General features: G+C 72.4%; 55 protein-coding genes and 3 pseudogenes (1 of these 58 running past the window's edge). 35 read left to right on the forward strand and 23 right to left on the reverse strand.

All coding sequences use genetic code 11. The features are described from left to right. The 4 genes from QOL88_RS01660 to QOL88_RS01675 form a co-directional block, all read right to left on the reverse strand. Nucleotides 1–637 carry the 5' portion of an ANTAR domain-containing protein gene (locus QOL88_RS01660; protein ID WP_097214735.1) on the reverse strand. It extends 218 nt beyond the left edge of the window, so the window shows 637 of its 855 coding nt (coding positions 1–637); its start codon is at nucleotides 635–637; the stop codon falls past the left edge of the window. A 115-nt stretch (nucleotides 638–752) separates the two neighbouring features. Beyond that, entirely contained in the window at nucleotides 753–1,016 is a 264-nt protein-coding gene (locus tag QOL88_RS01665) for a DUF5133 domain-containing protein (protein ID WP_097214736.1), read from the reverse strand. 29 nt (nucleotides 1,017–1,045) lie between these two features. Further along, nucleotides 1,046–1,906 carry a SigB/SigF/SigG family RNA polymerase sigma factor gene (locus tag QOL88_RS01670; protein ID WP_097214737.1) on the reverse strand — a complete coding sequence of 287 codons (861 nt, stop codon included), beginning with the start codon at nucleotides 1,904–1,906 and terminating at the stop codon, nucleotides 1,046–1,048. A gap of 199 nt (nucleotides 1,907–2,105) precedes the next feature. Beyond that, nucleotides 2,106–2,540: an ATP-binding protein gene (locus QOL88_RS01675; protein WP_097214738.1), complete on the reverse strand. Its 435-nt coding sequence runs from the start codon at nucleotides 2,538–2,540 to the stop codon at nucleotides 2,106–2,108. 267 nt (nucleotides 2,541–2,807) lie between these two features. Between QOL88_RS01675 and QOL88_RS01680 the strand changes: the two genes are divergently transcribed. The 3 genes and pseudogenes from QOL88_RS01680 (at nucleotide 2,808) to QOL88_RS01690 (ending at nucleotide 4,296) form a co-directional block, all read left to right on the forward strand. Next, nucleotides 2,808–3,029, forward strand: coding sequence for a hypothetical protein (locus tag QOL88_RS01680; protein ID WP_097222805.1), 222 nt, complete (start codon nucleotides 2,808–2,810; stop codon nucleotides 3,027–3,029). Nucleotides 3,030–3,063: 34 nt separating this feature from the next. Next, nucleotides 3,064–3,562: pseudogene (locus QOL88_RS01685) on the forward strand (Orn/Lys/Arg family decarboxylase); the annotation flags it as partial. Nucleotides 3,563–3,840: 278 nt separating this feature from the next. Next, the gene (locus QOL88_RS01690; RefSeq protein ID WP_097214739.1) at nucleotides 3,841–4,296 is read left to right on the forward strand and encodes a cyclic nucleotide-binding domain-containing protein; all 456 of its coding nucleotides are present in this window, start codon (nucleotides 3,841–3,843) and stop codon (nucleotides 4,294–4,296) included. Nucleotides 4,297–4,300: 4 nt separating this feature from the next. Here QOL88_RS01690 and QOL88_RS01695 read toward each other — a convergent pair whose 3' ends face one another. Both QOL88_RS01695 and QOL88_RS01700 read right to left on the reverse strand, forming a co-directional pair. After that, nucleotides 4,301–5,593 carry an MFS transporter gene (locus QOL88_RS01695; RefSeq protein ID WP_097214740.1) on the reverse strand — a complete coding sequence of 431 codons (1,293 nt, stop codon included), beginning with the start codon at nucleotides 5,591–5,593 and terminating at the stop codon, nucleotides 4,301–4,303. Nucleotides 5,594–5,675: 82 nt separating this feature from the next. After that, nucleotides 5,676–6,293, reverse strand: a complete 618-nt coding sequence (locus tag QOL88_RS01700; protein WP_097222806.1) for a LysE/ArgO family amino acid transporter — start codon at nucleotides 6,291–6,293, stop codon at nucleotides 5,676–5,678. Between the two features lie 69 nt (nucleotides 6,294–6,362). Here QOL88_RS01700 and QOL88_RS01705 point away from each other — a divergent pair, with 69 nt between their 5' ends. Continuing rightward, nucleotides 6,363–7,262 carry a LysR family transcriptional regulator ArgP gene (locus QOL88_RS01705; protein ID WP_097214741.1) on the forward strand — a complete coding sequence of 300 codons (900 nt, stop codon included), beginning with the start codon at nucleotides 6,363–6,365 and terminating at the stop codon, nucleotides 7,260–7,262. A 4-nt stretch (nucleotides 7,263–7,266) separates the two neighbouring features. On the opposite strand, the gene QOL88_RS01710 is transcribed toward QOL88_RS01705, so the two are convergent. Next, complete coding sequence (locus QOL88_RS01710; RefSeq protein ID WP_097214742.1) at nucleotides 7,267–7,974, reverse strand: TetR/AcrR family transcriptional regulator; 708 nt, start codon at nucleotides 7,972–7,974, stop codon at nucleotides 7,267–7,269. 103 nt (nucleotides 7,975–8,077) lie between these two features. Between QOL88_RS01710 and QOL88_RS01715 the strand changes: the two genes are divergently transcribed. From QOL88_RS01715 to QOL88_RS01725, 3 genes are all read left to right on the forward strand, one after another. Next, entirely contained in the window at nucleotides 8,078–9,295 is a 1,218-nt protein-coding gene (locus tag QOL88_RS01715) for a saccharopine dehydrogenase family protein (RefSeq protein ID WP_097214743.1), read from the forward strand. A 103-nt stretch (nucleotides 9,296–9,398) separates the two neighbouring features. After that, nucleotides 9,399–9,653 carry a WhiB family transcriptional regulator gene (locus QOL88_RS01720; protein ID WP_030844076.1) on the forward strand — a complete coding sequence of 85 codons (255 nt, stop codon included), beginning with the start codon at nucleotides 9,399–9,401 and terminating at the stop codon, nucleotides 9,651–9,653. A gap of 117 nt (nucleotides 9,654–9,770) precedes the next feature. Beyond that, on the forward strand, nucleotides 9,771–10,121 hold the full coding sequence (locus QOL88_RS01725) for a DUF488 domain-containing protein (RefSeq protein ID WP_097214744.1): 351 nt from the start codon (nucleotides 9,771–9,773) through the stop codon (nucleotides 10,119–10,121). A 19-nt stretch (nucleotides 10,122–10,140) separates the two neighbouring features. Here QOL88_RS01725 and QOL88_RS01730 read toward each other — a convergent pair whose 3' ends face one another. Then, on the reverse strand, nucleotides 10,141–11,814 hold the full coding sequence (locus QOL88_RS01730) for an FAD-binding dehydrogenase (protein WP_097214745.1): 1,674 nt from the start codon (nucleotides 11,812–11,814) through the stop codon (nucleotides 10,141–10,143). A 17-nt stretch (nucleotides 11,815–11,831) separates the two neighbouring features. Then, a complete protein-coding gene (locus tag QOL88_RS01735) occupies nucleotides 11,832–12,470 on the reverse strand; it encodes a TetR/AcrR family transcriptional regulator (protein WP_097214746.1) in 639 nt (212 codons plus the stop codon). A 103-nt stretch (nucleotides 12,471–12,573) separates the two neighbouring features. Between QOL88_RS01735 and QOL88_RS01740 the strand changes: the two genes are divergently transcribed. From QOL88_RS01740 to QOL88_RS01750, 3 genes are all read left to right on the forward strand, one after another. Continuing rightward, nucleotides 12,574–13,197, forward strand: a complete 624-nt coding sequence (locus QOL88_RS01740) for an alpha-ketoglutarate-dependent dioxygenase AlkB (protein WP_097214747.1) — start codon at nucleotides 12,574–12,576, stop codon at nucleotides 13,195–13,197. Nucleotides 13,198–13,358: 161 nt separating this feature from the next. Beyond that, nucleotides 13,359–14,105 (forward strand): MBL fold metallo-hydrolase, encoded by a 747-nt coding sequence (locus QOL88_RS01745; RefSeq protein ID WP_097214748.1) that lies wholly within the window; start codon nucleotides 13,359–13,361, stop codon nucleotides 14,103–14,105. Nucleotides 14,106–14,146: 41 nt separating this feature from the next. Next, a complete protein-coding gene (locus QOL88_RS01750; RefSeq protein ID WP_097214749.1) occupies nucleotides 14,147–15,418 on the forward strand; it encodes a DUF4032 domain-containing protein in 1,272 nt (423 codons plus the stop codon). 13 nt (nucleotides 15,419–15,431) lie between these two features. On the opposite strand, the gene QOL88_RS01755 is transcribed toward QOL88_RS01750, so the two are convergent. Further along, on the reverse strand, nucleotides 15,432–16,313 hold the full coding sequence (locus tag QOL88_RS01755) for a universal stress protein (protein WP_097214750.1): 882 nt from the start codon (nucleotides 16,311–16,313) through the stop codon (nucleotides 15,432–15,434). A 64-nt stretch (nucleotides 16,314–16,377) separates the two neighbouring features. Here QOL88_RS01755 and QOL88_RS01760 point away from each other — a divergent pair, with 64 nt between their 5' ends. The 5 genes from QOL88_RS01760 to QOL88_RS01780 all read left to right on the forward strand — a co-directional run bounded on the left by QOL88_RS01760 (nucleotide 16,378) and on the right by QOL88_RS01780 (nucleotide 23,335). After that, nucleotides 16,378–16,731, forward strand: coding sequence for a VOC family protein (locus tag QOL88_RS01760; protein ID WP_097214751.1), 354 nt, complete (start codon nucleotides 16,378–16,380; stop codon nucleotides 16,729–16,731). 106 nt (nucleotides 16,732–16,837) lie between these two features. Continuing rightward, complete coding sequence (locus QOL88_RS01765; RefSeq protein ID WP_097214752.1) at nucleotides 16,838–18,514, forward strand: NAD(P)/FAD-dependent oxidoreductase; 1,677 nt, start codon at nucleotides 16,838–16,840, stop codon at nucleotides 18,512–18,514. Continuing rightward, nucleotides 18,511–19,956 carry an ATP-binding protein gene (locus QOL88_RS01770; RefSeq protein WP_097214753.1) on the forward strand — a complete coding sequence of 482 codons (1,446 nt, stop codon included), beginning with the start codon at nucleotides 18,511–18,513 and terminating at the stop codon, nucleotides 19,954–19,956. The genes QOL88_RS01765 and QOL88_RS01770 overlap by 4 nt, the downstream gene beginning before the upstream one ends. Beyond that, the gene (locus tag QOL88_RS01775) at nucleotides 19,953–20,306 is read left to right on the forward strand and encodes a UBP-type zinc finger domain-containing protein (RefSeq protein ID WP_097214754.1); all 354 of its coding nucleotides are present in this window, start codon (nucleotides 19,953–19,955) and stop codon (nucleotides 20,304–20,306) included. Before QOL88_RS01770 ends, QOL88_RS01775 begins: the two co-directional genes overlap by 4 nt. 89 nt (nucleotides 20,307–20,395) lie before the next feature. Then, on the forward strand, nucleotides 20,396–23,335 hold the full coding sequence (locus QOL88_RS01780; protein ID WP_097214755.1) for a helix-turn-helix transcriptional regulator: 2,940 nt from the start codon (nucleotides 20,396–20,398) through the stop codon (nucleotides 23,333–23,335). Between the two features lie 4 nt (nucleotides 23,336–23,339). On the opposite strand, the gene QOL88_RS01785 is transcribed toward QOL88_RS01780, so the two are convergent. Together QOL88_RS01785 and QOL88_RS38745 are read right to left on the reverse strand one after the other, a co-directional pair. After that, nucleotides 23,340–24,575: an SGNH/GDSL hydrolase family protein gene (locus QOL88_RS01785; RefSeq protein WP_097214756.1), complete on the reverse strand. Its 1,236-nt coding sequence runs from the start codon at nucleotides 24,573–24,575 to the stop codon at nucleotides 23,340–23,342. Nucleotides 24,576–24,697: 122 nt separating this feature from the next. Further along, nucleotides 24,698–24,879 (reverse strand): annotated as a pseudogene (locus tag QOL88_RS38745) (carbohydrate-binding protein); the annotation flags it as partial. A 207-nt stretch (nucleotides 24,880–25,086) separates the two neighbouring features. Here QOL88_RS38745 and QOL88_RS01790 point away from each other — a divergent pair. From QOL88_RS01790 to QOL88_RS01815, 6 genes are all read left to right on the forward strand, one after another. Then, a complete protein-coding gene (locus tag QOL88_RS01790) occupies nucleotides 25,087–26,382 on the forward strand; it encodes a CAP domain-containing protein (RefSeq protein ID WP_097214757.1) in 1,296 nt (431 codons plus the stop codon). Between the two features lie 73 nt (nucleotides 26,383–26,455). Then, on the forward strand, nucleotides 26,456–27,133 hold the full coding sequence (locus QOL88_RS01795; RefSeq protein WP_097214758.1) for an AIM24 family protein: 678 nt from the start codon (nucleotides 26,456–26,458) through the stop codon (nucleotides 27,131–27,133). Nucleotides 27,134–27,305: 172 nt separating this feature from the next. Beyond that, on the forward strand, nucleotides 27,306–28,397 hold the full coding sequence (locus QOL88_RS01800; RefSeq protein WP_097214759.1) for a tetratricopeptide repeat protein: 1,092 nt from the start codon (nucleotides 27,306–27,308) through the stop codon (nucleotides 28,395–28,397). A gap of 386 nt (nucleotides 28,398–28,783) precedes the next feature. After that, nucleotides 28,784–29,689 (forward strand): polyprenyl synthetase family protein, encoded by a 906-nt coding sequence (locus QOL88_RS01805; RefSeq protein ID WP_373559336.1) that lies wholly within the window; start codon nucleotides 28,784–28,786, stop codon nucleotides 29,687–29,689. A 123-nt stretch (nucleotides 29,690–29,812) separates the two neighbouring features. Further along, on the forward strand, nucleotides 29,813–30,772 hold the full coding sequence (locus QOL88_RS01810; protein WP_097214760.1) for a threonine/serine dehydratase family protein: 960 nt from the start codon (nucleotides 29,813–29,815) through the stop codon (nucleotides 30,770–30,772). 339 nt (nucleotides 30,773–31,111) lie between these two features. Then, nucleotides 31,112–32,776, forward strand: a complete 1,665-nt coding sequence (locus QOL88_RS01815) for a serine/threonine protein kinase (protein WP_097222808.1) — start codon at nucleotides 31,112–31,114, stop codon at nucleotides 32,774–32,776. Nucleotides 32,777–32,857: 81 nt separating this feature from the next. Here the strand turns inward: QOL88_RS01815 and QOL88_RS01820 are convergent, their stop codons facing one another. Continuing rightward, nucleotides 32,858–34,309, reverse strand: a complete 1,452-nt coding sequence (locus QOL88_RS01820) for a serine hydrolase domain-containing protein (RefSeq protein WP_097214761.1) — start codon at nucleotides 34,307–34,309, stop codon at nucleotides 32,858–32,860. Nucleotides 34,310–34,381: 72 nt separating this feature from the next. On the opposite strand from QOL88_RS01820, the gene QOL88_RS01825 reads away from it, so the two are divergent. Continuing rightward, the gene (locus QOL88_RS01825) at nucleotides 34,382–35,353 is read left to right on the forward strand and encodes an LLM class F420-dependent oxidoreductase (RefSeq protein ID WP_097214762.1); all 972 of its coding nucleotides are present in this window, start codon (nucleotides 34,382–34,384) and stop codon (nucleotides 35,351–35,353) included. Here QOL88_RS01825 and QOL88_RS01830 read toward each other — a convergent pair. Beyond that, a complete protein-coding gene (locus QOL88_RS01830; RefSeq protein WP_097214763.1) occupies nucleotides 35,250–35,945 on the reverse strand; it encodes a hypothetical protein in 696 nt (231 codons plus the stop codon). The genes QOL88_RS01825 and QOL88_RS01830 overlap by 104 nt on opposite strands. A 148-nt stretch (nucleotides 35,946–36,093) precedes the next feature. On the opposite strand from QOL88_RS01830, the gene QOL88_RS01835 reads away from it, so the two are divergent. The 3 genes and pseudogenes from QOL88_RS01835 to QOL88_RS01845 all read left to right on the forward strand — a co-directional run. After that, entirely contained in the window at nucleotides 36,094–37,131 is a 1,038-nt protein-coding gene (locus QOL88_RS01835) for a hypothetical protein (protein WP_179878736.1), read from the forward strand. Nucleotides 37,132–37,193: 62 nt separating this feature from the next. After that, nucleotides 37,194–37,619 carry an SsgA family sporulation/cell division regulator gene (locus QOL88_RS01840; RefSeq protein WP_097214764.1) on the forward strand — a complete coding sequence of 142 codons (426 nt, stop codon included), beginning with the start codon at nucleotides 37,194–37,196 and terminating at the stop codon, nucleotides 37,617–37,619. Nucleotides 37,620–37,701: 82 nt separating this feature from the next. After that, nucleotides 37,702–38,334, forward strand: a pseudogene (locus tag QOL88_RS01845) (DUF2238 domain-containing protein); the annotation flags it as partial. On the opposite strand, the gene QOL88_RS01850 reads toward QOL88_RS01845, so the two are convergent. After that, on the reverse strand, nucleotides 38,335–38,832 hold the full coding sequence (locus QOL88_RS01850) for a DUF6328 family protein (RefSeq protein WP_257027383.1): 498 nt from the start codon (nucleotides 38,830–38,832) through the stop codon (nucleotides 38,335–38,337). It lies immediately after the preceding pseudogene. 151 nt (nucleotides 38,833–38,983) lie between these two features. Between QOL88_RS01850 and QOL88_RS01855 the strand changes: the two genes are divergently transcribed. Next, the gene (locus QOL88_RS01855) at nucleotides 38,984–39,331 is read left to right on the forward strand and encodes a hypothetical protein (RefSeq protein ID WP_097214767.1); all 348 of its coding nucleotides are present in this window, start codon (nucleotides 38,984–38,986) and stop codon (nucleotides 39,329–39,331) included. Between the two features lie 9 nt (nucleotides 39,332–39,340). Here QOL88_RS01855 and QOL88_RS01860 read toward each other — a convergent pair whose 3' ends face one another. After that, nucleotides 39,341–40,324 carry an aldo/keto reductase gene (locus QOL88_RS01860; RefSeq protein WP_097214768.1) on the reverse strand — a complete coding sequence of 328 codons (984 nt, stop codon included), beginning with the start codon at nucleotides 40,322–40,324 and terminating at the stop codon, nucleotides 39,341–39,343. A gap of 77 nt (nucleotides 40,325–40,401) precedes the next feature. Here QOL88_RS01860 and QOL88_RS01865 point away from each other — a divergent pair, with 77 nt between their 5' ends. Then, on the forward strand, nucleotides 40,402–40,545 hold the full coding sequence (locus QOL88_RS01865; RefSeq protein WP_107426730.1) for a hypothetical protein: 144 nt from the start codon (nucleotides 40,402–40,404) through the stop codon (nucleotides 40,543–40,545). Between the two features lie 12 nt (nucleotides 40,546–40,557). On the opposite strand, the gene QOL88_RS01870 is transcribed toward QOL88_RS01865, so the two are convergent. The 3 genes from QOL88_RS01870 to QOL88_RS01880 form a co-directional block, all read right to left on the reverse strand. Further along, a complete protein-coding gene (locus QOL88_RS01870; protein WP_097214769.1) occupies nucleotides 40,558–41,142 on the reverse strand; it encodes a TetR/AcrR family transcriptional regulator in 585 nt (194 codons plus the stop codon). Further along, nucleotides 41,139–42,629, reverse strand: coding sequence for an MFS transporter (locus QOL88_RS01875; protein ID WP_097214770.1), 1,491 nt, complete (start codon nucleotides 42,627–42,629; stop codon nucleotides 41,139–41,141). Before QOL88_RS01875 ends, QOL88_RS01870 begins: the two co-directional genes overlap by 4 nt. A 92-nt stretch (nucleotides 42,630–42,721) precedes the next feature. Further along, entirely contained in the window at nucleotides 42,722–43,933 is a 1,212-nt protein-coding gene (locus QOL88_RS01880; protein WP_097214771.1) for an FAD-dependent monooxygenase, read from the reverse strand. Between the two features lie 340 nt (nucleotides 43,934–44,273). On the opposite strand from QOL88_RS01880, the gene melC1 reads away from it, so the two are divergent. Both melC1 and melC2 read left to right on the forward strand, forming a co-directional pair. Continuing rightward, entirely contained in the window at nucleotides 44,274–44,642 is a 369-nt protein-coding gene (gene melC1, locus QOL88_RS01885; protein WP_097214772.1) for an apotyrosinase chaperone MelC1, read from the forward strand. A 32-nt stretch (nucleotides 44,643–44,674) separates the two neighbouring features. Beyond that, nucleotides 44,675–45,496 (forward strand): tyrosinase MelC2, encoded by an 822-nt coding sequence (gene melC2, locus QOL88_RS01890; protein ID WP_097214773.1) that lies wholly within the window; start codon nucleotides 44,675–44,677, stop codon nucleotides 45,494–45,496. Here melC2 and QOL88_RS01895 read toward each other — a convergent pair whose 3' ends face one another. Both QOL88_RS01895 and QOL88_RS01900 read right to left on the reverse strand, forming a co-directional pair. Then, a complete protein-coding gene (locus QOL88_RS01895; protein WP_097214774.1) occupies nucleotides 45,497–46,210 on the reverse strand; it encodes a ribonuclease H family protein in 714 nt (237 codons plus the stop codon). Between the two features lie 59 nt (nucleotides 46,211–46,269). Continuing rightward, nucleotides 46,270–47,067 carry a VOC family protein gene (locus QOL88_RS01900; protein ID WP_097214775.1) on the reverse strand — a complete coding sequence of 266 codons (798 nt, stop codon included), beginning with the start codon at nucleotides 47,065–47,067 and terminating at the stop codon, nucleotides 46,270–46,272. Between the two features lie 186 nt (nucleotides 47,068–47,253). On the opposite strand from QOL88_RS01900, the gene QOL88_RS01905 reads away from it, so the two are divergent. Then, a complete protein-coding gene (locus QOL88_RS01905; protein WP_097214776.1) occupies nucleotides 47,254–48,150 on the forward strand; it encodes an SGNH/GDSL hydrolase family protein in 897 nt (298 codons plus the stop codon). A gap of 17 nt (nucleotides 48,151–48,167) precedes the next feature. Further along, entirely contained in the window at nucleotides 48,168–49,058 is an 891-nt protein-coding gene (locus QOL88_RS01910) for an aminoglycoside phosphotransferase family protein (protein ID WP_097222810.1), read from the forward strand. Between the two features lie 65 nt (nucleotides 49,059–49,123). On the opposite strand, the gene QOL88_RS01915 is transcribed toward QOL88_RS01910, so the two are convergent. Then, nucleotides 49,124–49,606: a VOC family protein gene (locus QOL88_RS01915; RefSeq protein ID WP_097214777.1), complete on the reverse strand. Its 483-nt coding sequence runs from the start codon at nucleotides 49,604–49,606 to the stop codon at nucleotides 49,124–49,126. 123 nt (nucleotides 49,607–49,729) lie between these two features. Between QOL88_RS01915 and QOL88_RS01920 the strand changes: the two genes are divergently transcribed. The 3 genes from QOL88_RS01920 to QOL88_RS01930 all read left to right on the forward strand — a co-directional run bounded on the left by QOL88_RS01920 (nucleotide 49,730) and on the right by QOL88_RS01930 (nucleotide 52,314). Further along, nucleotides 49,730–50,935: an epoxide hydrolase family protein gene (locus QOL88_RS01920; protein ID WP_097214778.1), complete on the forward strand. Its 1,206-nt coding sequence runs from the start codon at nucleotides 49,730–49,732 to the stop codon at nucleotides 50,933–50,935. A gap of 135 nt (nucleotides 50,936–51,070) precedes the next feature. After that, nucleotides 51,071–51,712 carry an ATP-dependent Clp protease proteolytic subunit gene (locus tag QOL88_RS01925; protein WP_097214779.1) on the forward strand — a complete coding sequence of 214 codons (642 nt, stop codon included), beginning with the start codon at nucleotides 51,071–51,073 and terminating at the stop codon, nucleotides 51,710–51,712. Further along, nucleotides 51,712–52,314 (forward strand): ClpP family protease, encoded by a 603-nt coding sequence (locus tag QOL88_RS01930; protein ID WP_097214780.1) that lies wholly within the window; start codon nucleotides 51,712–51,714, stop codon nucleotides 52,312–52,314. The genes QOL88_RS01925 and QOL88_RS01930 overlap by 1 nt, the downstream gene beginning before the upstream one ends. 21 nt (nucleotides 52,315–52,335) lie before the next feature. Here the strand turns inward: QOL88_RS01930 and QOL88_RS01935 are convergent, their stop codons facing one another. Further along, the gene (locus QOL88_RS01935; protein WP_097214781.1) at nucleotides 52,336–52,749 is read right to left on the reverse strand and encodes a helix-turn-helix domain-containing protein; all 414 of its coding nucleotides are present in this window, start codon (nucleotides 52,747–52,749) and stop codon (nucleotides 52,336–52,338) included. 204 nt (nucleotides 52,750–52,953) lie between these two features. Here QOL88_RS01935 and QOL88_RS01940 point away from each other — a divergent pair, with 204 nt between their 5' ends. Beyond that, entirely contained in the window at nucleotides 52,954–53,841 is an 888-nt protein-coding gene (locus tag QOL88_RS01940; RefSeq protein ID WP_031111383.1) for an RNA polymerase sigma factor SigF, read from the forward strand. The last annotated feature ends 87 nt before the right edge of the window (nucleotides 53,842–53,928 follow it).

Below are 53,928 nucleotides of genomic sequence, written 5' to 3' on the forward strand. Positions count from 1 at the left end.
GGGGGACGCTGTGGCAGGCCCTGCTGCCCGCCGCGAGGATGGCCTGCCGGGCCGGTTCGGTGAACACCGGAGCACTCTCCACGTCGTGCACGGTGACCTGGGCGAGGTCCCGCGCCGCCTGCGCGCAGGACGTGCCGTCCTCGCCGACGTGGGCGAAGAAGTCGACGAAGTCGTCCGTGAGGCCGGTGTGCTGCTCGATGCGCAGCCCTCCCCGGGCCGGGTCGGCGAGCTGCACATTGCCCATGTCGGTGCCGACCACCGCCAGGGTGGTACGCAGTACGGCCTTCAGGACGGCACCGCGGCTGCCGGACCCGGAGCGGTGCGCCCGGGTGAAGGTCAGGTCGGGTTCCGGCCCGCGGACGCGTTCCGGGAACCACGGCCTCCCCGGCCCGTCCGGGCGCGGCGTGGTCACCAGCACACCGGCCAGCGTGCGCAGCTTGACGTTGTAGCGCTGTGACGCCCGCTGCATCAGCGCGAAGGCGCTCTCCCCGTCGGGCAGCGCGTAGCGCTCCTGCACGATGCCCTGCGCCTGTGAGATCAGCGGGCGGACGCGAGCCCGGGCCCGCAGGTCACGCAGCTCGGCGCGCAGGCGCTCCAGCTCGCCGTCGTCGGCCACTGGCCGGCGGGTTGTGGACATGGGGCTCCCGGAATCTCGATGGCTGTGACGTGAAACGGGCCCGGCCGCGGCTTGCGCCGTCGGCCGGGCTCTCGTTTCGATTCGCCTTCCCCGTCGTGTCAGCGGCACACGCTCATCAGGCGGGCTCCGGGGTGGGCATGCGCTGTGCGCTCGCCGGCGCGGGGGGCTCGGGGGCCGGCGCGGGTGCGGCGGCGAGCCACTGGCGGGCGGCTTCCAGGGCGCGCCGGACATCTCGGGTGCCGGTCGACACGCACAGCGTGTACGCCAGGTCGCGTGCCCTGGCATCCAGCTCCCCCGGTCCGCGGGCGCCCTCGGCGCCCGTCAGGGCCTCGTACTCGTCGACGAGTCGGCGCAGCACGGCGGGGTGGGGCCTCAGCATGGTCGTTCGCTCCTCGTGGGGTCGGATGGTCAGGCCGTCGTGGAGGGGCCGCTGCCCCGGTTGCCCGTCCGCTGCCCCAGGACCTCGTCGCGCACCCGGGCGCAGCTGCGGCTGATGAGGCGGGAGACGTGCATCTGGGAGATGCCGAGGTGGTCGGCGATGCGGCTCTGGGTCATGTCCTCGAAGAAGCGCATGTAGAGGATGGCCCGTTCGCGTTCCGGCAGACGGCGCAGGCCTTCCTTGGCGGACTCGCGGTCCACGACGATGTCGTATGAGGAGTCGGCCGCGCCGAGCGTGTCCGCGAGGCTGTATCCGTCGTCGTCGGCCGAGAGCTCGGCGTCCAGCGACAGGGTGCTGAAGCTGTCCAGCGCCTCGAGCCCGGCGCTGACCTCTTCCTCGGTCAGGCCGGTGTGGGTGGCGAGGTCCGCCACGGAGGGCTCGGGGCTGCCCGGGTTCTGGGTGAGTTCGCGGCGTGCCACCCGCACCTTGTTGCGCAGTTCCTGCACACGGCGGGGAACTCGCAGGGCCCACATGCGGTCCCGGAAGTGCCGCTTGACCTCACCGGTGATGGTGGGGACGGCGTAACTCTCGAAGGCACCCCGGCTCGGGTCGAACCGGTCGATGGCCTTGACCAGGCCCAGCGCGGCGACCTGCCGGAGATCCTCGATCGACTCCCCGCGGTCGCGGAAGCGGCCGGCGATGCGGTGGGCCATGGGCAGCCACAGGGTGACCAGTTCGTCGCGGACGGCCTCCCGCTCGGGGCCCTCGTCCAGTTCCGCCATCCGGGCGAAGAGGGCCGCTGTGTCGGGGGCGTCGTCGTGACGCCGCCGGGTGGCGGTGGTCGTCGTTTCGGCCGTGCCGGGACGATGGGTGGGCGTTTCGATGAGCATGCGGATTCGCTCCTGAACGGTGGTATCAGGGACTGACCGCGGGAAGGGTGCTGCCCGGATACGCCTGGAGGCCTCCGGGGCAGTACTACCGCTCCCGCTGGCGCGCCTCCGGTCCGAAGCACGAAATTGCGTCTGCCCTGGCCCTGGGGGAACAAACTCCGCTTTGCAGTGCAATTTGTTGGGCACCGCTCGCGGGTGGTCAGGACAGGGGTACGACGGCTGTGATGCACTTGCCCCCGGCAGGCAGATCCGACACCCGCACATCGCGGGAGAGCCGGCAGACGATGGGCCAGCCGTGGCCGCCGTGCCGCAGCCGTCCGTGAGGATCGGTGCGGGGCATGGTCACGGGCAGGGCGTCGCTGCGGTCGCTCACCGAGAGGCGTACACCGGGGCCGTCGACGTCCACCTGGAAGTCGGTCACACCGCCACCGTGCAGAATCGCGTTGGTCGTCAGTTCCGATACGACGAGCAGGGCGTCGGACAGGGCGTCCGTGTCGCACGGGGTGTGTGTGGCCCGGCAGCGTTCGGCCACGGCTCGCTCCACCGCTCGGCGCGCCTCGGCGGGTTTGCCGGGCCGGGTGCGGTGGGCGCCGGGCGGCCCGAGTACGGATTCGATCATGTGCTCGTCGCACATTCTGCAGCTCCCTGACAGCACGAACGGATACCGGGTCCGCACCGCGTACCGGGCGCCCGCACGGGGTCTGCCCGGGGTCCACGGACCCACTGCTTGCTCCACCTGACACGGCGTTCGGGACGCGCACCGCGCGAGCGCCGCGGTCATACTCTTCGGCTCACCTTTCCCCGCATCTGCAAACCTCGGGTGCGGCCGGAAGACCCGAAAACACCTCGAACGGTCGTGGGCCGGTGCCATCTCCGGCCGCTGGGCGGGTACGCGGTGTGCATGACCGATGTGGTGGATTCGGACGAGCTGCTGCGGCGTATCCGGCGTGCGAGGGATTGCGCGGTGCGGGAGGAACGGACGTGGCGGACCAGGAGCGAGGAGCTGGACGCGACCGACCCGCAGGGGGCCCGGGACGCGACCGTGCGGCAGATGTCCTACGAGGCGGTGCTGCGGGTGCTGGACGAGATCGTGACTCCGGGCAGGCACGTGCCGGAGCACTGACCGGGCGGAGGCCGGTGCCCGTGCGGGCGGTGCCCCGCTGCCCGGCGTCATCGACCTCACCGGACTCGGGATCACGGGCTTCCAGGCGACGGACTGGCTGCGGGAGCACCGGCACATCGACGCCCACCTGGTGGACCACCGCCGCATCAGCGCGCGGATCACCCAGGGCGACGACCGGGAGACCACCGGGCAGCTGCTGAAGGCGCTGCGGGACCTCGCGCGCGGCGCGCCCGACCTGCCCAGGGCGCCGCGGGTGGAGGTGCCGTCCCCGGCGGCGCTGCGGATGGAGCAGGCGGTGCTCCCCCGGGACGCCTTCTTCGGTCCGGCCGAGTCCGTGCCGGCGGCCGAGGCGGCGGGGCGGACCGCTGCCGAGATCATCACGCCATATCCCCCGGGCATCCCCGCGGTCCTCCCGGGCGAGCGCCTGACGGATCCGGTGCTCGCGTACCCGCGGTCGGGGGCTCGACGTGGGCCTGAACCTGCCCGACCCGGAGGACCCTGTGCTGGAGACGATCCGGGTGCTCGCGGAGTGACCCGGAAGTGAGACGGGTCACGCAACCGGGCCCCGGCTGCGCGCACACCCTCTAGATGGTTTACCGTTCATTCATACGTGGTGACGGAGTCGACCCCTTGTCCTCCGTGCGTCACCGCAGTACGGCCCTGGCTGGTCTCCCCCGTCCAGCCAGGGCTTTTTCATGCCCGGACGGTCCGTCACAAGAAGTCTCGTACGCCGAGGTGCCCAAGGCCCCACCAGCGGCTGAAATGGGATTGGGGACAGCACCGCAGTCGACCGCCCGGCGAGGAGCTCCGCATGACCAAAGCGATCAAACTCCTGACCGCCCTGCCTCCGCCGCAACGGCAGCGCCTGATGACGCTCGCCCGGGAGGTGTCCTTCCCCGAGGACGCCCGGATCTTCGAGGCGGACGGCCCGGCCGACCGCTTCTGGGTCATCCGCTCCGGCGCCGTCTCCCTGGACCAGCAGGTGAACTCTCTGCAGCGGGTGACCGTGGCCAGCCTCGGCGCGGGCGACCTGCTCGGCTGGTCATGGCTGTTCCCGCCGTACACCTGGGACTTCGGCGCGGTGGCCTTCAGTCCGGTGCGGGCCTACGAGTTCGACGCGCAGGCCGTACTGAACCTGTGCGAGGAGGAGCCGGAGCTCGGGGTGATGCTGGTGCGCAACGTCGCCGAGGTGCTCGCGCACCGGCTGGAGATGACCCGGGGCAAGCTGATGGAGCAGTACACCCTGCACCGGCGGGGGGCGCTGTGAGACGTCAGACGCGGTAGCGCCGCAGCGCCGGGACGGCAGCGGCCAGCACCAGCATCACCGCGACGACCAGGAACCCACCGCCCGCGACGGCGGTGCGGGGACCGAAGGCGGAACCCGCGGTGCCGTGCAGCACGTCGGCCAGACGGGGGCCGCCCGCCACGACGACGGTGAACACCCCCTGCATGCGCCCGCGCATCTCGTCGGTGGCGGCGGACAGCAGGATCGCCCCGCGGAAGACCATGGAGACCATGTCGGCCACCCCGGCCAGGGCGAGGAACGCCACCGCGACCCAGAGGTTGCGGCTCAGCCCGAAGCCCGCGACGGCCGCACCCCAGGCGGCCACCGCCCCGATCACCATCCAGCCGTGCCGCCGGGCCCGGGAGAAGGTGCCGGAGAACAGCCCGCCCAGCACGGCGCCGATGGGGATCGCCGCGAACAGCAGACCCAGCGCGAGGCCTTCGCCGTACGGGGCGTAGGTCTGGGAGGCGAGCTGCGGGAACAGGGCGCGGGGCATGCCGAGGACCATGGCGATGATGTCGGCGAGGAACGACAGCAGCAGCACCGTGTGCCCGGAGATGTAGCGAAAACCGGCGGCGATCTCCTTCACGCCCGCGCGCCGCACCGCCGTGCCGGCCAGGGGCGGCAACGATGGCAGCCGGTACACCGCCCACACCGTCACGCACAGGGCCAGGGCGTCGATGAGGTACAGCTCGGGCAGCCCGATGACGGGGATGAGAGCGCCGGCGAGCAGCGGTCCCGCCACCTGCCCGGTCTGCATCACGGTCGAGCCGAGGGCGCCCGCGGCGGGCAGCTCGTCCTCGGGGACCAGCCGGGCTATGGAGGCGTTGCGGGCCGGCGCGTTGAGGCCCCAGAAGGCCTGCTGCACGGCGAGCAGCAGCATGAGCGCCCCCACCGACTCCAGGCCCACGAAGGCCTGGAGCCAGAACAGCAGCGAGGTGACGGCGATGCCGCTGTTGGTGATCAGCAGCAGCTTGCGCCGGTCCATGGTGTCGGCGATCGCCCCGCCCCACAGCGCGAACACGATCAGGGGCACGAGCCCCGCCAGGCTCGCGGCGCCGACCCACGCCGAGGAGCCCGTGATGTCGTAGATCTGCTTGGGGACCGCGACGGCGGTGAGCTGGCTGCCGACGGCCGTGACGATGGTCGACCCCCACAGCCGCCGGTAGGCGGAGCGGCGCAGGGGGCGGGTGTCCATGGCCCAGCGCCGCCAGCCGCGCCGCCGGGGCGCCTGCGGATCGGGGTCCCGCTCTTCGGTCGTGCTCTCGCTCGTGTCCACGCGCCGCTTCCTCGATGCTCGCTACATCTTTCAGGCGGGGATCACTATCGCACCAGCCGGTCCGGCCACCGCGGCCGAGGTGTCAGCTTCCGACGATGAGCACGGCGCCGAGCACGATCATCGTGGCGGCGACCAGGCCGTCCAGTACGCGCCAGGCAGCCGGCTTGGCGAGGAAACGGCCGAGCATCCGGGCGCCGAACCCGAGGGCGGTGAACCAGCACAGGCTGGCCAGGACCGCGCCGAGGCCGAAGGTCCAGCGCAGCTCGCCGTGGTCGGCCGCGACGGAGCCCAGCAGGAAGACGGTGTCGAGGTAGACGTGCGGGTTGAGCCAGGTCATCGCCAGGCAGGTGAGCACGGCCCGGCGCATCGATCCGGCCGCCTCCCCCTCCGTGCGCAGCGCGTCACCGCCGGGCCGCAGCACCCGGCGGGCGGCCAGCGCACCGTAGACCAACAGGAACGCGCCGCCGACCCAGCCGACCACGGTCAGGGCGGCCGGCCACTTCACCACCACCGCGCCGACCCCGCCGACGCCGAGCGCGATCAGCGCCGCGTCCGACAGGGCGCAGATGGCGACCACGGCGAGGACGGCCTGGCGGCGGATCCCCTGGCGCAGGACGAAGGCGTTCTGGGCGCCGATGGCGACGATGAGGGACAGTCCGGTGCCGAAACCGGCGGCGCCGGCGGTGAAGGTGCTGGTCATGGCGTCGACGCTACGGAGGCGCCCCATCCGGGTCCAGCTAAAGATTCTTACGTATCATTAGCACGTGTGATGATGACCGATCTGCCGCTGGACCAGGTGCGGACCCTGCTCGCCGTCGTGGACGAGGGGACGTTCGACGCGGCGGCGGCCGCGCTGCATGTGACGCCGTCGGCGATCAGCCAGCGGGTGAAGGCGCTGGAGCAGCGCACGGGCCGGGTCCTGCTGCTGCGGACCAAGCCGGTGCGGCCGACCGAGTCGGGTGAGGTGCTGGTGCGGCTGGCCCGCCAGGTGGCACGGCTGGAGCACGACGCCTACACGGAGCTGGGGCTGGCCGACAGCGGGGAGCCGATCCGGGTGTCGGTCGCGGTGAACGCGGACTCGCTGGCCACCTGGTTCCTGCCCGTGCTCTCGCGTGTGCCGCAGGAGCCGCGGCTCTGCTTCGAGTTGCGCCGCGAGGACGAGGACCACACGGCGGCCCTGCTGCGGGAGGGCGTGGTGATGGCCGCGGTGACCTCGTCGCCGGACCCGGTGCCGGGCTGCTCCGTGCGGTCGCTCGGGCGGATGCGCTACCTGCCCGTGGCCGCGCCGGGCTTCGCCGCGCACCACCTCCGCGGGCCATGGGAGCAGGTGCTCACGGCGGTGCCCGTGGTGGTGTTCGACCGGCGTGACGGCTTCCAGGACGGTTTCGTCCGCCGGCTCACCCGGGGGCGGAGCGGCGCGAGCGCGCTGCGGCACTACGTGCCGACCTCGGAGGGGTTCGTCGAGGCCGTCGCCGCCGGGCTGGGGTGGGGCCTGGTGCCGGAGCCCCAGGCGGATCCGCTGCTGCGCGACGGCCGGCTCGTAGGCATCGCCCCGGGCCGCGCGGTCGACGTGCCGCTGTACTGGCAGCAGTGGAAGCTCGACTCGCCGGCGCTGGCGCAGGTGGCGGACACGGTGACGGCGACGGCGGCCGAGACACTGCGGGCCTGACACCTCAGCCGCGGATGCCCTCCAGCCGGGCCGCCGCGCTGTCCAGCAGCATCTCCAGAGCCGTCGGGTAGGCGCTGGTGAGCATCCGGGTGGCGAGCAGGGGGGCCGCCTCGGCGATGCGGGGATGGGTGGTGGCGGGCAGACGGGCGTACGTCGAGCGCCACATGTCCTCGTCGGCGTGCAGCGAGTCGCTGGGCAGGGCCAGCGAGGCGGCGTCCAGCGCGGCGAAGGCCAGGGTCTGGTCGATGAAGGCGTGGTAGATGCGCACGGTGTCGGGCAGGGGGAAGCCGGCCGTGCGCAGGAGGTCCAGGACGGCCTCGTCCGCGGCCAGCTCGTGCGCCCGGCCCGTGACGCGGTTGGTGGTGAGCAGGGCGGCCTGCGGATGGGCGAGGTACGCGGCGTGGACGCGCAGCCCGAAGGAGCGCAGGTCCGCCCGCCACTCCCCCGTGGGCCGCCAGCCCTGAAGGGCCTGGCCGATGAGCGCGTCGCCGATGGCGAGGGTCAGGTCGTCCATGCCGCGGAAGTACCGGTAGAGCGTGCTCGGGTCGGCGTCCAGGGCGAGGCCCAGCCGGCGGGCCGTCAGTCCCGCGCTGCCGTGTTCGCGCAGCATGCGCAGCGCGGTCTCGACGATCAGCTCCTCGGACAGCACGGTGCCGCTCTTGGTGGGCCGGCGACGGCGGCGTTTCTCCTCGGGCACCACGGGCTTGGGCACGACGTCTCCCTCCTTATGCCAACGCCATTGACCTTATGACACGGGGCGGCGTTTCATCTCTGCAAGGACGCGTCACTTTCTTCGCAAATAGGGAGTTTCTGTCATGCGTGTACTGCTCGTGGGTGCCGGTGGTGTGGGCGGGGCGATCACCCGGATCGCGGCCCGGCGGCCCTTCTTCGAGGCGATGGTGGTGGCGGACTACGACCCGGACCGGGCCGAGGCGGCGGTCGCGGCCCTGGACGGCGACGCGCGGTTCACCGCGGAGCAGGTGGACGCGGCCGACGAAGCGGCCGTGGCCCGGCTGCTCCAATGGCATCGCTGCGACGTCCTGCTCAACGCCACCGACCCCCGCTTCGTGATGCCCCTGTTCCGCGCGGCCCGCGCCGCGGGCGCCACCTATCTCGACATGGCGATGTCGCTGTCCCGCCCGCACGCCGAGCGTCCCTACGAGGAGTGCGGGGTCAAGCTCGGCGACGAGCAGTTCACGCAGGCCGCCGACTGGGAGAAGGAGGGGCTCCTCGCTCTCGTCGGCATGGGCGTGGAGCCGGGTCTGTCGGACGTCTTCGCGCGGTACGCCGCCGACGAACTCTTCGACGAGATCGAGGAGATCGGCATCCGCGACGGCGCGAACCTGACCGTCGACGGCTACGACTTCGCGCCCTCGTTCAGCATCTGGACCACCATCGAGGAGTGCCTCAACCCGCCGGTCGTCTACGAGACGGGCAAGGGCTGGTTCACCACCGAACCGTTCAGCGAGCCCGAGGTCTTCGACTTCCCCGAGGGCATCGGCCCGGTGGAGTGCGTGAACGTGGAGCACGAGGAGGTGCTGCTCGTCCCGCGTTGGGTCGACGCCCGCCGGGTGACCTTCAAGTACGGCCTGGGCCGGGAGTTCGTCGAGACGCTGAGGACGCTGCATCTGCTGGGCCTGGACCGCACCGACCCGGTGACCGTGCCCGGGCCGGACGGGTCGGTGAAGGTCTCGCCACGGGACGTGGTCGCCGCGTGCCTGCCCGACCCGGCCACCCTCGGCGAGCGGATGCACGGCAAGACGTGTGCGGGCACCTGGGTGCGGGGCGTGAAGGACGGCGAGCCGCGCGAGGTGTACCTGTACCACGTGGTCGACAACCAGTGGTCGATGGCGGAGTACGGCTCCCAGGCGGTGGTGTGGCAGACGGCGATCAACCCCGTCGTCGCGCTCGAACTCCTCGCCACGGGCGGCTGGTCCGGTGCGGGCGTGCTCGGCCCGGAGGCCTTCCCGGCCCGGCCGTTCCTGGACCTGCTGACGGACTACGGCTCCCCCTGGGGCATGCGGGAGCAGTGAACGACTATCCGGGAACGCCCTGTTTCAGCGCGCATCGACAGGTCACCCGAAAAGGAGTAAGCAGACGAGAGAGCACGTTTCTACTGCGATGCAGGTGACTTCGATGGACAACTGGCGAGACCACGCTGCCTGTCGGCACGAGGACCCCGAGCTCTTCTTCCCGATCGGCACCTCCGGCCCGGCTCTGTTGCAGACGGAGCAGGCCAAGGCGGTGTGCCGACGGCGCTGCCCTGTGCAGGAGCAGTGTCTGCAATGGGCCCTGGACACGGGGCAGTCCATCGGCGTGTGGGGCGGGACGAGCGAGAACGAACGGCGTGCGCTGAAGCGCCGCACGGCCGCCCGCCGCCGCTCCGGCTGACATCGGCCCGCACCCCTGGGGATGCTCGCTGCACCGCAGCGGTCCCCAGGGGTGCGTGCGTCCGGCCGGGGTTAGGCTCGCGGCACGTATCCGTGTCGCCGCGGAAAGGAGCCGACCATGAGCGTGCGCGTGCGCCGCGTCTACGATGCCGCCGAGCCGGAGGACGGGGTGCGGGTGCTGGTCGACCGGCTGTGGCCGCGCGGGCTGGCGAAGGACGCGGCCCGGGTGGACGAGTGGCCGAAGGCGCTCACCCCGTCGACGGAGCTGCGCCGCTGGTACCACACGGGCGAGGGCTCGTACGAGGAGTTCGCCGAGCGGTACGAGGCGGAGCTCGCCGCCGACGAGGCCGCCGAGGCGCTCGACAGCGTGCGTGATCTGGCCCGCAAGGGCGACGTGACCCTGCTGACCGCGTCGAAGACGCCGGAGCAGAGCCACGCCACCGTGCTGGTCCGCCTCCTCGAAGGCTGAGAAGCGGGGCCCCGGTCCGTCAGGCGGTCTGCTTCGCCGCCGCCCGGCCCGCCGCCCGGCCCGAGAAGAGGCAGCCGCCGAGGAAGGTGCCCTCCAGGGCGTTGTAGCCGTGGACGCCGCCGCCGCCGAAGCCGGCGACCTCGCCGGCCGCGTACAGCCCCTCGACCGGCTTGCCGTCGGTCCCGAGGGCGCGGGAGTCCAGGTCGGTCTGGATGCCGCCGAGGGTCTTGCGGGTGAGGACGTGCAGCTTGACGCCGATCAGCGGGCCGGCCGCCGGGTCGAGGATGCGGTGCGGGGTGGCGACCCGGCCGAGGCGGTCGCCGATGTAGCGGCGGGCGTTGCGGATGCCCTGTACCTGGGCGTCCTTGGCGTAGGGGTTGGCGATCTGCAGGTCGCGGGCCTCGATCTGGCGCTTGATCCCGGCCGCGTCGAGGAGCGGCTTGTCGGTGAGTTCGTTCATCTTCGCGACGAGCTGCTCGACGGTGGACGCGGTCACGAAGTCGGCGCCCTTGCGCAGGAACGCGTCGACCGGGCCGGGCGCGCCCTTGCCGAGGATGCGCTCCTTGAGGAAGCCGGCGCGGTCCTTGGCGGTGATGTCGGGGTTCTGCTCGGAGCCCGACAGGGCGAACTCCTTCTCGATGATCTTCTGCGTGAGGATGAACCAGGAGTGGTCGTACCCGGCGATGTCCTCGGTGGTGCGCAGATGCTTCAAAGTGCCGAGGGTGTCGTAGCCGGGCAGGTACGGCCCGGGCAGGCGGCGGCCGAGGGCGTCGAACCACATGGAGGACGGTCCGGGCAGGATGCGGATGCCGTGGCCGGGCCAGATCGGGTCCCAGTTCTGCAGGCCTTCGGTGTAGTGCCACATGCGGTCGCGGTTGACCAGCCGGACGCCCGCCTCGGCGCTGATGTCGAGCATCCGCCCGTCGACGTAGGCGGGGACGCCGGTGACCATCTCGCGTGGCGGGGTGCCGAGGCGCTCGGGCCAGTAGCGGCGGACGATGTCGTGGTCGGCGCCGATGCCGCCGCTGGTGACGATGACGGCCTGGGCGGTGAGTTCGAACTCGCCGATCGCGTCGCGGCTGGAGGCGACGCCCCGGGGTGAGGGGTCCTCGGCCAGGACCGTGCCGCGCACGCCCCGGGCGCTGCCGTCCTCGACGACGAGCGCGTCGACGCGGTGACGGTGGTGGAAGGTGAGCAGCCCGTCGCGGGCGGCCTGTTTGGCGTAGTGGACGAACGGTTCGACGACACCGGTGCCGGTGCCCCAGGCGACATGGAAGCGGGGCACGCTGTTGCCGTGCCCGTGCGCGGTGAGGTCGCCCCGCTCGGCCCAGCCGACGGTGGGCAGGAACGTGATGTGGTGTCCGTCGAGCCAGGAGCGCTTCTCCCCCGCCGCGAACTCGACGTAGGCACGGGCCCAGCGCACGGCCCAGGAGTCCTCGTCCTCGAGCCGGTCGAAGCCCGCGCTGCCCCGCCAGTCGCTCCAGGCGAGGTCGAAGGAGTCCTTGATGCCCAGGCGGCGCTGCTCGGGCGAGTCGACGAGGAACAGCCCGCCGAAGGACCAGAAGGCCTGGCCGCCGAGGTTGCTCGCGTTCTCCTGGTCGACGAGGGCGACCCGCCGGCCCCTGCTGGTCAGTTCGTGCGCCGCGACCAGGCCGGCGAGACCCGCTCCGACGACGATGACATCGGCATCCATGGCGACCGTTCCCTTCTTCAGTTCTTCGTGTGATCGAGGGTGCCGCTGCCATCGGTCAGCAGGGCCGTGAGCAGTTGCTTCAGCCAGGCGCGGGCGTGATCCAGGTCCCGGTCCAGCAGCAGTTGCGCGGTGACGCCGTCGTACGCGGCCACCACGGCGTGCGCTGCGCCGTCCGTGTCCCCCAGTACGGCGGGCAGTGCGGTGTGCCCGCGGGCCCGGCCCAGCCGCTCGGCGATGGCCCGCCGCAGCCGCGCGCGGTGTTCCAGCAGGCTGCGCGCCACCTCCGGGTCGCGGGCGGCATGCACGAGGAAGTCCGTCTTCACCAGGAGCCAGTCGCGGTCGAGCAGCAGCACGTCGGTGACGCGGTCCACGGCGGCGGGCACGTCGAGGTCGGGCCCGTCGAGGGCGAGGGCGCCGGAGACCTGCTCGGCGATCAGGTCGGCCCGCTCGCGGTAGAGGGCGAAGAAGAGCTCGTCGAGGCTGGAGAAGTTGGAGTAGAAGGCCCCCCTGCTGTAGCCCGCGGCCTCACAGACCTCCTCGATCGAGACATGCCCGAAGCCCTTGGCCGCGAACACGGAGAACGCCGCGTCCAGGAGATTGGCGCGGGTGTGGACACGTCGCCTCGTCACGCGCCCTGCACTTCCCTCCACAGCCATGCCCGGCCCTCCTTTCGATACAGGACTGTATTGGATACACCGATGTATCGAAAGAGCGAGTCGTTCATGGAACATACTTTCGATTAAGAGATATGCTGACTGCATGCACCTCCAGGGCTCCCTCTTCGACCAGGCCGACGAGCTCCGCCTCGGCTCTCTGGACGGGATCAGCCGCACCCACCTCGGCTTCGGCGCCTGGCTGGACACGCTGCCCGGCTGGCTCGGCGGCTCGGACGAACTGTTCGAACGACTGGCCGCCGAGGTCCCGTGGCGGGCGGAACGGCGCAAGATGTACGACAGCGTCGTCGACGTCCCCCGCCTGCTCGCGTTCTACGGCGCGGACGACCGGCTGCCGCACCCGGTACTGGCCGAGGCACGCGACGCGTTGAGCGCCCACTACGGCGAGGAGCTGGGCGAGCCGTTCGCCACCGCCGGGCTGTGCTACTACCGCGACGGCCGGGACAGCGTCGCCTGGCACGGCGACCGGATCGGACGCGGGGCGCGCGAGAACACGATGGTCGCGATCCTGTCGGTCGGAGCCCCCCGTGACCTGCTGCTCCGCCCGCTGCGAGGCGGCCGGGACACGGTGCGCCGCCCGCTGGGCCACGGGGACCTCGTCGTGATGGGCGGCTCCTGCCAGCGCACCTGGGAGCACGCGATCCCCAAGAGCGCCCGGGCGACGGAACCGCGCATCAGCATCCAGTTCCGTCCGCACGGCGTGCGCTGAGGACCTACCGAACGCCCCTGCCGCACGGCGTGCGCCGAGCGCGTACCGAACGCCCCTGCCGCACCGCTCCGTTGCGGCGGACCCGGCGATTCCGTCCGCCGCGGAATCTGCTTTTCTTCTCCCGTCGGGCCGGTAACCGAGACCACGCGAGGCGGGCGATCATGCGGGCGGACGTACAGCAAGTCGCGGACGGCACCTACCTGGTGCACGGTTCGAACACCAACTGGGTGATCCTCACGGAGGGGGACGCCGTCACACTGGTCGACACCGGTTACCTCGGTGACCGGGAGCAGGTCCTCGCCTCGCTCGCGCAGGTGGGCAGCTCCCCGGAGGCGGTAGCCGGCGTGCTGATCACCCACGCGCACAACGACCATCTGGGCAGCGCGGAGTACCTGCGCGCCACGTACGGCACGCCCGTCCTCCTGCACGAGGCCGAAGTGCCGCACGCACGCCGGGAGTTCCTGCACCAGGTGTCCGTCGGGACGGTGCTGAGGAACGGCTGGCGGCCGGGCGTCCTGCCGTGGGTGGTGCACGCGCTGCGCTCGGGCGGCACGACCCCCGTCCCGGTGACGGCTCCGCGGGCGTTCCCGATGGCGGGCGCGCTGGACCTGCCCGGACGACCGGTACCGGTGCACACCCCGGGTCACACCGACGGACACTGCGCCTACCACCTGCCCGGCACCGGGGTGCTGATCTCCGGTGACGCCCTGGTCAGCGGGCACCCCACCTCGCGGGTCGAGGGGCCGCAGCTGCTGCCGGACATGTTCGACCACGAGCGGCCCCGCGCCCTGGCCTCCCTGGACGTCCTGGCGGAGCTGGAGGGCGAGCTGCTGCTCCCCGGGCACGGGCCGGTGCACCGCGGGCCGGTGCGGGACGCCGCTCGACTTGCCCGGGAACGCGCCCTCTAATCTGATGTGACGATCGGCGGCGAGACAAGGACACCCGGCCCATGGCACTGCAGATCAGCGCGACCAATCCCGAGCACCCCGCGCTCTTGCTGGAACTGCCGTGGAACGTGCCTCTGGAGGAGTGGCCACAGGAGTACCTGGTGCCACTGCCGCGCGGCATCTCCCGGCACGTGGTGCGCTACTCCCGGGCAGGCGACGAGGTGATCGCCGTGAAAGAGCTGGCCGAGCGGCCCGCGCTGCGCGAGTACGACATGCTGCGCGACCTCGACCGCCTCGGCATCCCGTCGGTGGACCCGCTGGCCGTGGTCACCGGCCGCACCGACGACAGCGGCGCCCCGCTGGAGAGCGTCCTGGTCACGCGGCACCTGGGCGGCTCGATGCCGTACCGCTCGATGTTCGAGACGACCATGCGGCCCGCCACCATGCACCGGCTGATGGACGCGCTCGCCGTGCTCCTGGTGCGCCTGCACCTGGCCGGGTTCGCCTGGGGCGACTGCTCGCTGTCCAACACCCTCTTCCGGCGCGACGCGGGCGCCTACGCCGCGTATCTCGTGGATGCCGAGACCGGTGACCTGCACCCGCAGCTCAGCACGGGGCAGCGGGAGTACGACCTCGATCTCGCCCGCGTGAACATCAGCGGGGAGCTGCTGGACCTGGAGGCGTCCGGGGCCCTGCACCCGTCCGTGGACCCGATCGAGTTCGGCATGGAGATCTGCGCCCGCTACCGCGGCCTGTGGGACGAGCTGACCCGGGCCTCCGTCTACCCGGCCGGCAAGTACCACTACATAGAACGCCGGATCCGCCGCCTGAACGACCTCGGCTTCGACGTCGCCGAGATGCAGATCGAGCACGCCTCGAACGGCGACACGGTCAGCTTCGTGCCCAAGGTCGTCGACGCGGGCCACCACCAGCGCCAGCTGCTGCGCCTGACCGGTCTCGACACCGAGGAGAACCAGGCACGGCGGCTGCTGAACGACCTGGAGAGCTGGATGGCGACCCAGGACGACTACGCGCCGGGTGACCCTCCCCCAAGTTCTCGGCTTCGCTCGAACAGGGGGGACCTCCATGGGGCCCGCCCCGAGGTGCTGGCCCACCGCTGGGTGCGGGAGGTCTTCCGGCCGACCGTGCGGGCCGTGCCGCTCGAACTGCGCGGTGCGATGGACCCGGCGGAGATCTACCACCAGCTCCTGGAACACCGCTGGTACATGTCCGAGCAGGCCCAGCACGACATCGGCCTGGACGCGGTGGTCGAGGACTACATCCGGAACATCCTGCCCAAGGCCCGCAAGACGTTGCAGCCGACCGCGGAGTGAGGGGCCGGTGCCCTCACGCGTGGGGCACCACCGCCACGGGGCAGTCCGCGTGGTGCAGCATTCCGTGGGCCACCGAGCCGATGCGGGCCCCGACGGCCGTGCGGTGGGCCCGGCGGCCTACCACCATCAGCTGGGCCGTCCCGGCCACCGACAGCAGCACCTGGCTCGCGCTGCCCATCTCCACGTGCTCCTCGACCGGCACGTCGGGGAAGCGTTCCCGCCACGGCCGGACCGCGGCGGCCAGGCTCTTCCGCTCGTACGGCTCCAGTCCCCCGGCCTCGTCGAGGAGCTTCAGCGAGCCCGGGCTGTAGGCGAAGACGGGCGGCAGATTCCAGGCGCGTACGACCCGCACGGCCGCCCCGCGCGCGGCGGCCGTCTCGAAGGCGAAGCGCAGCGCGTCGGCGCTGTCCTCCGGGTCGCCCTGCTGACCCACGACGACCTCCCGCCCGGCGGCCTCGGACGAGGCCTGGTCGCCGGCCCGGACGAGCACCACGGGCCGGGTGGTCGCGGCGATCACCTGCTGGCCGACCGATCCGAGCAGGAACCCGACGATGCGGCCGTGCCCGCGCGAGCCGAGGACCAGCATCTCGGCGTCCGCCGCGGCGGCCACCAGGGTGTCGGCCACCGGGCCCTCGACGACATCGGTGGTCACCGCGAGGTCCGGATGCCGCTCGGTGACACTCCCGACGGCCTCGGTCACCGCGCCGTGCACCCACTCGGCCTGGCTGTCCGCGTCCCCGGCGACGCCCGCCTCGACCACCTCCTGGGAGTGGACCCGCCAGGCGTGCACCACCCGGAGCGCCAGGCCGCGCCGCACCGCCTCCCTCGCCGCCCACGCCAGGGCGGCGAGGCTCTCCTGCGATCCGTCGACCCCTGCGGTGATCGGGCGTGTCATCCGGCTGTCTCCCCTCGTCGGAAATCACCACGTGCTCATGATCAGTCTTCACTACACTGCGCGCATGTCACTCGCGTGGGAACAGGTCATGGTGGACTCGGCCGATCCCGAGGCCCTCGGGCGCTGGTGGGCCGAGGCTCTGGGCTGGGTGGTGGTGAACGACGAACCCGACGAGTTCGAGATCCGGCCCGCCCCCGACCGGACGCCGGGACTGCTCTTCACTTCGGTGCCGGAGCGTAAGACGATCAAGAACCGTCTCCACCTCGATTTCCGGCCCGACGACCAGAAGGCCGAGGTGGCGCGGCTGCTGGCGCTCGGTGCGCGGCACGCCGACATCGGGCAGGGCGAGCAGCCGTGGGTGACGCTCGCCGACCCGGAGGGCAACGAGTTCTGCGTGCTGGGGGCCTTCCACAGCTGATCCCCGTATCCGGGCGCCGCTCGGCGATCGAACATACGATGGGCGGAGGTCGGCGCGGTGCTCCGGGGCGCCGTGCCGTGAGTCGACCGCCCGGTGTGGGGGACGTATGGCACAGGCCGCCGATACGGCGCGGACCGTCATCATGACCGTGGACGACGACCCGGGTGTCTCCCGGGCCGTGGCCCGGGACCTGAGGCGGCGGTACGGCGCGTCGTACCGGATCGTGCGGGCGGAGTCCGGCGCGTCCGCGCTGGACGCGCTGCGCGAGCTGAAGCTGCGCGGCGATCTCGTGGCCGTGATCCTGGCCGACTACCGGATGCCGCAGATGAACGGCATCGAGTTCCTCGAACAGGCGCTGGACGTCTACCCGGGCGCGCGGCGCGTGTTGCTGACCGCGTACGCGGACACGAACGCCGCGATCGACGCGATCAACGTCGTCGACCTCGACCACTACCTCCTGAAGCCGTGGGACCCGCCCGAGGAGAAGCTGTACCCGGTCCTCGACGATCTGCTCCAGGCCTGGCGGACCAGTGACTTCCGGCCCGTGCCCAGCACCAAGGTCGTGGGGCACCGGTGGTCGTCGCGCTCCTCGGACGTGCGGGAGTTCCTGGCCCGCAACCAGGTGCCGTACCGCTGGTACTCCGCCGACGAGCCGGAGGGGCGGCGGCTGCTAGCCGCGGCCGGCGAGGACGGGATGCGGCTGCCGGTGGTGATCACGCCGGACGGGACCCCGCTGGTCGAGCCGGAGGCCGTGGACCTCGCCGCCCGGGTCGGTCTGGCGACGACGCCGACGGCCGACTTCTACGACCTGGTCGTCATCGGCGGCGGCCCGGCCGGGCTCGGCGCGGCGGTCTACGGCGCCTCCGAGGGGCTGCGGACCGTGCTGGTGGAGCGGTCGGCGACCGGCGGGCAGGCGGGGCAGAGCTCGCGCATCGAGAACTACCTGGGCTTCCCCGACGGCGTGTCGGGAGGGCAGCTCACCGACCGGGCACGGCGGCAGGCGGCGAAGTTCGGCGCCGAGATCCTCACCGCCCGCGAGGTGACGGCCCTGGAGGTCAACGGCGCCGCGCGGATCGTGCGGTTCTCCGACGGCTCGGCGGTCGCCGCGCACAGCGTGATCCTGGCGACCGGCGTGTCCTACCGGCAGCTGGCGGCGCCCGGCTGCGAGGACCTGACCGGCTGCGGCCTGTACTACGGGTCCGCCCTGACGGAGGCCCCGTCCTGTCAGGACCAGGACGTGTACATCGTCGGCGGCGCCAACTCCGCCGGGCAGGCGGCCATGTATCTGTCCCGGGGCGCCAAGTCGGTGACCCTGCTGGTGCGCGGCGAGTCGCTGTCGGCGTCGATGTCGCACTACCTGATCCAGCAGATCGAGGAGTCCCCCAACATCCAGGTCCGGTCCCGCACGGTCGTCGAGGCCGCGCACGGCGACGGCCACCTGGAGCGGCTGACCCTGCGGGACGCGGACAGCGGGCAGACCGAACAGGTCGACGCGCAGTGGGTGTTCGTGTTCATCGGCGCGGCCCCGCTTACCGACTGGCTGGACGGCACGGTACTGCGGGACGAGCGCGGGTTCATCCTCGCCGGGCCCGATCTGAGCGCGGACGGCCGGCCGCCGGAGGGCTGGGAGCTGGACCGGCCGCCGTACCACCTGGAGACCAATGTGCCCGGCGTGTTCGTGGCGGGCGACGCCCGCTCCGAGTCCGCCAAGCGGGTCGCGTCCGCCGTCGGAGAGGGAGCCATGGCCGTGATGCTCGTCCACCGGTATCTGGAGCAGTCATGAGCGGGCGTTCGGCGCCGTGCGACCCGCAGGAGATCGGGGCGCTGTTCCTGTTCGAGAAGCTCACGCCCGAGCAGCTCGGCAGGCTGTGCGGCGAGGGGCGGGTGGAACGCTTCGAGCCCGGGCCCGTGTACACCGAGGGCGAGCCCGCCACGTGCTTCTACGTGCTGCTCGAGGGCTCGGTGGTGCTGTACCGCCGGGTCGGCGGGGACGACGTGGAGGTGACCCGGACCTCCCAGCGGGGGGTGTACGCGGGATCCATGCAGGCGTACCTGGGCGACCGCGTGCGGCAGGTCTACAACAACTCCATGCGCGTCACGGAGCCGACGCGGTTCTTCGTGCTGCCCGCCGACACCTTCGCGGGCATCATGCAGGAGTGGTTCCCGATGGCGGTGCATCTGCTGGAGGGGCTGTTCTTCGGTTCGAAGAGCACCCAGCGGGCGATCGGGCAGCGCGAACGGCTGCTGGCGCTGGGCTCGTTGTCCGCCGGCCTCACGCACGAGCTGAACAACCCGGCCGCGGCGGCCGTCCGGGCGACCGCGACGCTGCGGGAGCGGGTCGGCAAGATGCGCCACAAGCTGGCGGTGATCGCGCAGGGGTCGTACTCCCCCGAGGTCATGGCCAACCTCATCGACATCCAGGAGCGGACCGCCGAACGGGTCGCGAAGGCACCAAGCTTGAGTCCGCTGGAGGCGTCCGACCGCGAGGACGCCGTGACCGACTGGCTGGACGACCAGGGCATCCCGGAGGGCTGGCGGATCGCGCCCACGTTCGTGCAGGCCGGTCTCGACGTGGGCTGGCTGGACCAGATCGCGGCGGCGGTGGACGAGGACATCCTGCCCAGCGCGATCGGCTGGCTCAACTACACCGTCGAGACCGAGCTGCTGATGGACGAGATCAACGACTCGACCACCCGCATCTCGCACCTCGTCGACGCGGCGAAGCAGTACTCGCAGCTCGACCGGGCGCCCTTCCAACACGCCGACGTGCACGAACTCCTCGACTCCACCCTGCTGATGCTGTCGGGCAAGATCGGCAAGCAGATCAAGGTCGTCAAGGACTACGACCGAACGCTGCCGACGATCCCCGCCTACCCCGCCGAACTCAACCAGGTGTGGACGAACCTCGTCGACAACGCGGTCGCGGCGATGAACAGCGCGGGCGGGGAGGGGACGTTGACCGTGCGGACGGCCCCCGACCACGACCGGCTGCTGGTGGAGTTCCGTGACACGGGCGTCGGAATCCCGGCGGAGGACCGGGGGCGGATCTTCGACCCCTTCTTCACCACCAAGCCGGTGGGTGAGGGGACCGGGCTCGGGCTCGACATCTCCTGGCGGATCGTGGTCAACAAGCACCACGGGAACATCCAGGTGGAGTCGGAGCCGGGGGACACGCGTTTCCAGGTACTGCTTCCGCTGACGGCGGTCGAGGAGGAGTCTGCATGAGTGGCGAGAACGGCATCGACCCGAGCGTGCCGCCGAGCGGCAGCGGGTGCGCGGAGTGTGATGCGGCCGGGGGGTGGTGGTTCCACCTGCGGCGGTGCGCGCAGTGCGGGCACGTGGGGTGTTGTGACAGCTCACCGGCGAAGCACGCGACGGGGCATTTCCGGGAGACCGGGCATCCCCTGGTGCAGAGCTTCGAGCCGGGTGAGGACTGGTACTGGGACTATGCGACGAACGCGTTGTACGAGGGCGGGCCGGAGCTGGCCGCGCCGGTGAGTCATCCGGCCGATCAGCCCACGCCGGGGCCGGCGGGGCGAGTCCCCGGTGACTGGGCGAAGATTCTGCGCGCCTAGGAGATCGAGGCTCTCCGGCGCGCGGCGGATGCGCCTCGTCGGTGGTTGATCGCGCAGTTCCGCGCGCCCCTGAAAAGAAGGTTGGTTCTGTGCAGCAGGCGTCATCGGCCAGGCCCGTCGTCGGGCGGGATGCCGAACTCACGCGACTCTCCGGTGTACTGGAGCGTGCGCGAGGCGGTGAGGCCAGGGCCGTGCTGATCGCCGGGGACGCCGGCGTCGGCAAGACCCGGGTGCTCGACGAGGTCGGGGGGCAGGCCGCCGCGACCGGCATGACCGTGGTCACCGGGCACTGCGTGGATCTCGGCGACGTCGGGCTGCCCTATCTGCCCTTCACCGAGATTCTCGGGGTGCTGGCCGCCGACGAGCGGTTCGCCGGCGCTCTCGCCGCCCATCCCGTGGTCGAGCGGCTGCTGGGGGCCGGATCCGGCTCCGTGCGGGACGTGGACGGGCGGTTGCGGCTCTTCGAGGGGATGGCGGGGCTGCTGGCCGAGGTCGCCGAGGTCGCGCCGCTGCTGCTCGTCCTGGAGGACCTGCACTGGGCGGATCAGTCGTCGCGGGACCTGCTGCGGTTCCTCCTCGGCCGGGGCGTGCTGCGGCACCGGCTGGCGGTCTTCGCCTCGTACCGGGCCGACGACCTGTACCGCCGGCATCCGCTGCGGCCGCTGCTCGCGGAGCTGATACGGCTCCCCCCGGTCGAGCGGCTGGAGCTGCGGCCGCTGGCCGATGCCGACGTGGACCGGCTGGTGCGGGCCCTGGAGCCCGGGCCGCTGCCCGACGCCACGGTGCGCCGGATCGTGGAACGGGCCGAGGGGAACGCCTTCTACGCGGAGGAGTTGCTCGCCGCGACCGACACCGAGTCGGGCGGGGTGCCCAGCGGGCTCGCCGAGGTGCTGCTGATCCGTTTCGAGCAGCTGTCCGAGACCGCGCAGCAGGTGCTGCGGACGGCCGCCGTCGCCGGACGCCGGGTGGAGCACGACCTGCTGCGGGAGGCGGTGGGGCTGCCGGAGGCGGAGCTGGAGTCGGCGCTGCGGGAGTCGGTGGGGCGGCAGTTGCTCGTCGCCGGGGACGACGACACCTACTCCTTCCGGCACGCCCTCGCCCGTGAGGCCGTCTACGCCGATCTGCTGCCCGGGGAGCGGGCGCGTCTGCACGGCGCGTTCGCACGGCTGCTCGCCGGGCGCGGGCGCCTCGCCGAGAGTGCCGCCGAGCGCGCCCACCACTACCGGGAGAGCCACGACCTCGCCGAGGCGCTGGCCGCGTCCCTGGAGGCCGCCGATCACGCCCAGCGGGTCGGGGCGCCGGCCGAGGAGCAGCGGCACCTCGAAACGGCACTGGACCTGTGGGCGGCGGTGGACCCCGCGGCCCGGCCGTCGGGCGGGGGCGTCGACCGGGTCACCCTGACGTTGCGGGCGTCGGCCGCCGCCGCGCACGCCGGTCGGCTGCACCGCGCGGTCGCCCTCACCCGGTCCGCGCTGGCGGAGCTCGGCCAGGACGCCGACTCCGAACTCGCCGCGCGGGTCCGCTACACCCTCGCGGGGAACCTGCTGAGCGTGGACAGCCTGACGGCCGCGTTCGCCTACAGCAGCGAGGCCCTGGCGATGATCCCGGAGGATCCTCCGTCGCGCACGTGGGTGTGGGCGGCGGCCACGCATGTCCTGGCCGCACGCCACGTCGGGGAGAACGAGACCGCGCTGCGGGTCGCCCGCCGGGCCCTGGGCGTGGCGGAACACCTGGGGGTGGCCGACGCCCAGGCGGACCTGCTGATCTCACTGGCCGTTTTCGACGGGGCGGGGCGGCGCGGCCCGGAGGGCCGTGAGCGGCTGGTCAAGGCCCGTGACCTGGCCCGGAGCTCGGGCAACGCGCCCGTGGAGCTGCGGGCCCTGTTCAACCTGGCGATGGGCTGCTACGAGTCCGGTGCCCTGTCGGAGTGCGTGCCCTGGCTGACCGAGGGCCTGGACCGGGCCCGGCAGGCCGGGCTGCTGTCCTCGACGTACCCGCTGGAGATGCGGTACCTGCGGCTGCTGGTGCTGCATGTGCTGGGCCGCTGGGACGAGTGCCTGCGCGCGGCGGCGGCCGATCACCCCGAGGTGCCGCAGACGGCCGGCGGCTACACGGTCGGTCCCGCACTCCACGTGGCGCTGGCGCGTGGCGATCTGGGAGCCGCCGACCGGGCACGTGCACTGCTGGAGGGGCCCTTCGACTGGATGGCCACCCTGGTGGCGGGCATCGTGCTCACCGACGCCGCGGCGCTGCGTGGCGATCCCGAGGACGCGGTGCGGTGGATGCGGTCCACGGTCACGGCCCTGGCCGACGAGGCGGTCCCCCGCCCGGGCGTCACGGTCCGGCTCGCCGCCCTGGCGCTGTCCGCGGTGGCCGACGCGGCCACCGGGCTGCGGCTGACCGGTGACGAGGCGGGAGTTCGCCGCTGGAGCGACACCGCGACCGAACTGGTGGAACAGGCGCGGGCCGTCGCCACCCACGGCGAGGGCGGCGCGCCCCAGGGGCCGGAGGGGCAGGCCTGGCTGGCCCGGGCGGAGGCGGAGTGGATCCGGGCCACCAAGGGGCCGGACGCGGCGGCCTGGTCGGAGGCGGTGACGGCGTTCGGCTACGGCGACGTCTACGAGCTGGCGCGCTGCCGTGTGCGGTACGCCGAGGCTCTGCTGGCGGCCGGGCGTCGCGAGGAGGCGGCCGCCGAGGCCCGGGCGGTCCGTGAGACCGCCGACAACCTCCGCGCCGCGCCGCTGCGGGAGCAGGTGGACGCGCTGGTGCGGCGCGGCCGGCTGTCGGACGCGTCGGGCGACGACGACCGGGCCGGCACGCTCACCGCGCGCGAGCAGGACGTGCTGCGGCTGCTCGCCCTCGGCCGCAGCAACCGGCAGATCGGCGAGGAGCTGTTCATCAGCGGCAAGACCGCGAGCGTCCACGTCTCCAACATTCTCGCCAAGCTGGGCGCGTCGAGCCGCGGCGAGGCCGTGGCGATCGCCTACCGCGAGGGCCTGATCACCCCGGAGCCCACGGCGTCCGGCTGACGGCCTAGCCGGTCCCGCAGTCGAGGCTGCGCAGATCGACGGCGTCGGCCATCGCCTGCATGCCCTTGTCGTTGGGATGCAGATGGTCGCCGCCGTCGAAGGCGGGGAGTATCCGCTCGGGGTCGTAGGGGCTGCGCAGGACCCGGTCGAAGTCGGTGACCCCGTCGAACTCCCCGCTGTCGCGGATGAAGGCGTTGACCCGCTGCCGTACCGCCTCCCCCGCGGGGTCCCACTCCTGCCAGCCCTTGTAGGGGGCGATCGTGGCGCCGACGACGCACTTCCCGGCCGCGTGCGCCCGGTCGATCAGCCTGCGGTACCCGGCGATCAGCCCGGCGCTCGTGGCGCCGGGCTCGGCCTTGATGTCGTTGACGCCCTGGAAGAGGAAGACCGTGCGCACGCCCGGAAGGGACAGCGCGTCCCGCTGCGCGCGGTTCAGGGCGCTCTCGCCGGGGCCGTCGAGGAGAACCTTGTTTCCGGCGATGCCCGCGTTGGCCACGCCCTTGACCTCGGTGCCGGAGGTGCCGAGCCGGCGGGCCAGGTAGTCGGGCCAGCGGCGGTTCCGGTCGATCGTGGAATGCCAGCCGTCGGTGATGGAGTCGCCGAGGGCGGCCACGGCACCCGTCCCCTTGCGGGGGCGCACGGTGACGGCGTCGAGGTAGAACCAGGAGCCGGCCCGCTGCTTCCAGTGCGCCGCGGCCTCCTCCGCGGTGTGGTCGCCGTCGGTGGTGTACGACGTCTGCATCGCCATCCAGTGCCCGGTGAGCGTGCCGCCTGCCCGGGGGACGTACAGGCTCACGGCGAGGGTGCGCCCGGCGGGGACGTGGCCGGGCAGCGGGTCACTGTAGACGATGCCGCCGGCGGGAACGGTGACGGAGCGGGCGCCGCCGAAGGTCAGGCGCCTGTTGCTGCCGGGGACGAGGGCGGCGCCGTCCCGTTGCAGGCCCGCGTGGACGTTGTCGAACGTCACCGGCTCGTCGCCGAAGGCGTTCGTCAGCCGCACCCTGAGACCGCTGCCGCCGACGCTGGTGTGCACCATCAGCCGGTAGCCGCGGCCGTCGGCCGCCTCGCCGATGTGTCCGGCGGAGGAGGCCCAGGTGACCACGCCGTGCCCGGCTGCCGCCGGGGCGCGGGACGGCGGGCTCGGCCGCTCGCCCTGCGGTGCCGTGCCGGTCCCGCAGCCCACTGCCACGCAGCAGCAGAGGGCGGCCAGGGCGGCACGAGGACGTGTGGTGCGGGACATGCGGCGGAGCTCCTTCGGCCGGTCGGCGGGTGCGGGCGGTGTCGTCCCGGCGTACGCCACCGTAGTGGTGCGGCCTGCGGCGCCGCGCAGGCGGCCCTCGACGGGCGTGCCGTCCGTGCCGGTCAGAGCGACTTCGGGACGTCGATCCGCTCGATGTCCGGGGCGTAGCCGAACCGCTGTCGAAGGTGACCGTGTTGGTGCCGGCCTTCAGGGTCACCGGGACGCCGACCGTCTCGACGGTGCTCCAGTCGCGTGTGGAGGGGAACGTGTGGGAGGTGGCGGGGCCGCCGCTGGCGGAGACCTCGGCCGGGAGGGTCAATTTCGCTGTCTGTGAAAGAAGCGGGACCGCTCTGCGTGCCGGCCGTCTTGCCCTGATTCATCCCGTGGGCCCGGTAGCCCGGGAGCCGGGACCGCCAAGGGAACCCTCGCGTTCCGGCGGCCGTTGTCCGGGCAGGCGAATCCCTCGAGGGAGGGGCGGGGGCGTGATGCGCGGGGAGGGGCGGGGGGTGTGATGGGCGAGTTGGTTCCGGGCGGCAATCTGGCGCTGCCGGGCGGTGCGGTGACGGTGCGGGTGCCCGGGCCGTTCGACGTGTCCGCGCTCGTGACCGACGACGGCGGACGAGTCCGGGACGACGGCGACTTCGTCTTCTACAACCAGCCGGCGGCGCCGGGGGCCGTCCTGCGGGGCGACGCGCTCACCGTGGACCCGCCGGGACTGCGCACCGGCGCGACCCGGGTCACCGTCGTCGTGAGCCCCGCCGACCCCGGTACCGCCCTCGGCCGCCTGCCCTCCCCCACGCTGCACGTCACCGACGCGGAGGGCCGCCCGCTCGCCCGCTTCGCCCCGCCGCGCCCCGGTCCGGAGACGGTGCTGCTGCTCGCGGAGCTGTACCGGCGCGGCGATCGCTGGAAACTGCGCGCCCTGGGCCAGGGGTACGCCGACGGACTGGCGGGACTCGCACGGGACTTCGGCGTCGACGTCGTGGACGACACCTCCCCCACCGCTCCCGCGCGTGGCACCTCCGCGCCCGACCCGGACGGCTTCCTGCCGCTGGTCAACTCCGCTCGCGCCACGGCCGGTTCGCCACCGCTCTCCCTGGACGCCCGTCTGATGTCGGCGGCCCGGGTCCATGCCGCCGCCATGGCGGCGGCCGGACGCCTCGGCGTCGAGACGCTCGACGGCGTCTCCGTCTACCAGCGTGTCATCGGTTCCGGGTTCGCGTATCTCAGCGTCGGCGAACACCTGGTGTCCGGACCGCGCACGGCCGCCGAGTTCGTCGCGTACTGCCTGCGCACGGACGGGCCCCGGCGCACCCTGCACGACCCGGCGTTCACCCACGCCGGACTGGCCCATGTGCACGACGGCCCCTCCGGTGACGTCTACTGGACGGCACTGTGGGCCAGGCCCTTCACCCCGGACGGGCTGGCCGCCACGGCGGCGGCCGTCATCGACCTCACCAACCGGGAGCGCACCCGGCACGGACTCCGGCCCCTGTCCGCCGACCCGCCGCTCGCCACGGCCGCCCAGGCGCACAGCGCGGACATGGTGGCCCGCGCCTTCTACGCACACACCGCACCGGACGGCGGTCAGCCCTGGGACCGGGCCGCCGCCGCGGGTTCCACCCGGCGTTCCATCGGCGAGAACATCGCCTGCGGCCAGCGCTCCCCCGCCGACGTCGTGGAGGGCTGGATGAACAGCCCCGGCCACCGGGCCAACATCCTCAAGCCCGGCTTCACCCACATCGGCGTCGGCTTCGCCGGCGGCGGTCGGGCCGGCATGTACTGGACGCAGCTCTTCGGCGGTTGACGTCCGGCCGCTTCACGACCGGGCCTCCTGCGCGATCTTGGCGGAGGGACTGGCTCCGGGCGAGGATGCCGGTATGAAGGGTGACCTCTTTTCCAATGAACACATGGTGCAGCCGGCCGTGGCGCCGGGCATGGCGATCGAGAACGCCAAGTGCATCCGCTACACGGTGAACGGAGAGATGCTCGCCCGGCAGGGCGCGATGATCTCCTACCGCGGCAACCTCCAGTTCGAGCGCAAGGGCCAGGGCGTGGGCGGCATGCTCAAGCGCGCCGTCACCGGGGAGGGGCTGCCGCTGATGGCGGTGCGCGGGCAGGGTGAGGCCTGGTTCGCGCACGAGGCGCAGAACTGTTTCATCGTCGACGTCGAGCCCGGCGACGAGTTCACGGTCAACGGCCGCAACGTGCTGTGTTTCGACGCCACTTTGTCGTATCGCATCGCGACCGTGAAGGGGGCGGGCATGACCGGCGGCGGCCTCTTCAACAGCGTCTTCACGGGGCACGGCAAGCTGGGCCTGGTGTGCGAGGGCAATCCACTCGTCATCCCGGTCTCGCCGCACGCCCCGGTGTACGTCGACACCGACGCGATCGTCGGCTGGACCGCGGGGCTGCAGACCTCCCTGCACCGCTCCCAGTCCATCGGGTCGATGCTGCGCGGCGGCTCCGGCGAGGCGGTGCAACTGCTGCTCCAGGGCGAGGGATACGTCGTCGTCCGGCCGAGCGAGGCGACACCGCAGAAAGCCGGCCAGCACTGAACACCCATCAGGTGATCTGCGCCTCACAGGCAACCCGGTCCGTCCCGCCGACGTCTTGATCGGCAACAGGTGCTGCCCTGGCCCTTGCGGCCAGGGCAGGTTTTCACCCTTCTATGCACACCATGTATACGCGCTATGTATAGATGGTGTGCATACGGACCGAAAGGCATCGATGTACGGCAAGGCATTCGCCCCGGAGTACCAGGGCGCGCTCACCACTCTGTCCGTCAACTCCTCCCTGACCGACGTCCTGGCCGCCGGTACCGAGCAGTTGAGAGCGGCCGAGCGCGCCGGACAGCCCGGGGAGGCGGCGCGTTCCGGACTGGCGGTGGCCGAGGCGCACCGCCGGCTGGGCCGGGTCGAGGACGCGGACCGGGCCTGGAAGGCGAGCTACCGCGCGGCCCGGCAGGCCGGGGACGTCGGGGCGATGGCCTGGGCGCTGTGGAGCGGCGGCACCCTGGCCCGGCAGCGCGGCGCACTCCGGCTGGCCCGCAGGCTGCTCCAGCTGGCTGCCGACCTCGGCGAACGCGGCGGAGACATCGTCGTGCGCGGCTACTCGCTGGCCGGCCTGGCCGAGACCGGCCGCATCCAGGGCGACTACGAGGCCGTCGGCCGGCTGCACGAGCAGTTGCTCGCCGAGGCCCGGCGGCGCGGGGAGGCGCGGCACACGGTGTGGGCGCTGGAGGGCATCGCCCAGATGCACCGCAACACCGGGCGCCACGACACGGCGTACGCGCTGTTCGAGGAGGCCGCCGAGATCGCCGCTCGGGCCGACGACCGGCGCGGTCACGCCTGGGCGCTGCGCGGGCTGGCCGACGTGGTGTCGGTGCGCGACGGGGACACCGAGCGGGCCCTGGAGCTGCTGAGCGAGGCGGAGACGGCGTGCCGCGCGATGCGGCTGTCCAGCGCGCTGGCCTACAACCACAAGATGCGCGGCAACGTCCTGTACCGGGCGGGACGTTACGCCGAGGCACGGGAGCTGTACGAGCAGGCGCTCGCGGAGTTCCGTGAGATGAGCGAGCCGCGCGGAGAGGCCCTGTCGCGCCTGGGACTCGCCAAGTCCCTGGCCCGCCTGGGCCGCGACCGTGCCGAGACGGCGGCCGAACTGGCCGACCTCGCCGTCCTGCTGGAGCGCATCGGCCTCCAGCACGCCCGCCGGATGGTGGCCCGGGCCCACGAGGAGCTCGGCATACCGGCCGCCGATCACCCGGCTGTGCCGGCCGTGCCGCAGCGGAAGCAGGCGGCGACGGAGGCGGCACGGTGACGGCGCCGCCCACGACGATGGAGACGGCACGACGGGGCGCCACGACGACATCGCCCCCGGCAGCCGACCGGCCACGGCGGCAGGACGCGGCGCACGAGGCCCCGGCCACGGCGTGGCCCACGCGGCAGGACTCAGCGCGCGAGGCTTCCGCTGCGGCACCGCCGACGCCACAGGACGCGGCGCACGAGGCCTCCGCTACGGCACGGCCGGCACGGCCGGGTGAGCCGTGCGCGCTCAGGGCCGGCGCTCTCACGGCCGGTGCTCTCACGACCGGCGATCTCACCACCGGCGCCGACGACGTCCCCCGCGTCCTCGAACGTTGCCGCGCCCTGGTCAGGCCCTCCCTGGAGGAGGCCGTCGGGCGGCTGCACCCCTGGGTCGGAGAGATGGCCGCCTACTCCTTCGGCTGGTGCGAGGTCGGCGGTGCGCCCGCCGGTGCCTCCGGCGGCAAGGGCGTACGGCAGGCGCTCGCGGTGCTCGGGGCCGAGGCGGCCGGTGCGCCGGAGCGGGCCGGGGTGGCCGCGGCCGTCGCGGTGGAGCTGGTGCACACCTTCTCCCTGCTGCACGACGACATCATGGACGGCGACGGGGACCGGCGAGGGCGCCCGACCGTGTGGAAGGCCTACGGCACGGGGCCCGCGGTGCTCGCGGGCGACGCTCTGTTCGCCCTGGCCGTCGAGACGCTGGCCGCGGAGCCGGGTGGCGCGGGAGCCGTGCGGGCCCTGTCCGTGGCGCTGGGCGACCTGGTGCGCGGGCAGGCGGACGACCTGCTGTTCGCCGACCGCCCGTGGACCGGGCCGGAGCGGGTGCGGCCCGCCGAGTACCGGGCGATGGCGGAGCACAAGACGGGCGCGTTGCTGGGCTGCGCGGCCGCCCTGGGTGCCGTGCTCGGAGGTGCCGGCCCCGAGACGGTCGCCGCGCTCGACCGGGCAGGCCGGCATCTCGGGGTCGCGTTCCAGATCGTCGACGACGTGCTGGGCATCTGGGGGGATCCCCGCGTCACCGGCAAGCCGGTCCACGGCGATCTGCGCGAGCGGAAGAAGACGTTCCCCGTGCTGGTGGCACTCGGATCCCCGATGGGCGGCCGAATCGCCGGCCTCCTGGAGTCGGGTGACGCGCCGGAGACTGCGGCGACCCTGATCGAGGACGCGGGCGGCCGCTCGGCGGCCCTGGCGGAGGCCCGACGGCACATCGCCGCCGTCGAGACGGCCCTCGCCGACGTGCCGTCGACCGCCCGGGCCGCCGACGAACTGCGTTCGCTGCTGGGCTACCTGGTGCGGCGCGACGTCTGAGCGACGCGAGCGGGTGCCCGACACCGACGCCGTCGCCCCCGAACCGCGTTGACCTGGGCCCCCTGTGCACGTCAGGGTTCGACACGGCGCGTTTCACGACCCCGCGCCGGAAGGATGGCTGCCATGATCGGCATCTCGGAGATCGAAGCCGCGGCGGGGCAGATCGCCGGGCACGTGGTGCGCACCCCGACGGTGGACAGTCCGGGGCTGTCGGAGTTGCTGGGTGCCCCGGTCACCGCGAAGCTCGAACTGCTGCAGCGCACCGGTTCGTTCAAGTCGCGGGGGGCCACGGCGAAGCTGCTGTCACTGGGCGAGGCGGAACGGGCCGCCGGCGTGGTGGCGGTCAGCGGCGGCAACCATGGGATCGCCCTCGCGGTCATGGCCGCGGCTCTCGATGTGAAGGCCACGGTGGTGATGCCACGCTCGGCGCCCGCCCGTGCCGTGGAGATCGCGGAGGCGGCCGGCGCGTCGGTGCGGCTGACCGATGACATGGACGGCGCGTTCGCGCTCATGACGCGGCTCCAGCAGGAGGGGCTGACCCTGGTCCACCCCTTCGACGACCCGGTGGTGATCGCCGGACAGGGCACGGTCGGGCTGGAGTTCGCCGCCGACGCCGGTGAGCTCACGGACGTCCTCGTGAGCATCGGGGGAGGCGGCCTGATCGCCGGCGTCGCCGCCGCGCTGCGTGCCCGCCGGCCCGGGGTGCGGGTCTGGGGCGTGGAGACCGAAGGCGCGCAGGCCATGTCCGAGGCGCTGGCGGCGGGTGGTCCGATGCCGGTCGCCCTGTCGTCGATCGTCTCCACCCTCAGCGCGCCGTCCGTGTCGCAGCTGACGTACGAGCATGTCTCCGCCCTGGTCACCGAGGTTCTCGTGGTTCCGGACCGGGAGGCCGTGCAGGGCTCGCTGGATCTGGCCGACCACGCCAAGGTGTGGGCCGAACCGGCGGCCGGCTGCCTGCTGCCCGCCGCCCGGCAGGTCCTGGAGCGGGTCGGCGACGGGGCCCGGCTCGGCCTGGTGGTGTGCGGGGGCAACGCGACGACGGGCGATCTGTTCGCCTGGTCGCGTCGCTTCGGTCTGCGCTGACGTTCCGGTGGCTCCCGGGGAATCCCGCGCGAAATTCATCGGAGGGCTCCGAGTTCAGACGTTGTACACGTCCGCATTTACCAACGGTTACCACCAGGCCGGGCGGGAATTTACGAATCCGCGGGCGGTGGCGGGCGAATTCTCCGCGCCCGCCGCGGCCCCGGCGACCGAGGTGAACCGCGCCCGAGGTGACGAAGGAGCTTTTCCTCGCACAGTTGCTCCCATCTCTTGAACAAAAGACAGGAATGAACACGGAGTTGCGATCCATTTGAACGCAGGGTGCCTCATCCCCCGTACCTCTGGAAAAGGTCAGAGCCAGGTTTCCAGCGAGGGATGGCCATGGGCAGGGCGCACGTCTCCACACACCAGTTGGTCGCCGGCCGGTACCGGCTGCTAGAGATCATCCAGCGCGAGACCAACCGCATCTGCTGGTATGCCGAGGACACCGGGGCCGGTGAGATCTCCCGCCCGTGCCTCGTGACCCAGGTCGGGCTTCCGGAGGACCCCGGCGGGGCCGAGCGCCGGGCCTCCGCCCGCCTGCTGCGCACCACCGAGAACATGGCGCTGCTGTGCCCGGGCCGGATCGCCACGGTCGTCGACGCCGTCGAGGAGGCCGGTGCCCTGTGGGTCGTGAACGAGTGGATCGACGGCACCCCGCTGGGCGAACTCCTCTCGGAACAGGGCACGTTCAACTACGTGCGGGCGGCGCGGATCGGCCTGGAACTGCTCGACGTGCTGGACGCCGCGCACGCCGAGGGCATCACGCACGGCGAGCTCAGTCCTGGTCAGGTGTTCGTGCGCGAGGACCACTCGGTCGTCGTCACCGGCTTCGGCCTGGCCGGCGCGACCCTCGCGCCCCGACTCACGGCACCCGCGTACGCCTCCCCGGAGCAGGCCCGCGACCAGCGCATCGGCCCCGCGGCCGACCTGTGGGCACTGGGCTCGATCCTGTACACGATGGTCGAGGGGCGCCCGCCGTTCCGGGACCGGGGACGCCCGGAGAACACCCTGAAGGGCGTGGACCGGCTGCCGCTGCGCACGCCGGTGCGCGCCGGGCCGCTCACCCAGGCCGTACAGGGGCTACTCCGAAAGGACTCACGGGAACGGCTGAACCGCCAGGTGGTGCGTGAGGCGCTGACCCGGGCACTGAGCGAGGATCCCGAGGCCGCCCTGGCCGCGGCACCGGTCCCACGGCTGCGCGGCGGCTACGCCGTGGTGCGCCCGGGGAGCCCGGCGTGGAGCAGACGGACCCTGGTGGCGGGAACGGCCCTGGCCGTCGTCACCGTAGCGGTCGCCGTGCTCGCCGCGACCCAGGGGCTGCCCGGCACGGACAGCGGCAGCGACGCGGCCGAATCACCGGTCCGACCACCGGCCTCCGCCGCCACACCGGGCGAGGGCACGGGCGGCGACAGCGCCGATCCGTCCGAGCCGCCCAGCCCGCCCAGCCCGCCCAGCCCGCCCAAGTCCCCCTCCCCCACCCCCACGCCGTCGTCCCCGTCCCCGACTCCCACGCCCACACCGTCCGCCCCGGCCACGGCCCTGCCACCCGGCTTCCAGCGCTACCGCGCGGCGGAGGGCTTCTCGGTCGCGCTGCCCGAGGGCTGGAAGCGGCTGGACACCGACCGCGACGGTGAGGCGTACCGGGTCGTCTTCGGCGCCCGGGGGGACGACCGCACGCTGGCCGTCACCTTCAGCGATCAGGCCGGCCCGGACCCCGTGGCCGTGTGGCGGGACGACGTCGAACCCAACCTCAAACAGGCGGACGGCTACGACCGGATCGGCGCGATCCGCGCGACGACGTACCAGGGCTGCAAGGCCGCCGACATGGAGTGGACCGCCGACGTCGACGGCACCCGGGTGCACACCCTCGGCCGCGGCTTCCTGCTGGGTGAGGGCCGCAGCTTCTCGCTGCGCTGGACGACCCCGGACGCCGACTGGGAGGACGCCGCCAACCAGGAGGCGCTGCGCACGTTCTTCAAGACCTTCCGGCCGGGCTCAGTCTGAGCAAGACCTTCCGACCGCCGGGCTCAGTCTGCACAAGACCTTCCGGCGGAGGCCGGACCGCGCAAGGCCTTCCCGCCCGGCTCAGGCTGAGCGGCGCGGGGCGCGCAGGGTGGTGAGCCGGCCGCCGTGCAGCGGCTGGGTGCGCCAGTGCGCGGTGAGCGTCCGGGCCGCGAGGGAGCAGGTCAGCGCCAGGCGGTGCGGGGTCTCCAGGAACACCACCTCCACCGCGAGCGTGCCGGCATCGGTCCAGCCACCGCTCACCGCGGTCGGGACGGGTTCCTCGGCGACCGCCCAGCCCTCCCCCGCGAGACGCAGGGCGAGCCGGTCCGGGTGGTCCGGACGGTCCCTGTCTCCGGTGAGGGTGAGCGTCCAGCCGTCCGCGTCCCGGGTGAGCCCGGCCGCCCGGACCGGCCCGGTCTCGGCGGAGGGCGAGAACGCGGCGGCCGCCCAGTCCTCCTCCCGCTCCGGGGCCGCGGGACGGCCCGGGGCGGGCGGCAGCGCGAGCCGGGCGAGACGCTCCCGCAGTTCCGCGTCGGCGGCCTCGCGGCCGGTCAGCGGCCCGGGGCCGAAGGCGGGCACGAGGTGCTCCCACACCAGATTCAGATACTCCGGCATCCGCTCGGTCGCCGAGGTCGCCGCGATCACCACGTCGTGCTCCGGCAGCACCAGGCAGAACTGGCCGTAGGCGCCGTCCCCCCGGTAGCCGTGGCGGGACGTCCAGAACTGATAGCCGTAACCCCGGTCCCAGTCCTGCCGGTCCACGTCACCCATGGCCCCCGCGGTCGGTATGTGGGGCTGCGCGGCCCGGGCCGCCCATCCCCGAGGCAGCAGCCGCCTGCCCTCCCACAGCCCGTCGCACAGATACAGCAGGCCGAGCCGGGCGACGGCGTCGGTGGTGGCGTGCAGGCCGCTGAAGCCGAGCTCGCGGCCGGCACGGTCACGGCGCCAGGCCACGTCGCCGATGCCCAGCGGATCCAGCAGCCGGGGCCGCAGGTAGTCGCTGAGCGACTGCCCGGTGACCCGCTGGACGATCGCGGCGAGCGTGTAGGTGGCGGGCTGGTTGTAGGCGAAGACCGTGCCCGGGTCCTCGTCGGGCGGCAGCCGCAGGAACCCACGTACGGGCTCGGCGGGGTCCCGCCCGAAGGCCTCGTCGACGGTGTCCCGCCGGTGGCCGCTCGCCATGGACGCCACGTGCCGGACCAGCATGGCCCGGCTGCGCGGGTCGGTGATGTCGGCCTCGAACTCCGGGAAGTACGAGATCACCGGCGCGTCGAAGTCGAGCAGTCCCTCGGCCTCGGCCAGGGCCGCCGCGGTCCCGGTGAAGCTCTTGCTGAGCGAGTACAGCAGGTGGGGGCGTTCGGGGGTGTACGGCGCCCACCAGCCGGAGGCCACCAGGTGCCCGTGCCGCATGATCATCAGGCTGTGCGGCTCGATCTCGGGGGCGGCTTCGAGGGCGTCGAGGAAGGCGTGGACACCAGAGGCGTCGACACCCTGGGCGGCCGGAGCGGAAGTCGGCAGGGGGGAAGCACTCATGGATGCATCCTGCACCCGTCGGCGACCTTGATCGAGCCGTTTCCGGGACCGCTGTCAGGGGACTCGCTGGTTATGGTGCAAATCGGATACACGATGATGACCGAGCAGGCCGGGCCCCGAGAGCTCGTCGACCACGTGGTGCGGGCCGAGGAGGTCGGCTTCGACTTCTCGGTGACCTCCGACCACTACTTCCCGTGGCTGCGCTCGCAGGGTCATTCGCCGTACGCGTGGGCCGTGCTCGGCGCGGCCGCCCAGGCCACGTCACGTATCCCGCTGATGACGTACGTGACGTGCCCGACGTTCCGCTACCACCCGGCGGTGGTGGCGCAGAAGGCGGCGACGCTGCAGTTGCTGTCCGAGGGCCGGTTCCGGCTGGGGCTGGGCTCGGGCGAGAACCTCAACGAGCACGTGGTGGGCGGCGGCTGGCCGTCCGTCGATGTGCGGCACGAGATGTTCGAGGAGGCCGTGGAGATCATCCGCGAACTCTTCAAGGGCGGACACGTCAACCACCGCGGCACGCACTTCGACGTGGAGTCGGCCAAGCTGTGGGACCTGCCGGACGAGGCGCCGCCCATCGGCATCGCCGTCTCCGGGGAGCGGTCGTGCGAACTCGCGGGCCGGCTCGGCGACCTGGTGATCGCCACGGAGCCCAAGACCGGGCTGCTGGAGGCCTTCGACCGGCACGGCGGCCAGGGCAAGCCCCGCATCGGCCAGCTGCCGGTCTGCTACGACCCCGACCGGGACGCGGCCGTCGAGCGGGCGCACTCCCAGTTCCGCTGGTTCGGCAGCGGCTGGAAGGTCAACTCGGAGCTGCCGCATCCCGATTCCTTCGACGCGGCCACCCAGTTCGTCAGGCAGGACGACGTCGCCGACGCGATCCCGTGCGGTGACGACCCGGAGGCGTTCGTCGAGGCCGTCCGCCCGTACGCCGAGGCCGGGTTCACCGAGATCGCCCTCGTCCAGATCGGCGGCGAGTCGCAGCCGGCGTACCTGGACTGGTCGGAGAAGACCCTCCTGCCGGCGCTGCGCGACGCGTTCGGCTGACGTCCTCGGCCAGCGCCTCCACGGCCCGTTCGACCAGATGAGCCCTCCGCTCCGGGGGGCTCGTCTTCACGAGCGCGCTCACCCGCTGGGCCTCCTCGGTCGTGGGCAGGAACCCGGCCAGCAGGAGGGGCAGCAGCAGCCGCCGGACGAGCACTTCGCTCTCCGAGGTGACCTGGGGTCTGCGCACCACCGAGACGTTGACCCGGATCGCGTGCTCGTTGCCGGGCGGTACACCCGGCCGGTCCGTCTCGATCGCGGCGTAGCGGTAGCCGTGCGCCCGGTCACAGGCCGGGCAGCCGACCGGGCCGCGTGTGAGCCGGCCGCCGCAGTCGGGGCACACCAGCCGGTCGAGGGCGGCGTCCACCAGCCGCCAGTCGTGCCGGTCGGGCTCGGCGACGACCATCTCGGCCAGGGCACGCTCCTGGTCGTCGCCCGCGGCGGTGTCCCACTGCTCCAGGTACGCGGCCCACGCTCTCTCGATGATGCCGTCCACCAGGCCGCGGCAGGCGGCACAGGCGGGGGCACCGCCGTACGCGTAGCCGCCGCACTCCGCACAGCGGCGTAGCGACGTGTCCGCTTCCTGTCGCACCATGCCCGGCATCCTCCCGCACCCGCGTCCGCCCGGGACAACGGTTTTCGGACGGGCCGCGCGGGCGGTGAACGGCGAGGTCAGCGGGTGCCGCTAGGCTTCCGTGCGCACCTCGTGCAGTCCGATCTGCCCCGCCTCAGGAGAGTCGTCCGTGACCGTTGCCATCACCCCGCCCGAGACCCCCGTCGCCCCGGCGCCCCTGTCCGACCTGGTCGCGCGGGACGCGCGGGAGTTCGGGGCGTACGCCCGGACCGGAGGGTGGGCCTTCGGGCTGAAGGTGGCGCGCAGTGTGCGGCCCGGCGGTCAGGGCGCGGACGAGACGCCGAAGGTGTCCGCGAAGGAGTTCGCCGAACTCGCCGGCTGCTCCCCGGAGCGGGTCATGCGCTACTACAAGGCGTGGGACCGGGCGGCGGACGACGGCATGGTTCCGCACTTCGAGGCGCTGACGCCGGGTCAGGAGGTGGACCTGCCGGACGCCGACGTGTGGCTGAGCTACTACGTCTCCCGCAACAGCGCCACGTCCGAGCGCGGCACCGCCATCTCCGAGGCCGCCGAGGCGGAGGGCATCCGGCCCACCAAGGCCCTGGAGGTGGCGGAGAACCCCACCGCGCTGCGCGCCGCGATCCTCGCCGACCCCTCCACCGCACGTGCCGCCCGCCAGGCCCTGCTGGACCGGGTCCGCGAGGACCCGGACCTGCAGTCGGAGCTGGCCCGTGACGTGGTGCGCACCGACGAGCTGAAGAAGGCCGTCGCCGGGGAGAGCAGGGCGGCCGACCGGATCGGTTACGTGCGCCAGATCGCCGAGTCGGGGCAGATCAAGACGCCCGCCGGGCAGACCGTCGACGCCCCCGCCGACCTGCGCCAGGAGGCCGAGCGGCACCTGTCGCTCATCGACGAGCTCGACGAGGGCGAGGACGCCGGCGAGTGGGCCGCCGAGGCGTACGACACGATGAAGTCCCTCGTCGTCGAGGTCGTGGAGACGGACCCGGGGCTGCGGGTGCAGGAGCGGCGCACGAAGTTCTACAGCAGCCTCCAGAAGGCCACCAAGGTGTTCGAGGAGCTCACCTTCGACGACGCCGGGGAGTTCTACGAGGACGACATGGTGCAGCGTCTGGAGGATCTGCAGCGGGCCGTCGCGGTGTGCATCGAGTCACTGCGCGGCGCTCGCGGGAATCACCCGGTCGGCTGAGCATTCCGGCGAAATCGGGGGTACTAGAGGGCTCTACGTCGGTTCTTCCCGGAGGCCCCCTCGTGAACTCGTTCGTCCACAAGACCCTGGTGGTGCAGCTCCAGGCGGGCGACACGGACCGTTTCTCCGTGCTCGCCCACCTGAGCTACGACGCAGCGGACCCGTTCGCCGTCACCGTGGTCTTCAGCCATGACGGCCGCGTTCTCGCCCGGTGGCAGCTGGACCGGGAGATGCTCGGTGACGCGCTGCGGCGTCCGGTCGGGGTGGGCGACGTGCGGATGCGCCCTCAAGCGCGAGGGATGTGGCAGGAACTGCGCCTGGAGTTCTTCGGCGACGCCCACACCGACGGCGGCCGCCACCACGCCGTGGTGTTCGCCTGGGCGCCGGGGTTCGCGGCGTTCCTGCGCGAGACCTACGAGGTGGTGCGGCCGGGCAGCGAGGAGGTCCATGTCGACGACTTCCTGGCGGGCGTGCTCGCCGGGGGCTGAACCGCGGCCGGTCTGAGTAGGCGTACTCATGCCGAGGGCCCGCTCCCGGCCGGACGATGGGCTGCCTCGAAAGGAGCCCGCCATGTCCGCTGTGTCCGACGTACGTCCGGGTCACCGGCCGTTGCTGCCCGCCGTCCTCGCCTGGGGTGTGCTCGCGGTGCTGGCCCTGTCCGGGTGGAACCCGCACGACCGCATGACCTGGTTCCTGGAGGTCGTGTGGGTCGTCGTGGGTCTGCCACTGCTGGTGCTGACCCGGCGGCGCTTCCCGCTCACCGGTCTGTTGTGCTGCCTGCTGGCCGCCCACGCCGTGGTGCTGATGGTGGGCGGCCACTACACCTACGCCGAGGTGCCGCTCGGCGACCGGGTCCGGGACACCTTCGGTCTGGATCGCAATCCCTATGACCGGTTCGGCCACCTGGTGCAAGGCTTCGTCCCGGCCTTGCTGGTGCGCGAGCTGCTGGTGCGCACCTCGCCGCTGCGCGGCAGCCGCTGGCTCGCTCCGCTGACCGTGTGCGCGTGTCTGGCCTTCAGTGCCGTCTTCGAGATGCTCGAGTGGGCGGCCGCCGTGGCCGCAGGGCACTCGGCCGACGCCTTTCTGGCCACCCAGGGCGACGTGTGGGACACGCAGTGGGACATGTTCTGCGCGCTGGTCGGGGCCACCGCCTCATTGCTGCTGCTCAGCCGGGTGCACGACCGGCAGCTGGCGGCGGTGCCGTCACTTCGACGTGTAGCGGTGCCGGGTCCACAGCGGCAGGACGAACCAGCACAGCAGGTACCAGCCGACCACACCGGCGACCAGGTAGGGCACGAAACCGTCGTGCGTGGCCACGCGCAGGATGAGCAGCAGTGAGGCGGTGGTCGTGGCGAGCAGCAGCACGAGGCCGAGCAGGGTGAACCGGGAGGCCAGCTGGACCGCCTGGGGTTTGACGCGCCGCCCGGCGACGAGGCGATGCAGGGCCACCGGGCCGATGAGCGCCCCGGTCGCGCAGGCACCGAGGACGACCGTCACGAGATAGATCGTCTGGTCGGTGCCGGAGAGGTCGTCGTACTTCTCGGTGAACACCACCGTGAGGAGGAAGCCGAAGAGGATCTGGACGCCCATCTGCGCCACGCGGACCTCCTGGATGAGCTCCTGCCACATCCGGTCCGCTCTCTCCTCCTCCGTCTCGTTGCGCCCCCGGCGCATGGCCCCGCCCTCTGCCGCGTCCGCCACTGTTCCTCCCGGTGTGAGACCTGAGCCCTCCTCCTTCACGGGTTCCCCGGAACGAGTCGCCGTCCCGCGGGCCCCCGGGAGCGGTTTGAGCGACCCGGGGACGGTTACACGGACGGCGCGAATGACGCAGAACCTAGGAGGTCGTGGACTCATGTCCGGAACGCAGCTCACCGTTACGCTCAGCGGCGGAGGCGCCGACGACGCGCGAGCGGTCGTCCGGGCCCTGGAAGGCACGTTCGGGTCGCCCGACGAGCTTCCCGCCGACGAGAACGCGACGGTCCACACGGCGACCTTCGACGGGGAGACGGACGCGCGTCCCGCCGGCGGCGACGGAGCGGGTCCCGGGCGGCTGTCCGCACCGGTGACCGTCACCGTGCAGGGCAGCCCGGAGGCCGTGCGGCGGGCGAGCGACACGCTCACCCGGGTCTTCACGGCACGCGACGACGGCGCCGCCTCCGGCGACCAGGAGCAGGAGAGGCAGCTGCTCCTGGAGCCGTGAGAGGCGACCTCACCAGCGGGACTCGACCTGGTCCTTGATGCGCCGGTCGTACAGGTCGCGGATCGCCGTCAGCGTCTCGCCGGGCAGTTGCGGGAGGCGGGCGGCGGCCGCGTTGGCCCGGGCCTGTTCGGGTGAGCGCGCGCCGGGGATCACGGTCGTGACGCCGGGCTGCTCGACGATCCAGCGCAGGGCCAGCTGGGCCGGGGTGTATCCCTCGGGGGCGAGCGCCGCGAACTCGGCGGCCGCCTCGACACCGGTGGCGTAGTCGACGCCGGAGAAGGTCTCGCCCTGGTCGAAGGCCTCGCCGTGCCGGTTGTAGGTGCGGTGGTCGTTCTCCGGGAAGACGGTGTCCCGGGTGTACTTGCCCGACAGCAGGCCGGAGGCCAGCGGCACCCGGGCGATGATGCCCACGCCCGCCTCGCGCGCGGCCGGGAGCACCTCGCGCAGGGGCTTCATGCGGAACGGGTTCAGGATGATCTGCACGCTCGCGACGTTGGGCCGGGCGATGGCGGTCAGCGCCTCCTCGCAGGTCTCGACGCTGACGCCGTAGGCGGCGACGCGCTCCTCCTCGACGAGGGTGTCGAGCGCGTCGAACACCTCGTTCGTGGAGTAGACGGGCGTCGGCGGGCAGTGCAACTGCACCAGGTCGATGCGGTCGACACCGAGGTTGCGCCGGGAGCGGTCGTTCCAGGCGCGGAAGTTGTCGAGCACGTAGTTCCCGGGGATCTGGTCGACCCGGCGGCCCATCTTCGTGGCGACCATGACGTGCAGGTCCGGGCGGCCGCTGAGGAACGAGGCGATGGTCTGCTCGCTGCGCCCGTCGCCGTAGACGTCGGCGGTGTCGAAGAAGGTCACCCCGGCTTCGGCCGCCGTCTCCAGTACCGCGAGGGCTTCCTTGTCGTCGACGTCTCCCCAGTCGGCCCCCAACTGCCAGGTGCCCAGACCGATGACGGAGGCGTGCTGACCCGACCTGTCGAATGTGCGCTCGTCCATGGGCGTCAGTCTGTCATCCGTCCCGGCGTCGCGCGGAACGTGGGACACGGCCACGGAGGGCGTAGTCGCACGACGGAGTGCGGGACGACGAGGAGGTGCTGGACGACGTCGTCCCGGCGGCGGTCGGCCGGGCCGCGTGGGCGGAGGCGGACCCGGCGCTGGACCGGCTCGATCCGCACCGCGTGTACGGCAACGCCTTCCTGGACCGGCTGTTCGGCTGACGCGGACGCACCCTAGGACGTGAGGTACGCCTGCACGGTCGGGGCGTACCGGTCCACCAGGGCGTCGACGGCGTGCGCCCGCACCTCGGTGCCGCGCGCGATGCCGTACATGACGCCGAGGCCGAGCAGGGTGGCGACGGCCAGTTCGGCGCGCAGGCCCGCGTCCGGACCGGTGAGCCGGGCGGTGAGGCGGTCGGTGACCTGGGTGCGGAAGTTGGCGCGCAGGATGTCGCCCTGCTCTCCGTGCAGGGGCGCGAAGACGATCCGCAGCAGGGGGTCGGCGCCCTGCTCGGACTGGCTGACCAGGACGTGCCGGACCATGTGGGGGCCGAGGTCGTCCAGCGGCGCTGCCAGCAGGGCGTCGGCGTCGGTCTCGAAGGACATGACCCGGGCGAAGAGCGTGTCCTTGTTGCCGAAGTACTTGAGGATCAGCGGCGGGCTCACCCCGGCGCGGTCGGCGACGGCCTTGAGGGTGATGTCGCCGTGCGCGTGCCGGGCCAGCAGGTAGCGGGCCGCTTTCAGGATGGCCGCCTTGGTCGACTCGGCGTCCCTGCGGGCGGGTGTGGGCGTGACGGGTGGAGTGCTCACGGCACTCATGCTCCCTCCATCGCCTCGTCGCGCGCGCCCCGGATGCGCTCCCGGGCCTGATCCGGGCCGTCCGTGACGTCCGGTGCGCGGTCGCCGGGGATGCACAGCGCCGCCGCGGCGGCGACCAGCGCGACCGCGCCGGCCATCGCGAACGCCAGCAGGTAGCCGTGCAGGGTGGGCACCGGTACGCCGCCGACCGGACTGGTGTGGTGCACCAGGACGGCGGCCACGGCGGCGCTGGAGCCGGCCTGGCCGATCGTGCGCATCAGGACGTTGACCCCGTTGGCGGAGGCGGTCTGCTCGGGCGGCACGGCCCGAAGGATGAGGGTGGGCAGCGCCGAGTAGGCCAGCGTGGTGCCGATCGCGACGACCGTGGCACCCGCGATGATCATCCACAGCTCGCGGCTGTCGGCGATGCGCACGGCGTACCCGGCGGCGATGACCGTCGCCCCGAGGGCCAGGGTGATGCGCGGACCGCGCGCCGCGGAGATCCGGGCGGAGACGGGCGACAGCAGGAGCATGACGATGCCGCTGGGCAGCAGGCACAGGCCGGTGGCGACGATGGACAGCCCGAGTCCGTACCCGGTGGCCACGGGCGCCTGCACCAGCTGGGCGGTGACGAGGGTGTTGGCGTAGAAGGCGAACCCGGCGAGCAGCGCGGCCACATGGGACAGGCCGACCCGGGGCTGCCCCACCAAGCGCAGGTCCACCAGCGGCCGTTCGGTCCGGAGCTGCTGCCACGACCACAGCGCGAGCACGACGACGGCGGCGGCGAACAGTCCCACGACTCGGGCGCCGGCCCAGCCCCACTGCCCGCCCTGCGACACCCCGAGCAGCAGGCAGACGAGCCCGGTGGCCAGCCCGATCGTGCCCGGGACGTCGAAGCGGCCGGGCTCGCGCACCGGCGACTCGCGCACGGCCCACCACACCAGGGTCACGCCCGTCGCGCCGAGGGCGCTGGTCACCCAGAACATGGTGTGCCAGTTCGCGTACTGCACGATCACCGCGGCGAGCGGCAGACCGAGCGCGGCGCCGATGCCGACGGTGGAGCTCATCAGCGCCACGGCCGATCCCCGGCGCTGCGGGGGCAGTTCGTCCCGCAGGATGCTGATGGACAGCGGGACGACCGCCGCGGCGGCTCCGGAGAGGGCGCGGGCGGCGATGAGCACGACGATGTCGGAGGTCAGGGCGCACAGGACCGAGCCGGCGGTCATCAGCCCGAGGGCCGCCATGAGGACGCGCCGCTTGCCGTACATGTCGCCGGCCCGGCCCAGGACCGGGGTGAGGACCGCGCCGGAGAGCAGGGTGGCCGTCACCATCCAGGAGACCGCGCCCGCCGAGGCGCCGGTGAGCCGGGGCAGGTCGGGCAGCAGAGGCACGACGACGGTCTGCATGACGGCCATGAGGATGCCGCCGAACGCGAGCACGGGGACGGTGAGCCGTTCCCGAAGGGTGCTCGCACGGGGCGGCTCGGGTATCGCGGCGGTCTGGTCCATCGGCTCTCCAGCGGGCAGCGCCGGGCGAGGGCGCGGGTGAATTGCTATTCACCCTAGCCGGTGAATAGCAATTCACCCAAGGCCGGGGCGGGCTATTCCCGCGAGGCCAGTGACCGTGCGTGCATGGTTCGCGCGACCTTCGGCCCCAGCCAGCGCTTGAACCGCAGCAGTGGTTCCAGTTGCCCTGCCGCCCGGTCGAGCCGGTAGTACAGCTGGGGCGGGACGTAGGGCAGCAGGGGCGAGTGACGCTGGCCGAGCAGGGCGAACATGCGCTCCGGGGGCAGGTGCATGTAGCGCGGCAGGTTCTCGTACCACTGGGCGCTGTAGCGGGCCGCGCTCTGCACGGGGAGGAGGGCCGCCTTGCGTTCCCGCTCGTAGCGGGCGAGGGCCTGCGGGAGCTCGGGGTGCTCGCGCAGCGCGGCGGCCAGGGCGATCGCGTCCTCCAGGGCGAGCGTGGTGCCGGCGCCGATGGAGTAGTGGGTGCTGTGGGCGGCGTCACCGAGCAGGACGAGGTTGCCGTGGTGCCAGCTGTCGTTGGTCAGGGTGCGGAAGGTCTGCCACGGGGTGCCGCCGGGGCGGCCCAGCAGGGGGTGCCCGTCCAGGACGTCCGCGAAGAGCTTCTCCAGCAGGGCGCGGCCGTCGGCCTCGCTCGCGCGGTCGAGACCGAGGCCGGTCCAGGTCTCGGGTGCGCATTCGACGACACAGGTGCTGCGGTCGGGGCCGTAGCCGTAGCCGTAGCACCAGATCCAGCCGTGGGCTGTTTCCACGAAGGCGAAGGTGAAGGCGTCGAAGACCTTGGTGGTGCCGAGCCAGACGAAGTGGTTGCGCCCGGGCGTGAGCCGGCTGCCGAAGTGCGTGGCGTGGCGGGTGCGCAGGGCACTGCGGACGCCGTCGGCCGCCACGATCAGGTCGGTGCCGGAGGGCAGGTCGCCGGCGGTGACCTCGCGCTCGTACTCCAGGCGTACGCCGAGATCGCGGGCCCGGGCGGCGAGGATCTCCAGCAGCCGGTGGCGGCCGATGCCGTGGCCCTGGTCGCCGCTGTGCCGGGTCGTCAGGTCCCGGACGTGGGCGACGCCTTCGCTCCACCGGACCGAGTCGGCATCGAGGACGTCCGCCGAGTCGGGGTCCTGCTCGTGGAGCCGGTCGAGCAGATGGCGCCAGTACGTCACGCCCCAGCCGTACGTGGAGCCCTCCGGATCGCGTTCGTAGACGGTGACGTCGTGGGACGGGTCCTGCCGCTTGAGCAGGATCGAGAGATACAGACCGGCGGGCCCGCCGCCGACACAGGCGACCTTCACGAACACCCCTGAGAATTACCGAGAGCTGTCGATTGCGGACGCAGAGTAGCAGGAGCCGGGCACCTCCCACCGGACCGCCGAATCGCGCCAGTTTCGCGGCGTGACGCGTACCACGAGCCTCGGACCGCACGGGCAGAAACATCCGCCACAGCACCCCCCGCGGGTGGAATTTCCCCTTCCGTACGGGCACACAGCCCCCTCTGGGCAAGATCATCTTCGTTCAACGTTGCATGACATAAGGGGAATTGCCCGGATCGCAGCCAACCGGCTCGCGTGGATTTCTCCCGGTAGCGGGCGGGCCGGTAGGCATGCGGGGTCATCAACCCGATCCACCCAGGAGGTCCGTATGCCGGAACTCAGCCGTCGCACCGCGCTCACCGCCGCGGCCGTCCTCGCCACCGGCGCGGGGACGTTGTCAGCCGTCATCCCCGCCTCGGCCGCCGAGCACCACGACTCCCCCGGGAGCTTCGACGAGGTCTACAAGGGTCGCCGGATACAGGGCCGTCCGGCCACCGGGTCCGGTCACCACGGGCACCACGGCGGGGGCTACGCGGTGTTCGTCGACGGGGTCGAGCTGCACATGATGCGCAACGCCGACGGCAGCTGGATCAGTGTCGTCAGCCACTACGACCCGGTGGCCACCCCACGCGCCGCCGCCCGCGCCGCGGTGGACGAGCTGCAGGGCGCACCCCTGCTGCCCTTCCCCGCCAACTGACCCGCACCGCAAGGCATCTGGAGCACCCGCACATGGCTGTCCGCAAGAACCAGTCCACCCTGACCGCTGACGAGAAGCGGCGCTTCGTCGCCGCGCTGCTGGAGCTGAAGCGCAGCGGCCGCTACGACGAGTTCGTCACGACGCACAACGCGTTCATCGTCTCCGACACCGACGACGGCGAGCGGACCGGGCACCGCTCACCGTCCTTCCTGCCCTGGCACCGAAGATTCCTCCTGGAGTTCGAGCGGGCGCTGCAGTCGGTGGACGCGTCGGTGTCGCTGCCGTACTGGGACTGGACCGTCGACCGTACGCCGCGCGCCTCTCTGTGGGCGCCCGACTTCCTCGGCGGCACCGGGCGGGAGCGGGACGGCCGGGTGACGGACGGCGCGTTCTCAGCGTCCGGCGGGAACTGGCCGATCAACGTGCGGGTCGACAGCCGTACGTTCCTGCGACGCTCCCTCGGTTCCGGGACGCGCGAGTTGCCGACGCGGGCCGACGTCGAGTCGGTGCTCGCGATGTCCACGTACGACATGGCGCCCTGGAACAGCGGCTCGGACGGCTTCCGCAACCACCTCGAAGGGTGGCGGGGCGTCAACCTGCACAATCGCGTCCATGTCTGGGTCGGCGGGCAGATGGCCACCGGGGTGTCCCCCAACGACCCGGTGTTCTGGCTGCACCACGCCTACATAGACAAGCTGTGGGCCGAGTGGCAGCGCCGGCACCCCGGCTCCGGCTATCTGCCGGCCGCGGGCACGCCGAACGTGATCGACCTCAACGAGACGATGCGGCCGTGGCACGACATGAGCCCGGCGGACCTGCTGGACCACACCCCGCACTACACGTTCGACGTCTGATCAGACGGTCGCACCCGTGCGGCACTCCGGGTGGCCCCAGCCGCTGTCGTTCTTGGCGATGGGCTCGCCGGCCGCGTAGGAGCGGCCGCAGAGGCACCGGCCGGGGAACTTCGCCTTGATCGTGCGCGCGGAGCCCTTCCCGCCCGCGGTCTTGGTGCCGCGGGCGGCGGCGCCGCGCGGGCGGGACCGGGGGGCCTTGGCCGGGGTGTCCGGGGCGGGCGGCGGCTCGGGGGAGCCGAGGCCGCTGCCCGCGGGCTCCTGGACCGTGGCGGCCTGGCTGGCGGCGCGGTCGGCGAAGTCGTTGAGCCGGTCGCCGTCGACCTGGTGGGCGGGGACGTAGCGGAACTCGACCGAGCGGCCGTCGAGGAGTTCGTCGATGCGCACCACGAGGTCCTGGTTGGCGACCGGCTTGCCCGCGGAGGTCTTCCAGCCGTTGCGCTTCCAGCCCGGCAGCCAGGTGGTGACGGCCTTCATCGCGTACTGCGAGTCCATCCGGATCTCGAGCGGCACGTCCGGCTCGGTCGCCGCCAGCAGGCGCTCCAGCGCGGTGAGTTCGGCGACGTTGTTGGTGGCCTTGCCGAGCGGCCCCGCCTCCCACCGCTGCGGCGTCTCGGAAGCGTCGGCGACGACCCAGGCCCAGCCGGCGGGTCCGGGATTTCCCTTCGAAGCCCCGTCACACGCGGCCACTACACGTTCACGCATGCGCTCGATCATGCCATGACCGCGGGAACCGTCCGGCCGGGAGGTCCGGGGTGCCTCAAACGGTCGCCCTCCTAGGCCACGTCGGTCAGCTGCGGCATCTCGCCCTCGGTCGTCGTGGTGTCGATCACCGAGAAGTTCGCGCCCTGGGGGTCGCTGATCGCCGCGAACCGGCCGAAGGGAGTGGTCATCGGGCCGAACCGCAGCACGCCACCGAGCTTGGTGGCCCTCGCCACGGCCTCGTCGCAGTCCTCGACCCCGAAGTAGACGTTGACGTACGGCCGCATCTCGGGCGGGAACTCCTCGCCCATCTTCATCCGGCCCAGCACGGTGCGCTCGCCCAGGTCGTAGATCCGGAAGTCCATCTCGCCGTCCCGCATGTCCCGCTGCCGGTAGGAGAAGACGGCGGGGAAGAACGCGTCGGACTTCTCCGGCTCGCGGGTGAAGACTTCCGCCCAGGTGTAGGCGCCGGGTTCTCCCATCGCCTGGAAACCCTCGTGGGTGCCCGCCTGCCAGACGCCGAAGACGACGCCGCCGGGGTCGCGGGCCAGGCACATGGTGCCGAAGTCGGCGACCCGCATCGGCTCCATCAGCACCTCGCCGCCGTGGTCGCGGATCCTGGCCGCGGTGGCGGCGGCGTCCTGGGACGCGAAGTAGAGGCACCACTGCGACAGGCCTTCCTGGCCGGGCATGGGTGGGACGACGGCGGCGACCGCCTTGCCGTTCGCGGAGGCCTGCGTGTAGGTGCCGAACTCCGCGGACGCCTCGGCAAACGTCCAGCCGAGGACCTCGCCGTAGAAGTTCTTGGCCCCTTCGAGGTCACTGAACATCGCGTCGGCCCAGCACGGGGTTCCCTCAGGTTGCACGGCCATGGCTGCGGCCCTCTCCGAACGAGTCGATCCGAGTGAGGTATGAGCGGAATCGTCCGCTTCCTCACGCTAGTCACCCGAGGGTCTGCTCGCGCGTCGAGCGGCCCCTCACACGGCGGGTGTCTTCCCTCCGGCGCCCGGCTGTGCTTGCCTGAGTGCCCTTTCGGTGGCCGGGGCGGGAGTTGCCGTATGCGCAAGCCGTGGGTCGTGGGGGTACTGCTGGCCGGGATGCTCCTCGGCGGGTGCGGGGATCCCGCAGCCGCACCCGAGGAGCCGGCACCGGCAGCACCGCGCGCGTCGACGACCACCCACCAGCGCGCCCCCGCCTCCTCCGGAGCGCTGCCGGGGAAGGCGCCCACGGTGCTGTACCTCGGGGACTCCCTCGCGATGGAGGGCCAGAAGGTCCTGGGCCAGGAGTTACGCCGGGACCTGAGGGCGAAGTACACCGGAGCCCCGTACTCCGGCACCACCCTGTGCGACTACCTGGAGGGCACGGCCGACCGCTCCCTGGTGCCGGCCGCCGACAAGGCCGCCGCGCTGGTACGCAGGCTGCGGCCCGACTTCGTGGTCCTGCAGTTCTGGGGGAACTCCTGGGGCTACACGCCGTGCATGGACGGCATCACCTACGACAAGTCCCCGGCCCGGTACTTCAGCCGCGCCGCCGACGCGCTGCGGCTCACCGAGCAGATCGCCGCGGCCGGAGGCGGCAGCCGCCCGAGGATCGTCTGGGTGTCGCAGGGCCCGGATCCGATCACCCCCGACCGGGTCCGGCGTGTCAACGCGCTCTACGAGAAGCGGGCCGCCGCCTCGGGGGACCTCGTGGCGGACGCCGGGAAGGCGGTCAGCCCGGCCGGCGGCCGTTACACCTGGACGCAGTCCCTGCCGTGCACGGCGTACGAGCGGGCCCGTCGCGGCCTGTGCACACAGCCCGGCCGTGACCGCACCGCCCTGCACCGCGACGACGACTCTCTGCACTTCTGCCTGGCCCCCACCACCAGCCGGCCGAAGCCCTGCCCGGTCCGCTCCCCCGGGATCCTGCGCCTCGCCCGGGTGGTCGCCAAAACCATTCGACAGGCGGCGCGTTGACCGCTCGAATGGGCGCCATGTGTGCAGTGCGAATGCATGAGGACGAGGTGGCCCTCGACGTCCCGCTGGTCGGCCGGCTGGTCGCGGAGCAGTTCCCGCAGTGGGCCGGACTGCCCCTGCGGCGCCTGGAGTCCTCCGGGACGGAGAACGCCATGTTCCGCCTCGGTGCGGACAAGGTCGTACGGCTCCCCCGGCACCCTCGCGCCGTGGAGGCCATCACCCACGAACTGCGCTGGCTGCCCAGGCTGGCCCCAGCGCTGCCCGCCGCCTCCCCCGAGCCCCTCGGGCGGGGCGAGCCGGACGGCCGGTTCCCCTGGCCCTGGTCGGTGTACGGCTGGCTGGACGGCCACAACCCGGTACCCGGCGCGCTCGAGGAACCCGTGCCGCTCGCCGAGGACCTGGCGGCGTACGTCACGGCCCTGCGCGGGATCGACGCGTCCAAGGGTCCGCCGGGCTACCGGGGAGTGCCGCTGGCGGCACGGGACCCGTTCCTGCGCGAGGCACTCGCGCAACTGGCGGGGCGGGTCGACACCGCCGCGGTGACGACGGCGTGGGAGGCGGCCCTGCGCGCCCCGGAGCACACGGGGCCGCCGGTGTGGGCCCACGGCGATCTGATGGCCGGGAACCTCCTGGTCAGGGGCGGACGGCTCAGCGCCGTGATCGACTTCGGCACGGTGGGGGTCGGCGATCCCGCCGTCGACCTCATCGGGGCCTGGTGCGTCCTGCCCGCCGAGGCCCGCGGCGTCCTGCGCGAGGCCGTGGGAGCCGACGAGGCCGAGTGGGCACGGGCCCGGGGCTGGGCCCTGTCGATCGCGGTCATCGCCCTGCCGTACTACTGGGACACGAACCCGCCGGTCGCGGAGAACTCCCGGCATGTGATCGGGGAGATCCTGGCCGAGACGGCGTAGAGCGAAGTCGGCGCAGGGGTGAAGACGACCCAGGGGCGGAGACGGCTCCGCCCCTGCGGGGGGGGTCACTCGCCCGCGTACGCCTTCTCCAGGGCGGCGATGTCGAACTTGCTCATCGCCATGAACGCCTGGGTGACGCGGGCCGCCTTCGCGGGGTCCGGGTCGGTGATCATCGCGTCGAGCCGGTCCGGGACGACCTGCCAGGACACACCGAACCGGTCCTTCAGCCAGCCGCAGGGGCCGGGCTCGCCGCCGTTCTCGGTGAGCTTCGCCCAGTAGTAGTCGATCTCCTCCTGGTTCTCGCAGAAGAGCATGAAGGAGGTGGCTTCGGTGAACGTGAACTCGGGGCCGCCGTTGAGCCCGAGGAAGCGGTGCCCGTTGGCCGTGAACTCGACGGTCATCACGGTGCCGGCGGCCTGGGGCGCTCCCTCGGGGTAGCGCGCGATCTTGCCGACGCTCGAGTTCTTGAAGACCGAGACGTAGAAATGGGCGGCCTCCTCCGCCTGGCCGTCGAACCAGAGACACGTGGTGAAACCGTCGGTGGTCATGAGTCCTCCTTCAGGCGTGGAACGCTGTCACCACTGTCGACCGGCCGGGGCCCCGGAACTCATCGGCCGGCCGGCCCGCAAATTCAGGTGGCCGCTACACCATTCGGAACTAGGCTCGCGGCCATGACGTCCACGCCCGCAGACAGCGGCATCCGTCCCTTCCACATCGACGTACCGCAGAGCGACCTCGACGACCTGCACGACCGACTCGACCGGGCGCGGTGGCCCGACGAGCTGCCCGGCGTGGGCTGGACGTACGGCGTCCCGTCGGGTTATCTGCGCGAGCTGGTGCGGTACTGGCGGCACGAGTACGACTGGCGGGCCGCCGAGGCGCGGCTCAACGCCTGGCCGCAGTTCACCACCGAGATCGACGGCGCGCGGGTGCACTTCGCGCACATCCGCTCCCCCGAGCCCGACGCCACCCCGCTGATCGTCACGCACGGCTGGCCGGGTTCGATCGTCGAGTTCGCCGACGTCGTGGGGCCGCTGACCGACCCGGCCGCCCACGGCGGCGATCCGGCCGACGCCTTCCACGTGGTGCTGCCGAGCATTCCCGGCTTCGGGTTCTCCGGCCCCACCCGGGAGACCGGCTGGGAGGCCCGCCGGATCGCCGACGCGTGGGCCGAGCTGATGACACGTCTCGGCTACGACAGGTTCGGCGCCCAGGGCGGTGACTGGGGTGCGGGCATCTCCCGCGAACTGGGCCGCGTCCACCCCGGCCGGGTCGTCGGCGTCCACCTCAATCTGCTGCCCGGCGGGCAGGCGGCCACCGAGCCGACGGCCGAGGAGCTGGAGGCGCTGAGTCCCGCGGAGCGGGAGCGCACGCTCATCTCCTGGCGCCGGTGGGAGAAGTGGTCCCGCGAGGGGACGGGCTACTTCCATGTGCAGTCCACCCGCCCACAGACCCTGTCCTACGCCCTCACGGACTCCCCCGTGGGCCAACTCGCCTGGATCGTCGAGAAGTTCCAGGAGTGGACGGACTCCGGGGAGGTGCCCGAGGAGGCCGTCGACCGGGACCTGATGCTCACGAACGTGATGCTGTACTGGCTGACGGGCACGGCGGGTTCGTCCGCGCGGGTCTACTACGAGCGCGCCCACGCCCGGGGCGTGCGGATCGCCGCCCCGCAGGAGCCCTCCACCGCGCCGACCGCGGTGGCGTCCTTCTTCGGCGACCCCCAGATCCCGCTGCGCCACAGGGCCGAGCGGACGGAGAACATCGTCCGCTGGACGGAGTTCGACCACGGCGGGCACTTCGCGGCGATGGAGAAGCCGGACCTGCTGGTCGGCGACGTGCGGGCGTTCTTCCGCCAATTGCGCGAGAAGGGCTGAGCGTTCGGGCTCTGCCGGTAGCGGATCTGCCGAAGGCAGAGAAACCGTTCGCGGGCATCGCCCGAGGTCAAGAGTGGAGTCGACGGCACATCCCCGACCCGTTCGCGGCACCTGTCGCCGCGACGAGGAGAACCGATGACTCCACTCACGACACGCGCCCCCCGGGCGGAGGAGGGCGACACCCCCCCGACCCGGTTCGACGACCACCTGGCCGCCCAGCTGCTGGCGCAGCGCATCGTGCTGCTGGGCACCCAGGTCGACGAGGTCTCCGCCAACCGGGTCTGCTCCCAGTTGCTCATCCTGTCCGCGGAGGACGCCCACACCGACATCAGCCTGTACATCAACAGCCCGGGCGGTGCGGTGCACGCGGGCCTCGCCATCTACGACACGATGCGGCTGATCCCGAACGACGTCTCCACGCTGGCCATGGGCTTCGCGGCCAGCATGGGCCAGTTCCTGCTGAGCGTCGGCGCGCCGGGCAAGCGCTACGCCCTGCCGAACGCGCGGATCATGATGCACCAGCCGTCGGCGGGCATCGGCGGCACGACCGCCGACATCGAGATCCAGGCGGAGAACCTGGAGTTCACCAAGCGGACCATCGAACGGATCACCGCCGAGCACACCGGCCAGAGCCCGGAGACCATCTCCCGGGACGGTGACCGCGACCGCTGGTTCACGGCCGAGCAGGCCAGGGAGTACGGCATGGTGGACCGGGTCGTGGAGTCCCTCGCGGACGTCCGCCCGGCGGCCACCCGACGCAGGATGGGGCTGCAGTGATGGGTTCGTACACGATTCCGAACGTCGTCGAGCGCACCCCGCAGGGCGAGCGGTCCTACGACGTCTTCAGCCGGCTGCTGTCCGAGCGGATCATCTTCCTCGGCACCGAGATCGACGACGGCGTCGCCAACGTCGTCATCGCCCAGCTCCTCCACCTGGAGTCGTCCTCCCCGGAGAGCGAGATCGCGATCTACATCAACTCGCCGGGCGGCTCGTTCACCTCGCTCATGGCGATCTACGACACCATGACGTTCGTGCAGGCGCCGATCTCCACGTTCTGCGTCGGGCAGGCGGCTTCCACGGCGGCCGTGCTGCTGGCCGGCGGGGACCCCGGGCGGCGGTTCGTGCTGGAGCACTCGCGGGTGCTGCTCGGACAGCCGGCCGCGGGCGGGCAGCGCGGCATGGTGTCCGACCTGGCGCTCCAGGCCAAGGAGATGGTGCGGATCCGCTCCCAGGTGGAGGAGGTGCTGGCGCGGCACACCCACCACGACGTGGCGGCGCTGCGGGCCGACATGGACCGCGACAAGGTGTTCACCGCGCAGGAGGCGGTGGGCTACGGGCTGGCCGACGAGGTGCTCAGCCGGCGCCTCGTCAAGGTCTGAGGCGCCGGCCGGCGACACGGCTCAGGCGGCCAGGCACATGCCGTCACGCGACGAGGTGGTGACCCCGCGGCGGCTGCCGGCCGTGTAGCGCGAGGTGACGCGGGTCAGTTCGCCCTGCGCCCTTGTGAGCAGGTCGCCGAGGCCCAGTCCGAGGGCATGGGCGGCGGCCGCGAGGACCTCCGAGGAGGCCTCCTTGCGGCCGCGCTCCACCTCCGAGAGGTAGGGCATGGAGATCCGTGCCTCGTCGGCGACGTCCTTCAGCGTGCGCTCCTGCGCGAGGCGTTCACGGCGCAGGACGTCACCCACGAGGTCCCGCCACAGCGGCTCCTTCGCGGCGGGGGCCGGCGGCGCCTGGCGCGGCGGTGTGCCGGAGGGGCGCGCACCGTGCGGGCGCAGGGGGATGACTCGGGCTTCGTTCGGCAGGTGGTTGCTCACTTCTCCAGCCTAGGAATCCCGGCCGCCGGGGGAAGGGCCCGGCGTTCCGCCCTGGGTGGAATCGCCCCGCGCACGAGAGGGAAGGGAACATTCCGTCCGATTTCACCCAGAGAAAAATCGGCGGGCATGGTGCGCCTCAACCCGGGTACCCGCAACTCGGGAGTACCTATGCAGATGTCCGCCGTGACGTTCGTGGGAGAGGCAATGGAGACCGCCGTGATCCGGTCGAAAGCACAGGTCGTCGAGGAGAACACCGAGGCCGGCGCGGGTGACGGAGCACTGCCGGGCGTCGTGGACCCGCGGTCCGTGGCCCCGCGGGACGCGAGGCAGCTGTCCCGCCAGTTCTTCCAGCGCCTGACGGAACTCGAAGAGGGAACGCACGAGTACCAGTACGCGCGCAACACCCTGATCGAGATGAACATGTCGCTCGTGCGTTTCGCGGCCGGCCGCTTCCGGGGCCGTGGCGACGACATGGAGGACATCGTCCAGACCGGCATGATCGGCCTGATCAAGGCCATCGACCGGTTCGAGCTCTCGCGCGAGGTCGAGTTCACCTCCTTCGCGCTGCCGTACATCGTCGGCGAGATCAAGCGGTTCTTCCGGGACACGACGTGGGCGGTGCACGTGCCGCGGCGGCTCCAGGAGCTGCGCGTGGAGCTGGCCAAGGCCCGCGAGGAACTCGCCAGCCGTCTGGACCGCGAGCCGACGGTCGCCGAGCTGGCGACCCTGATGAACATCTCCGAGCGCGAGGTCGTGGAGGGGCAGATCGCGGCGAACGGGTACAACTCGTCGTCGCTGGACGCCGCGCTCACCGGCGACGGCCCGGAGGGCGGCGAGGCGGTTCTGGCCGACTTCATCGGCGTGGAGGAAGACGGGCTGCGGCTCGTCGAGGACTTCCACTCGCTGGCGCCGCTCATGGCGGAGCTGAGCGAGCGCGACCGGCAGATCATCCACATGCGGTTCGTCGAGGAGGCCACCCAGGCGGAGATCGGTGAGCAGCTCGGCTGCTCCCAGATGCACGTCTCCCGCCTGATCAAGCGGATCATCACGCGACTGCGCGAGGGCATGCTGGGCGAGCTGGGCTGCGCCTGACACCCTCGTCCGACCAGCGGGTGCCGTCCCCCATGCGGGAGTGGGCGGCACCCGCACCCGTGTGTCGCCCCTGGTTTCCGTCGGCTG

This window comes from Streptomyces sp. Ag82_O1-12 (assembly GCF_900182715.1).
GTDB lineage: Bacteria > Actinomycetota > Actinomycetes > Streptomycetales > Streptomycetaceae > Streptomyces > Streptomyces massasporeus.

Coding starts and splice junctions, on each gene's coding strand:
- QOL88_RS01730 (WP_097214745.1), bottom strand. CDS start 11,814: ATGGATGCCGATGTCATCGTCGTCGGAGCGGGTCTCGCCGGCCTGGTC.
- QOL88_RS01830 (WP_097214763.1), bottom strand. CDS start 35,945: ATGGTGCGACAGGAAGCGGACACGTCGCTACGCCGCTGTGCGGAGTGC.
- QOL88_RS01940 (WP_031111383.1), top strand. CDS start 52,954: ATGGAGACCGCCGTGATCCGGTCGAAAGCACAGGTCGTCGAGGAGAAC.
- QOL88_RS01665 (WP_097214736.1), bottom strand. CDS start 1,016: ATGCTGAGGCCCCACCCCGCCGTGCTGCGCCGACTCGTCGACGAGTAC.
- QOL88_RS01670 (WP_097214737.1), bottom strand. CDS start 1,906: ATGCTCATCGAAACGCCCACCCATCGTCCCGGCACGGCCGAAACGACG.
- QOL88_RS01740 (WP_097214747.1), top strand. CDS start 12,574: ATGCACCTCCAGGGCTCCCTCTTCGACCAGGCCGACGAGCTCCGCCTC.
- QOL88_RS01805 (WP_373559336.1), top strand. CDS start 28,784: ATGGCCGCCTACTCCTTCGGCTGGTGCGAGGTCGGCGGTGCGCCCGCC.
- QOL88_RS01795 (WP_097214758.1), top strand. CDS start 26,456: ATGAAGGGTGACCTCTTTTCCAATGAACACATGGTGCAGCCGGCCGTG.
- QOL88_RS01875 (WP_097214770.1), bottom strand. CDS start 42,629: ATGGACCAGACCGCCGCGATACCCGAGCCGCCCCGTGCGAGCACCCTT.
- QOL88_RS01700 (WP_097222806.1), bottom strand. CDS start 6,293: ATGACCAGCACCTTCACCGCCGGCGCCGCCGGTTTCGGCACCGGACTG.
- QOL88_RS01760 (WP_097214751.1), top strand. CDS start 16,378: ATGTCACTCGCGTGGGAACAGGTCATGGTGGACTCGGCCGATCCCGAG.
- QOL88_RS01905 (WP_097214776.1), top strand. CDS start 47,254: ATGCGCAAGCCGTGGGTCGTGGGGGTACTGCTGGCCGGGATGCTCCTC.
- QOL88_RS01800 (WP_097214759.1), top strand. CDS start 27,306: ATGTACGGCAAGGCATTCGCCCCGGAGTACCAGGGCGCGCTCACCACT.
- melC1 (WP_097214772.1), top strand. CDS start 44,274: ATGCCGGAACTCAGCCGTCGCACCGCGCTCACCGCCGCGGCCGTCCTC.
- QOL88_RS01870 (WP_097214769.1), bottom strand. CDS start 41,142: ATGAGTGCCGTGAGCACTCCACCCGTCACGCCCACACCCGCCCGCAGG.
- QOL88_RS01755 (WP_097214750.1), bottom strand. CDS start 16,313: ATGACACGCCCGATCACCGCAGGGGTCGACGGATCGCAGGAGAGCCTC.
- QOL88_RS01770 (WP_097214753.1), top strand. CDS start 18,511: ATGAGCGGGCGTTCGGCGCCGTGCGACCCGCAGGAGATCGGGGCGCTG.
- QOL88_RS01705 (WP_097214741.1), top strand. CDS start 6,363: ATGATGACCGATCTGCCGCTGGACCAGGTGCGGACCCTGCTCGCCGTC.
- QOL88_RS01725 (WP_097214744.1), top strand. CDS start 9,771: ATGAGCGTGCGCGTGCGCCGCGTCTACGATGCCGCCGAGCCGGAGGAC.
- QOL88_RS01825 (WP_097214762.1), top strand. CDS start 34,382: ATGGTGCAAATCGGATACACGATGATGACCGAGCAGGCCGGGCCCCGA.
- QOL88_RS01720 (WP_030844076.1), top strand. CDS start 9,399: ATGGACAACTGGCGAGACCACGCTGCCTGTCGGCACGAGGACCCCGAG.
- QOL88_RS01675 (WP_097214738.1), bottom strand. CDS start 2,540: ATGTGCGACGAGCACATGATCGAATCCGTACTCGGGCCGCCCGGCGCC.
- QOL88_RS01925 (WP_097214779.1), top strand. CDS start 51,071: ATGACTCCACTCACGACACGCGCCCCCCGGGCGGAGGAGGGCGACACC.
- QOL88_RS01810 (WP_097214760.1), top strand. CDS start 29,813: ATGATCGGCATCTCGGAGATCGAAGCCGCGGCGGGGCAGATCGCCGGG.
- QOL88_RS01910 (WP_097222810.1), top strand. CDS start 48,168: ATGTGTGCAGTGCGAATGCATGAGGACGAGGTGGCCCTCGACGTCCCG.
- QOL88_RS01900 (WP_097214775.1), bottom strand. CDS start 47,067: ATGGCCGTGCAACCTGAGGGAACCCCGTGCTGGGCCGACGCGATGTTC.
- QOL88_RS01765 (WP_097214752.1), top strand. CDS start 16,838: ATGGCACAGGCCGCCGATACGGCGCGGACCGTCATCATGACCGTGGAC.
- QOL88_RS01785 (WP_097214756.1), bottom strand. CDS start 24,575: ATGTCCCGCACCACACGTCCTCGTGCCGCCCTGGCCGCCCTCTGCTGC.
- QOL88_RS01790 (WP_097214757.1), top strand. CDS start 25,087: ATGGGCGAGTTGGTTCCGGGCGGCAATCTGGCGCTGCCGGGCGGTGCG.
- QOL88_RS01920 (WP_097214778.1), top strand. CDS start 49,730: ATGACGTCCACGCCCGCAGACAGCGGCATCCGTCCCTTCCACATCGAC.
- QOL88_RS01930 (WP_097214780.1), top strand. CDS start 51,712: ATGGGTTCGTACACGATTCCGAACGTCGTCGAGCGCACCCCGCAGGGC.
- QOL88_RS01735 (WP_097214746.1), bottom strand. CDS start 12,470: ATGGCTGTGGAGGGAAGTGCAGGGCGCGTGACGAGGCGACGTGTCCAC.
- QOL88_RS01860 (WP_097214768.1), bottom strand. CDS start 40,324: ATGGACGAGCGCACATTCGACAGGTCGGGTCAGCACGCCTCCGTCATC.
- QOL88_RS01745 (WP_097214748.1), top strand. CDS start 13,359: ATGCGGGCGGACGTACAGCAAGTCGCGGACGGCACCTACCTGGTGCAC.
- QOL88_RS01750 (WP_097214749.1), top strand. CDS start 14,147: ATGGCACTGCAGATCAGCGCGACCAATCCCGAGCACCCCGCGCTCTTG.
- QOL88_RS01715 (WP_097214743.1), top strand. CDS start 8,078: ATGCGTGTACTGCTCGTGGGTGCCGGTGGTGTGGGCGGGGCGATCACC.
- QOL88_RS01895 (WP_097214774.1), bottom strand. CDS start 46,210: ATGATCGAGCGCATGCGTGAACGTGTAGTGGCCGCGTGTGACGGGGCT.
- QOL88_RS01680 (WP_097222805.1), top strand. CDS start 2,808: ATGACCGATGTGGTGGATTCGGACGAGCTGCTGCGGCGTATCCGGCGT.
- QOL88_RS01855 (WP_097214767.1), top strand. CDS start 38,984: ATGTCCGGAACGCAGCTCACCGTTACGCTCAGCGGCGGAGGCGCCGAC.
- QOL88_RS01815 (WP_097222808.1), top strand. CDS start 31,112: ATGGGCAGGGCGCACGTCTCCACACACCAGTTGGTCGCCGGCCGGTAC.
- QOL88_RS01915 (WP_097214777.1), bottom strand. CDS start 49,606: ATGACCACCGACGGTTTCACCACGTGTCTCTGGTTCGACGGCCAGGCG.
- QOL88_RS01775 (WP_097214754.1), top strand. CDS start 19,953: ATGAGTGGCGAGAACGGCATCGACCCGAGCGTGCCGCCGAGCGGCAGC.
- QOL88_RS01820 (WP_097214761.1), bottom strand. CDS start 34,309: ATGAGTGCTTCCCCCCTGCCGACTTCCGCTCCGGCCGCCCAGGGTGTC.
- melC2 (WP_097214773.1), top strand. CDS start 44,675: ATGGCTGTCCGCAAGAACCAGTCCACCCTGACCGCTGACGAGAAGCGG.
- QOL88_RS01690 (WP_097214739.1), top strand. CDS start 3,841: ATGACCAAAGCGATCAAACTCCTGACCGCCCTGCCTCCGCCGCAACGG.